This window comes from Streptosporangium fragile, assembly GCF_039534445.1.
GTDB lineage: Bacteria > Actinomycetota > Actinomycetes > Streptosporangiales > Streptosporangiaceae > Streptosporangium > Streptosporangium fragile.
In genome coordinates this window covers 23,722-81,392 of the sequence record NZ_BAAAVI010000010.1, presented here as the reverse complement: position 1 = coordinate 81,392, position 57,671 = coordinate 23,722, and the positions used below count along the sequence as shown (strand labels likewise).

The 57,671-nt window shown below is 71.1% G+C and carries 46 protein-coding genes (1 of these 46 running past the window's edge); 10 read left to right on the top strand and 36 right to left on the bottom strand.

Annotation, left to right across the window (positions count from 1 at the left end; translation table 11 throughout):
* Positions 1-3,049: the 5' portion of a nitrate- and nitrite sensing domain-containing protein gene (locus ABD841_RS09170; protein WP_344969734.1), read on the bottom strand. It extends 200 nt beyond the left edge of the window; the window shows 3,049 of its 3,249 coding nt (coding positions 1-3,049); the start codon lies at positions 3,047-3,049; its stop codon lies beyond the left edge, outside the window.
* Between the two features lie 483 nt (positions 3,050-3,532).
* Here ABD841_RS09170 and ABD841_RS09165 point away from each other — a divergent pair, with 483 nt between their 5' ends.
* The 4 genes from ABD841_RS09165 to ABD841_RS09150 are packed head-to-tail and all read left to right on the top strand — an operon-like array spanning position 3,533 to position 8,498.
* Entirely contained in the window at positions 3,533-4,516 is a 984-nt protein-coding gene (locus ABD841_RS09165; protein ID WP_344969732.1) for an ABC transporter substrate-binding protein, read from the top strand.
* Positions 4,513-5,301, top strand: coding sequence for an ABC transporter permease (locus ABD841_RS09160; protein WP_344969730.1), 789 nt, complete (start codon positions 4,513-4,515; stop codon positions 5,299-5,301). The genes ABD841_RS09165 and ABD841_RS09160 overlap by 4 nt, the downstream gene beginning before the upstream one ends.
* Positions 5,301-6,101, top strand: a complete 801-nt coding sequence (locus tag ABD841_RS09155) for an ABC transporter permease (protein ID WP_344969729.1) — start codon at positions 5,301-5,303, stop codon at positions 6,099-6,101. The genes ABD841_RS09160 and ABD841_RS09155 overlap by 1 nt, the downstream gene beginning before the upstream one ends.
* A 9-nt stretch (positions 6,102-6,110) precedes the next feature.
* Positions 6,111-8,498 carry a methyltransferase gene (locus tag ABD841_RS09150; protein ID WP_344969727.1) on the top strand — a complete coding sequence of 796 codons (2,388 nt, stop codon included), beginning with the start codon at positions 6,111-6,113 and terminating at the stop codon, positions 8,496-8,498.
* 1,027 nt (positions 8,499-9,525) lie between these two features.
* Here ABD841_RS09150 and ABD841_RS09145 read toward each other — a convergent pair.
* The 6 genes from ABD841_RS09145 to ABD841_RS09120 form a co-directional block, all read right to left on the bottom strand.
* Positions 9,526-10,065 carry a GTP-binding protein gene (locus ABD841_RS09145; RefSeq protein WP_184539269.1) on the bottom strand — a complete coding sequence of 180 codons (540 nt, stop codon included), beginning with the start codon at positions 10,063-10,065 and terminating at the stop codon, positions 9,526-9,528.
* A gap of 7 nt (positions 10,066-10,072) precedes the next feature.
* The gene (locus ABD841_RS09140) at positions 10,073-10,474 is read right to left on the bottom strand and encodes a DUF742 domain-containing protein (protein WP_344969724.1); all 402 of its coding nucleotides are present in this window, start codon (positions 10,472-10,474) and stop codon (positions 10,073-10,075) included.
* A gap of 9 nt (positions 10,475-10,483) precedes the next feature.
* Positions 10,484-10,906, bottom strand: a complete 423-nt coding sequence (locus tag ABD841_RS09135) for a roadblock/LC7 domain-containing protein (protein WP_344969722.1) — start codon at positions 10,904-10,906, stop codon at positions 10,484-10,486.
* A complete protein-coding gene (locus ABD841_RS09130; RefSeq protein ID WP_344969721.1) occupies positions 10,903-13,935 on the bottom strand; it encodes a nitrate- and nitrite sensing domain-containing protein in 3,033 nt (1,010 codons plus the stop codon). Before ABD841_RS09130 ends, ABD841_RS09135 begins: the two co-directional genes overlap by 4 nt.
* A gap of 196 nt (positions 13,936-14,131) precedes the next feature.
* Complete coding sequence (locus ABD841_RS09125) at positions 14,132-15,529, bottom strand: aminobutyraldehyde dehydrogenase (protein WP_344969719.1); 1,398 nt, start codon at positions 15,527-15,529, stop codon at positions 14,132-14,134.
* Between the two features lie 34 nt (positions 15,530-15,563).
* Complete coding sequence (locus ABD841_RS09120) at positions 15,564-16,835, bottom strand: nucleotide disphospho-sugar-binding domain-containing protein (protein WP_344969718.1); 1,272 nt, start codon at positions 16,833-16,835, stop codon at positions 15,564-15,566.
* Between the two features lie 125 nt (positions 16,836-16,960).
* On the opposite strand from ABD841_RS09120, the gene ABD841_RS09115 reads away from it, so the two are divergent.
* Entirely contained in the window at positions 16,961-17,569 is a 609-nt protein-coding gene (locus tag ABD841_RS09115) for a TetR/AcrR family transcriptional regulator (RefSeq protein WP_344969716.1), read from the top strand.
* Here the strand turns inward: ABD841_RS09115 and ABD841_RS09110 are convergent.
* The 4 genes from ABD841_RS09110 to ABD841_RS09095 are packed head-to-tail and all read right to left on the bottom strand — an operon-like array spanning position 17,563 to position 21,521.
* Positions 17,563-18,729: an ABC transporter ATP-binding protein gene (locus tag ABD841_RS09110; protein ID WP_344969715.1), complete on the bottom strand. Its 1,167-nt coding sequence runs from the start codon at positions 18,727-18,729 to the stop codon at positions 17,563-17,565. The genes ABD841_RS09115 and ABD841_RS09110 overlap by 7 nt on opposite strands.
* Positions 18,729-19,502, bottom strand: a complete 774-nt coding sequence (locus ABD841_RS09105) for an ABC transporter permease (protein ID WP_344969714.1) — start codon at positions 19,500-19,502, stop codon at positions 18,729-18,731. The genes ABD841_RS09110 and ABD841_RS09105 overlap by 1 nt, the downstream gene beginning before the upstream one ends.
* Entirely contained in the window at positions 19,495-20,400 is a 906-nt protein-coding gene (locus ABD841_RS09100) for an ABC transporter permease (RefSeq protein ID WP_344969712.1), read from the bottom strand. Before ABD841_RS09100 ends, ABD841_RS09105 begins: the two co-directional genes overlap by 8 nt.
* Positions 20,397-21,521 (bottom strand): polyamine ABC transporter substrate-binding protein, encoded by a 1,125-nt coding sequence (locus tag ABD841_RS09095; protein ID WP_344969711.1) that lies wholly within the window; start codon positions 21,519-21,521, stop codon positions 20,397-20,399. The genes ABD841_RS09100 and ABD841_RS09095 overlap by 4 nt, the downstream gene beginning before the upstream one ends.
* Before the next feature lie 313 nt (positions 21,522-21,834).
* Here ABD841_RS09095 and ABD841_RS09090 point away from each other — a divergent pair, with 313 nt between their 5' ends.
* Together ABD841_RS09090 and ABD841_RS09085 are read left to right on the top strand one after the other, a co-directional pair.
* The gene (locus tag ABD841_RS09090) at positions 21,835-22,818 is read left to right on the top strand and encodes a hypothetical protein (RefSeq protein ID WP_344969709.1); all 984 of its coding nucleotides are present in this window, start codon (positions 21,835-21,837) and stop codon (positions 22,816-22,818) included.
* A 21-nt stretch (positions 22,819-22,839) separates the two neighbouring features.
* On the top strand, positions 22,840-23,820 hold the full coding sequence (locus ABD841_RS09085) for an SIS domain-containing protein (RefSeq protein ID WP_344969708.1): 981 nt from the start codon (positions 22,840-22,842) through the stop codon (positions 23,818-23,820).
* Between the two features lie 131 nt (positions 23,821-23,951).
* Here the strand turns inward: ABD841_RS09085 and ABD841_RS09080 are convergent, their stop codons facing one another.
* From ABD841_RS09080 to eat, 25 genes are all read right to left on the bottom strand, one after another.
* Positions 23,952-26,624 carry a sensor histidine kinase gene (locus ABD841_RS09080; protein WP_344969707.1) on the bottom strand — a complete coding sequence of 891 codons (2,673 nt, stop codon included), beginning with the start codon at positions 26,622-26,624 and terminating at the stop codon, positions 23,952-23,954.
* A 709-nt stretch (positions 26,625-27,333) separates the two neighbouring features.
* Entirely contained in the window at positions 27,334-27,921 is a 588-nt protein-coding gene (locus tag ABD841_RS09075; RefSeq protein WP_344969706.1) for a GTP-binding protein, read from the bottom strand.
* A complete protein-coding gene (locus ABD841_RS09070; protein WP_425581963.1) occupies positions 27,902-28,267 on the bottom strand; it encodes a DUF742 domain-containing protein in 366 nt (121 codons plus the stop codon). The genes ABD841_RS09075 and ABD841_RS09070 overlap by 20 nt, the downstream gene beginning before the upstream one ends.
* Before the next feature lie 39 nt (positions 28,268-28,306).
* On the bottom strand, positions 28,307-28,729 hold the full coding sequence (locus tag ABD841_RS09065; RefSeq protein WP_425581962.1) for a roadblock/LC7 domain-containing protein: 423 nt from the start codon (positions 28,727-28,729) through the stop codon (positions 28,307-28,309).
* On the bottom strand, positions 28,726-31,773 hold the full coding sequence (locus ABD841_RS09060) for a sensor histidine kinase (RefSeq protein WP_344969705.1): 3,048 nt from the start codon (positions 31,771-31,773) through the stop codon (positions 28,726-28,728). Before ABD841_RS09060 ends, ABD841_RS09065 begins: the two co-directional genes overlap by 4 nt.
* Positions 31,774-31,902: 129 nt before the next feature.
* Positions 31,903-34,179, bottom strand: a complete 2,277-nt coding sequence (locus ABD841_RS09055) for a [protein-PII] uridylyltransferase (RefSeq protein WP_344969703.1) — start codon at positions 34,177-34,179, stop codon at positions 31,903-31,905.
* A gap of 3 nt (positions 34,180-34,182) precedes the next feature.
* The gene (locus tag ABD841_RS09050) at positions 34,183-34,521 is read right to left on the bottom strand and encodes a P-II family nitrogen regulator (protein WP_093259464.1); all 339 of its coding nucleotides are present in this window, start codon (positions 34,519-34,521) and stop codon (positions 34,183-34,185) included.
* Positions 34,518-35,828 carry an ammonium transporter gene (locus tag ABD841_RS09045; RefSeq protein WP_344969699.1) on the bottom strand — a complete coding sequence of 437 codons (1,311 nt, stop codon included), beginning with the start codon at positions 35,826-35,828 and terminating at the stop codon, positions 34,518-34,520. The genes ABD841_RS09050 and ABD841_RS09045 overlap by 4 nt, the downstream gene beginning before the upstream one ends.
* Positions 35,829-36,384: 556 nt before the next feature.
* Complete coding sequence (locus ABD841_RS09040) at positions 36,385-37,323, bottom strand: sigma-70 family RNA polymerase sigma factor (protein ID WP_344969698.1); 939 nt, start codon at positions 37,321-37,323, stop codon at positions 36,385-36,387.
* A gap of 214 nt (positions 37,324-37,537) precedes the next feature.
* A complete protein-coding gene (gene hutI / locus ABD841_RS09035; RefSeq protein ID WP_344969696.1) occupies positions 37,538-38,707 on the bottom strand; it encodes an imidazolonepropionase in 1,170 nt (389 codons plus the stop codon).
* A complete protein-coding gene (locus tag ABD841_RS09030) occupies positions 38,704-40,080 on the bottom strand; it encodes a formimidoylglutamate deiminase (protein ID WP_344969694.1) in 1,377 nt (458 codons plus the stop codon). Before ABD841_RS09030 ends, hutI begins: the two co-directional genes overlap by 4 nt.
* Entirely contained in the window at positions 40,068-41,231 is a 1,164-nt protein-coding gene (locus ABD841_RS09025) for an allantoate amidohydrolase (protein WP_344969850.1), read from the bottom strand. Before ABD841_RS09025 ends, ABD841_RS09030 begins: the two co-directional genes overlap by 13 nt.
* 176 nt (positions 41,232-41,407) lie before the next feature.
* The gene (locus ABD841_RS09020; protein ID WP_344969693.1) at positions 41,408-42,094 is read right to left on the bottom strand and encodes an SDR family oxidoreductase; all 687 of its coding nucleotides are present in this window, start codon (positions 42,092-42,094) and stop codon (positions 41,408-41,410) included.
* A gap of 10 nt (positions 42,095-42,104) precedes the next feature.
* Positions 42,105-42,299, bottom strand: coding sequence for a hypothetical protein (locus ABD841_RS09015; RefSeq protein WP_344969690.1), 195 nt, complete (start codon positions 42,297-42,299; stop codon positions 42,105-42,107).
* 49 nt (positions 42,300-42,348) lie between these two features.
* A complete protein-coding gene (locus ABD841_RS09010; protein ID WP_344969688.1) occupies positions 42,349-43,206 on the bottom strand; it encodes a MurR/RpiR family transcriptional regulator in 858 nt (285 codons plus the stop codon).
* Positions 43,207-43,311: 105 nt separating this feature from the next.
* The gene (gene hutU, locus ABD841_RS09005; RefSeq protein ID WP_344969686.1) at positions 43,312-44,967 is read right to left on the bottom strand and encodes a urocanate hydratase; all 1,656 of its coding nucleotides are present in this window, start codon (positions 44,965-44,967) and stop codon (positions 43,312-43,314) included.
* Between the two features lie 396 nt (positions 44,968-45,363).
* Entirely contained in the window at positions 45,364-47,091 is a 1,728-nt protein-coding gene (locus ABD841_RS09000) for an ABC transporter ATP-binding protein (protein ID WP_344969685.1), read from the bottom strand.
* A gap of 494 nt (positions 47,092-47,585) precedes the next feature.
* Positions 47,586-48,806: a beta-ketoacyl-[acyl-carrier-protein] synthase family protein gene (locus ABD841_RS08995; RefSeq protein WP_344969683.1), complete on the bottom strand. Its 1,221-nt coding sequence runs from the start codon at positions 48,804-48,806 to the stop codon at positions 47,586-47,588.
* On the bottom strand, positions 48,803-49,051 hold the full coding sequence (locus ABD841_RS08990) for an acyl carrier protein (RefSeq protein WP_344969682.1): 249 nt from the start codon (positions 49,049-49,051) through the stop codon (positions 48,803-48,805). The genes ABD841_RS08995 and ABD841_RS08990 overlap by 4 nt, the downstream gene beginning before the upstream one ends.
* Before the next feature lie 281 nt (positions 49,052-49,332).
* Positions 49,333-49,530: a hypothetical protein gene (locus ABD841_RS08985; RefSeq protein WP_344969680.1), complete on the bottom strand. Its 198-nt coding sequence runs from the start codon at positions 49,528-49,530 to the stop codon at positions 49,333-49,335.
* A gap of 135 nt (positions 49,531-49,665) precedes the next feature.
* Positions 49,666-50,352, bottom strand: coding sequence for a nucleotidyl transferase AbiEii/AbiGii toxin family protein (locus ABD841_RS08980; RefSeq protein ID WP_344969678.1), 687 nt, complete (start codon positions 50,350-50,352; stop codon positions 49,666-49,668).
* Positions 50,349-50,672, bottom strand: coding sequence for a hypothetical protein (locus ABD841_RS08975; protein WP_344969677.1), 324 nt, complete (start codon positions 50,670-50,672; stop codon positions 50,349-50,351). The genes ABD841_RS08980 and ABD841_RS08975 overlap by 4 nt, the downstream gene beginning before the upstream one ends.
* 24 nt (positions 50,673-50,696) lie before the next feature.
* Positions 50,697-51,488: a hypothetical protein gene (locus ABD841_RS08970; protein ID WP_344969675.1), complete on the bottom strand. Its 792-nt coding sequence runs from the start codon at positions 51,486-51,488 to the stop codon at positions 50,697-50,699.
* A 93-nt stretch (positions 51,489-51,581) separates the two neighbouring features.
* Positions 51,582-52,304: a FadR/GntR family transcriptional regulator gene (locus ABD841_RS08965; RefSeq protein WP_344969673.1), complete on the bottom strand. Its 723-nt coding sequence runs from the start codon at positions 52,302-52,304 to the stop codon at positions 51,582-51,584.
* A 74-nt stretch (positions 52,305-52,378) separates the two neighbouring features.
* Complete coding sequence (eat, locus tag ABD841_RS08960; protein WP_344969671.1) at positions 52,379-53,827, bottom strand: ethanolamine permease; 1,449 nt, start codon at positions 53,825-53,827, stop codon at positions 52,379-52,381.
* A gap of 253 nt (positions 53,828-54,080) precedes the next feature.
* On the opposite strand from eat, the gene ABD841_RS08955 reads away from it, so the two are divergent.
* Genes ABD841_RS08955 through ABD841_RS08945 form a run of 3 tightly spaced genes read left to right on the top strand, consistent with a single transcriptional unit; the run spans position 54,081 to position 57,560 of the window.
* Entirely contained in the window at positions 54,081-55,442 is a 1,362-nt protein-coding gene (locus tag ABD841_RS08955) for a glutamine synthetase family protein (RefSeq protein WP_344969670.1), read from the top strand.
* 2 nt (positions 55,443-55,444) lie between these two features.
* Positions 55,445-56,791 carry an aldehyde dehydrogenase family protein gene (locus ABD841_RS08950; RefSeq protein WP_344969668.1) on the top strand — a complete coding sequence of 449 codons (1,347 nt, stop codon included), beginning with the start codon at positions 55,445-55,447 and terminating at the stop codon, positions 56,789-56,791.
* A gap of 4 nt (positions 56,792-56,795) precedes the next feature.
* The gene (locus ABD841_RS08945; RefSeq protein ID WP_344969666.1) at positions 56,796-57,560 is read left to right on the top strand and encodes a 3-oxoacyl-ACP reductase; all 765 of its coding nucleotides are present in this window, start codon (positions 56,796-56,798) and stop codon (positions 57,558-57,560) included.
* Positions 57,561-57,671 lie beyond the last annotated feature (111 nt).

Sequence of the window (57,671 nt, the reverse complement as noted above, 5' to 3'; positions counted from 1 at the left end):
TGCCGGGCACCAGGTTGGCCTTGGGCACCCGCTTGGGCAGCCCGGAACCGGTGATCCCGCCGAGTGAGGGTTCGCTGGCCGCCTTGGCGGCCTGCCAACCCGTGTCCGCGGGCGAGGACCAGCTGCTCGCGGCCGGGGGCTGCTGGAGCTGGGTGGTCTCCTGGACCTCCTCGGCCGGCTCCTGGACGGGAGCGACCGGCTCGGCCTTCTTGAACCAGTCGGACTCGACCGCGGCGAAGATCGGCAGGAACTCCTCCCGGGCCTCCTCCATCGGCGAGGCGTCGGAGACCGCCGGCAGGGGGCCGGTGTTGTCCGCGGCGTCGAATGCCCGGCGCCCGAAGGGGCCGGAGTCGTCGACGGAGGGCCAGCCCCCGGAGTCGCCGCCGCGGACGGAGGAGCCGGACCAGGTGTCGGAGCCGCCGCCCTGCGGGCCGGACCAGGAATTCGGGGCACCACTCTGCGGGCCGGACCAGGAGTTCGGGGCACCGCCCTGCGGGCCGGACCAGGAGTCCTGGCCGCCGCCCGGGGAGCCGGACCACGTGTCCGCGTCACGCGCGGGCGCGCTCGGCCCGGCGGACCACGACACGGGGCCGCCGGGCGGCACGGCACCCTGCCACGGCGAGGGGTCGGGCTGGGAGGCGGTGGGCCAGCCGGGAGCGGAACCGGTACCGCCGGCGCCGGGCGCCGACGGGTGGCCGGACCACGGGGTGTCGACGGGCGCCTGGCCGAAGTGGCCGCCCCCGAAGGAGGACTGCCCGGCGTCGAAGGAGTTGAACTGCTGGGCCGCCAGGTCGATGGAGGCGAAGGAGTTCTGGTGGGCCGCCTCGAAGGAGGCGAAGGACGGCGTCCTGGAGTCCAGCCCGGTCGGGCTGGCCAGCACGGGCGCGCGGTCCATCGAGACCATGGAGCCGGGCCAGTCGCTGCTCTGGGGGGCGGCGGGGGCGCTCGGGCGCCCGCCGCTCGAGCCCAGCAGGTTCTCGGGGAGCAGGACCATCGCGGTCAGGCCGCCGCTGTCCTGCTGCCTGAGCTGGACGCGGATGCCGTGTCGCAGGGCCAGGCGGCCGACCACGAACAGGCCCATGCGGCGGGAGACCGAGACGTCCACCACCGGCGGGTTGGCCAGCCGCCAGTTCGCCTGCGCGAGTTCCTCGGAGGTCATGCCGATGCCGAGGTCGGTCACCGAGACCATCACACCGCCGCCGTCGATGCGGTTGCTGGAGACCGTGACCTTGGTCTCCCGGGGGGAGAAGGAGATCGCGTTCTCCACGAGCTCCGCGATCAGGTGGACGACGTCGTTGACGGACGTGCCGACCACGGACACCCCGGCCTGCAGCTGCAGGCTGACCCGCTCGTAGTTCTCGACCTCCGACAGCGAGGCGCGGACCACGTCGATCAGCGGGACCGGCTGGCTCCACCGGCGCGCGGGCTCCTGGCCGGCGAGGACCAGGAGGTTCTCGGAGTTGCGGCGCATGCGGGTGGCCAGGTGGTCGAGGCGGAACAGGCTGCCGAGCCGCTCCTCGTCCTGCTCGCCCTGCTCCAGGTTCTCGATGAGGGAGAGCTGGCGCTCGACCAGGGTCTGGGTGCGCCGGGAGAGGTTGACGAACATCGAGTTGACGTTGCTCCGCAGCGTGGCCTCCTGGCCCGCCAGGCGGACCGCCTCGCGGTGGACCTCGTCGAAGGCCCGGGCCACCTCGCCGATCTCGTCGTCGGAGGCCACTCCGATCGGGGTGACCTCCACGTTCGCGGCCTCGCCGCTCTCGCGCATGCTCTGCACGGTCTCGGGAAGTCGCTGGCCGGCGATGGAGAGCGCCTCGGTACGCAGCCTGCGCAGCGGTCTGACCAGCGACTGCGCCATGACAAGAGTGATGATCAGGACGATGACGATGAGCAGGCCGGTCAGGGCGGCGGCGACCAGCGCGCCGTTCTGCTCGGACTCCTGCAGTGCCTGGCTCTGCGCGATGAGGGTCTTGGAGATGCTCTCCTCCACCGCGCGCATGCGCTCGACGATGTCGGAGGATGCGTCGAACCAGGTCGCCTGGTCACCGAGGCCGGTCCGGGAGACGTCGACCCTGATCAGGGGCGCGCCGGCGAGGCCGAGGACGATCGCGCGGGCGCGCAGCGCACCGGCGCGGTCGACCTTCCGGCTGCTGACGGTGTCGTCGTAGAGCTGGCGCTGGGCGACCGTGGCCTCGGCGCGGAAGGTGGCGAGCTCACTGTCGCGCTGCGCCCGGGCGGCCAGCAGGGCGTCGAGGCCCTCGGCGCTGAACCCCTGGACGGCGAGGGCGATGGCGAGCTGGGCCCGCTCCCTGGATGCCTGCTCCTTGGCGCGGGACAGCGCGCCGAACGCGGTCGCGCTCTCGGTGATGCTCTGGTCGGAGACGCCCTGGTCGATCTCGTCGTGCAGGGCCAGCAGGTCGGTGATGGTCCGGGAGTACGCGGCGAGCGTGGGGATGGCGGGCAGCTGGGTCTCCAGCGCCGTCTTGCGGATGCTCTTGATCTCGTCGATGCGTGCGCGGATCTGCGCGAGCTCGGCCTCGCCGCGGTCGCCGAGGGCGTCTACGACGTCGCTGTCGCCGATGACGGCGTCAACGGTCGCGCGCACCTCCCGGGCGATCTTGTCGACGATGGCGTGCTGCTTGGCGAGGTTCGCCTGGCCGGTGGCGCGGCGGCCGTGCGCCACGTACCGGGCCGACAGGTCGCGTTCGAGCTGCAGGCCGTCGGCCAGGCGGCTCAGGCCGGCGGTGAGCTCGGCGGCGGTGCGCACGCGTTCGTACTCGGCGGCGCTGTTGATCGAGGTGGTGACGCGCAGGCCACCCAGCACGACCGCGGCGAGCGTGGGGAGGACGATGAGCGCGATCAGTCGCGACCTCACCCGCCAGTTCTTGAGCGCGAGCTTGCTGCCGTTCCTCACGGGCTTCGCGGGCTTGTCGGGTTCGCGACCCTCGCCGTCCGGAGCCTGGCCGCTCTGCGGCGGTACCCCCTGGTTGCCGAATGCCTGGGCAGGCGTCAGCCCGGATTCGCGTTCGCTGGGGATTGACCCTGTCCTCACTGGCCTCCGCTGCCTCTCCTCGGATCGTCTGCTTGGCGGGATCGCGTCACGCAGTGATGTGGAGGTGACGCCGACGCATCCATGGGGTAGGGGTTATTGGAGCACAGCCGGATGAGATCGGCCAACAGAACATAGGTCGCGTTTTGTCACTAACGTGCACATTTCAGACGTAAACGGGCAGCCACTCTCCGCTCCGTCTGGCAAACCCGCGCAAAGTCATGCGACAGCCCTCTCCGGCGATGATCATCCCGCACATCACTCAGCGTGATTGACAGCCGTGAGACAGAAGTGCCTCATATGACCCCTTTGAGCCTTGAGGGCTAAAGGGGGCATATTTGTATTTTGGTTGATCTGCTCCGCTACGCTGATCGACGGTCGGCATACCCCCCTTGATCACATGCCTCCCGGTACCTCCTCATATGTCGCCCGCTCAGTCACCCAGAGTCCCGGACGAGGCGATCAAAATGCAGCTAAGGAGACCCCATGAGGTTCAGACTTGCGAGCCGGGCGGTCATCGCAGGTATCGCCGCCGCGCTGGCGCTGAGCGCCTGCGGCGGCTCGGACACACCGGCCGACACCGCCGCGGGGGCCGGCGGCCTGGAGAAGACACAGATCAAGATCGGCGCGCTGCCCATCCCCGACTCGGCGGCGCTCTACATCGCCAATAAGAAGGGCTACTTCAAGGAAGAAGGGCTCAACGTCGTCATCGAGCCCGTGCCCGGTGGCGCCCAGGCCCAGCAGGCTCTCGTGGGCGGGTCGCTGGACGCCACGCAGACGAACTACGTCTCGGCCTTCATCGCCATCTCGGGCGGAAACAAGATGAAGATCATCGCCGACCTCTACCAGGCGGCCCCCAACTCCTTCAACCTCATGGTGCCGAAGGACTCCTCGATCAAGACGCCCGCTGACCTCAAGGGCAAGAAGATCGCGGTCAACAGCAAGAAGAACATCGGCACCCTGGCGGTGACCTCGGTCCTGAAGACCCACGGCCTCGCCGAGAGCGACGTGGAGTTCCTCGAGTTCCCGTTCCCCGAGATGGCGGCCAAGCTCAAGGCCGGCCTGGTCGACGCCGCGTGGATGACCGAGCCGCACCTCACCGCGGCCCAGAAGAACATCGGCGCCCAGAAGCTCGCCGACACCATGGTCGACGCCACGGCGGACTTCCCCATCGCCGGCGTCGTCGTCATGGAGGAGTTCGCGACGAAGAACCCGAAGACCGTGGCGGCCTTCCAGCGGGCGCTGGGCAAGGCCCAGCAGCTCGCCGCCTCCGACCGCAAGGCCGTCGAGGAGATCCTGCCGACCTTCACCTCGATCGACGCGGCCACCGCGGCCGTCATCACCCTGGGTAGTTACCCCACCAGCCTCAACGAGACCCGCCTGCAGCGCGTGGCCGACCTGATGCAGGAGTACGGCTACCTGACCAGCAAGATCGATGCCAAGGCTCTCCTCCCCGGAAACCTCGGGTGACCGGACGCGATCTGCTCGGCAACAGGCTGCTCTGCGGCGCCATCGGCGTCGCGGGGCTGTTCTGTCTTCTGGAGGCCGCCGGTAGAACCCGGCTGATCGACCCGGACCAGTTCCCGCTGGCCTCCACGGTGGTCGACCGAGCAGCCTCAATAGTGCAGGACGGGGAGTTCATCTCCGACGTCGCCTCGACGCTGGGCATCTGGGCCGTCGGACTGCTGATCGCCACCGTGATCGGCGTGACCGCCGGGTTCCTGCTCGGCACCATCCCCGGCGTGGAGCGCGCACTCCGGCCGATCATGGAATTCCTCCGCCCGATCCCGTCGATCGCGCTGATCCCGCTGGGCCTCAGCCTGTTCTCCGACAGGTTCGACATGAAGATCACAGTGATCGTCTACGCGGCGACGTGGCCGATCCTCATCAACACGATGTACGGGCTGAAGGACGTCGACCCCATCGCCAAGGAGACGCTGCGCAGCTTCGGCTTCGGCCGCCTGGCCGTGCTGTGGCGGGTGTCGCTGCCGAGCGTCGCGCCGTTCATCTCCACCGGGGTGCGCCTGGCCTCCGCCATCGCGCTGATCGTGGGGATCAGCGCGGAACTGCTGGGCGGCGGCTCCGAGGGCATCGGCAGCTACGTCCTGGAGAACAGCGGCGGCCTGGACGCGATGGAGTACATCATCGCCGCCGCCCTCTGGGCCGGGGTCCTCGGCCTGGTCACCAACAGCCTGTTCATACTGGCCGAACGGCGGGCCTTCCGCTGGTACTCCGCCCGTACGGAGGTGGTGTGATGGGCGCGGTGCTGCGCGCGGCGCACGCCGTCAGCCGCCTGTGGCTGGTGCCGGTGGCCCTGGTGCTGTGGGAGCTGGTCGCCCGCACCGCGGAGCTGATGGCCTTCCCGCCGCCGTCGAGAATCGCCGAGAGCATGTACCGGATGTGGCTGACCGGGCCCGCCGAACGGCTCTGGCTCAACGACGCGGCGCTGACGAACATCCCGGCGAGCGTCGGCCGGCTGCTGACCGGATGGGTGCTGGCGGGGGTGGTCGGGATCGTCCTCGGAGTCGCCCTGGGCCGTTCGCCGGTGCTGTTCCGCTTCGTCGACCCGCTCATCCAGTTCGCCCGCGCCATCCCCCCGCCCATGCTGCTGGCGTTCTTCATGGCGCTGTTCGGCATCGGCCCCCGGATGCAGATCAACCTGATCGCGTTCGGCATCGTCTGGCCGATTCTGATCAACGCCTGCGAGGGCGCCCGGCACGTCGACCGTCAGCACCTGGACACGGCGAGAGTCTTCGGGCTCTCGCGCGGGGAACGACTGTTCCGGGTCATCCTGCCCTCGGCCATGCCGAAGATCTTCGCCGGGCTCAGGGTCAGCCTGTCCCTGGCGCTGATCCTGATGGTGATCTCCGAGCTGGCGGGCAGCACAGACGGGATCGGCTTCCAGCTCCTGGACGCCCAGCGGTCGTACGACATGGCCGGTGTGTGGGGCACCATCGTGGTGCTCGGCGTCCTGGGATACGCGTTGAACTCCGCCTTCCTCCTGGCCGAGCGGCGCGTCCTGTCCTGGCACCGCTCCGCCAAGCAGACGACCTGAGGACCTGCTGTGCTCGAAATCACGAACCTGTCCCATACCTACGGCAGCGGCCCGAACGCCTACCAGGCGCTGGGCGGCATCGATCTGAAGGTCGCCGAGGGCGAGCTGGTGTGCATCGTCGGCCCCTCGGGCTGCGGCAAGTCCACCCTGCTGCGCTCCATCGCGGGGCTGATCCGGCCCAGCGGCGGCGAGGTGCTGCTCAACGGCACCCGCATCGAGCAGACGCCGGACAACCTGGCCGTGGTCTTCCAGGACTACAGCCGCTCCCTGTTCCCGTGGCTGTCGGTGGGCGACAACGTCGCGCTGCCGCTGCGCCGCAAGGGGATGGACAAGAAGCAGCGCAAGGAGGCGGCCCGGGAGGCCCTCGCGGAGGTCGGCCTGGAGAACGCCGCGAGCAAGTACCCGTGGCAGCTGTCCGGCGGCATGCAGCAGCGGGTGTCCATCGCCCGCGCCCTGGCCTACCGGCCGGCCCTGCTGCTGATGGACGAGCCCTTCGGCTCGGTCGACGCCCAGACCCGCGAGGACCTGGAGGACCTGACCCTCCGGGTCCGCAGCCTGCACAACATGACCATCCTGCTCATCACCCACGACATCGACGAGAGCGTCTACGTCGGTGACCGTGTCGTGGTCCTGTCCAAGTCCCCGGCCGGGATCGTGGGCGACCTGCGCGTGGACCTGCCGGGACCGCGCGACCAGATCACCACCCGGGAGCACCCCGACTTCGTGCACCTGCGTGCCGAGGTCGGCCGTCTGGTCCGCGGCGTGCAGGAGCCGGCGGCCTCCGCGTCCAAGAGCCCGTCGCCGCGCCCCGGCGAGGATGCTCCCGCACCCACCGCGGCCGACGCACCCGAGTCCGACACCGACGACGCGCCCGGGCCCGACACCGACACGTCCGACCCCAAAGCGGACACCCCCGAAGACGGCACGGACACCCCCAAGCCCGACACCGACACCGACACCGACACCGACACCGACACCGCGGGCGCTCCCGAAGACGGCGCCGGCACTCCGGAAAACGGCACCGACGTGTCCGACCCCGAAGCGGACGCTTCCGAGGACGGCACGGACGTTTCCGAACCCGACACCGACACGTCCGACCCCAAAGCGGACACCCCCGAAGACGGCACGGACACCCCCAAGCCCGACACCGACACCGCGGGCGCTCCCGAAGACGGCGCCGGCACTCCGGAAAACGGCACCGACGTGTCCGACCCCGAAGCGGACGCTTCCGAGGACGGCACGGACGTTTCCGAACCCACCGCGAACACTCCCGAAAGCAGCACGGACGGCGCACCCGAACCCAGCACGGACGACGCCCCCAAGCCCGCCGCGGACGCTCCCCGGAACCTTCCTGCCGGCACCCGGACGGCGTCCGGGGCAGAGACGGATGGCATGAGCGATCCGCAGGCGCCCATCTGGGACGCGATCGGTGGGGTCTCGCGGTTCGTCGCCCTGGCCACGATGGCCGAGCTGGGCTGCGCCGACGAGCTGCGGGACGGCCCGCTGAGCGTCGACGAGCTGGCGCTGCGCTGCGGTGCGAACCCGCTCGCGCTCGCCAGGGTGTTCCGACAGCTCGCCGCGATGGGCATCGTCACCACGACGGCGCCCGACGTGTACGAGCTGACCGAGGCGGGTGCCACGCTCCGCAGCGACGTCCCCGACTCGCTGCGCTCCGCCGTACGGATGATCTCCGAGGAGGGCTTCTGGTACGGCATGGGCAGGGTTCCGCAGACCGTGCGCACCGGGACGTCCGGCTTCGTCGAGCGGTACGGGCCCTTCTACGGCTACCTCAAGGCCAACCCCGAGGTCGGTGCGCTGTTCGGCGACTACATGGTGGTCCGGGCGCAGCCGTTCGTCGAGGCCGTGGCTTCCCGCTACGACTTCTCCGGCGTACGGACCCTGGTGGACGTGGCCGGCGGCAAGGGCCACATCCTGGCGGCTGTTCTGAAGTCCCATTCAGATGTCAGCGGCGTGCTGTTCGACCAGGATCAAGTGGTCAGCGGGGCCAAGGAGTTCTTCGCCGAGGCCGGTCTTGAAGATCGGTGCAAATTCGTCGGTGGCGACTTCTTCACCTCGGTGCCCGCCGGGGCGGACGCCTACCTGCTGAGCAGCGTGATCCACAACTGGTCCGACGAGGACTCCGTACGGATCCTGCGCAACGTCAGAGAGGCCATCACCGACGACGGCCGGCTGCTCCTGGTCGAGTCCGTGGTGCCGGACGGTGACGTCCCGCACATCAGCAAGGACATCGACATGCGTATGCTCGCTCTCTTCGGCGAGGGCATGGAGCGCAGCATCTCCCAGTACGTCGAGCTCCTGGACAAGGCCGGCTTCCGGCTCAGCCGGCAGGTGGAACTGCCGGGCGGTGTCTCCATCGTGGAGGCGCTGCCGGCCTGAGCGCGGCTTCCGGACACCGCGCGGACCCGTACGGAGTCCGCGCACCCCGGGATCCGGGCCGTACGGATCCCGACCGCGGCGGCCGGTGACGTGGAACCTCACGTCACCGGCCGTCCGCTTTCCCCGTGCTCCCGTCACGGAAGAAGGCGATTTCCCGGCGATCCCCGCAAGCCTTTCCAATGGCTGAGGTGTCCCGGCCTCGGACCCGCGAGGCCGTCCGCGGGCTCTCTGCCGCACGATTCAAAAACCAGCCCGCCGTTCGACATGCGGGCTTTCCGACGGTACCGACCGCGAATTCACCGGGGCGGCCGTCACCGGCCCCGGGAGCGGCGGGGGAACCCGCCCGCGAGCACGGTTTCGGCCTTTCCCGCTACCCGGAGGCCACGACCGAAACAGGAATTCCGCAGTTCTGTCCCACCGGAATCACTACGGCCGGTATCGAAAGCGATGAAACGGAAGACCATTTCATCGCAGCGCCGTCCTTCTCATGCGGGAAACGTGAAACCCGCGCCCGGCGGAAATCACCTGACAGACAGCGGGAACGCCCGGGAAACGGCCGTCGGCCGAGGCCGGGGCGACGGCGGGAAGAGGACACCGCACCGGCCGGAGAAGGGAACCCGGGGAAAGGCCGTGGCGGGAAGGCATCCAGACGGCACGGAAGGCGTCCAGACGGCGCGGAGAGCGTCCGGGCGGCGCGGAGAGCGTCCGACGGCGGAGAAAGAGCTTCAGGGGCCGGGAACCCTCCCGAAAGGAGAAGAAGGCCTCCAGACGGCGCGGAGAGCGTCCGGGCGACGCGCAAGGCGTCCCGCGGCGGAGAAAGGGCTCCGGGCGGCCGGGAACCCACCCGGTGGGAGAAGAAGGCGTCCGAGCGGCACGGCACCGGCGGGAGTCACATCCGGCAAGGGTCCGCACCGGCCTGGACATGTGCCGCGGAGGGCTCCCGTGGAGCCCTCCGCCGTGCGGCGCCCGGGTGCGAGGGCCGTGGCATGGGCCTCACCCTCTCGGTGGTGAGGCCCGCGCCAGGACGTCAGACCCTGAGGGTGAGGACGTGCTCGACCAAGGTGATCAAGGTCGACTTCACGGCGTCGCGGGACCGGGCGTCGGTCCGGACGACGGGAACGTGCGGGGAGATCGTCAGAGCTTCCCGCACCTCCTCCTCACCGTGGATGTGCGTGCCGCCGAAGCCGTTCAGGGCCACGACGAACGGTAGTCCGGCCTCTTCGAAGTAGTCGATGGCCGGGAAGCTGTCGGCCAGCCTCCGCGTGTCGACAAGCACGATCGCACCGATCGCGCCCTTCACGAGGTCGTCCCACATGAACCAGAACCGGTGCTGACCCGGTGTACCGAACAGGTACAGGATCAGATCGCGATCCAACGAGACCCGGCCGAAGTCCATGGCGACCGTGGTGGTCCGCTTGGTCGGAATGTGCGACAGGTCGTCGACCTCCGCACTCGCCTCTGTCATCACGGCTTCCGTGGTCAGCGGCATGATCTCGGAGACCGCACCGACGAAGGTCGTCTTGCCGACACCGAATCCGCCGGCAACGACGATCTTCGTCGACGTCATTCCGGCGTCAGAGCCTGCGAAGCCCACTGAGCACCCTTTCAAGCAAATTGAGATCCGGCTTACCAGCATCCAGCGACGGCTGGTGGATCTGCACCAGGCCCTCGGCCGCCATGTCCGCTATCAGTACCCGGGTCACGCCTAGCGGCATGCGCAACAGAGCGGCGAGCTCGGCGACCGAGCGCACCTGCCGGGACAGCGTGATTATCGCCTGATATTCCGTAGAGAGCGTAGACAGATCCACGCTCGCGAACGTCGCCGAGGAAACCAGCGCCTCGAGTGCGAGCTGCACCCGGGGGGCGGTCCTACCCCCGGTCACAGCGTACGGGCGAATCAGACGGTCTCGCCCGCTCTTGGCCTGAGACGGGCTCGGGAGATCCTCTCCCGAGCCACGCCAACCTGGTGCGTCCATATCACCCCCCTATCGCTGAGCCGACTGCAATTCAGCGCGAAGCGCAGGCGTGAGCGCCTGGCCGGCGCGCTCAGTGAGCAGCGTCATCTGGTAGGCCACAAGGCCCATGTCGCAGTCCGGCGAGGCCAGGACGGCCAGCGCGGACCCGTCGCTGATCGACATGGTCAGCAGGAGTCCCCGCTGCATCTCGATCACGGTCTGTACCACCGGGCCGCCCTCGAACACCCTGGACGCACCCTGAGTCAGGCTGATCAGGCCGGCCGTTATCGCGGCAAGCTGGTCGGCCCGGTCCTTCGGAAATCCCTGTGAGTAGGCCAACGGGAGACCGTCCGCAGAGACGATCACCGCGTGTGCCACCCCGGGCATCTCCTTGACGAACTCGGTGATCAGCCAGTTGAAGCCACGAGCGGCCTGACTGAGTTGGTTGTTCACTGCTGGTTCTCTCCCTCGACGGCCTTGGCGCGCTCGCTCATCTCAGCGCGTCCCTGCCGTACGCCTTGCTGGAAACTGGACAGACGGCTGCGCACCCGCTCCGCCGACATGGGCGGCATGGAGGGGGGCGGCGCGGCCGGTGTCGTCGAGGCGGACCCGGGGACAAGGTTCGCCTTCGGCACCCGCTTGGGGAGCCCTGCCCCGGTCACCCCGCCTTCCGCGGGTTTCTTGGCAGCCTCCGCGGCGGCCCAGCCCTGGTCGGCCGGGGTGCTCCACGCCTGCCTGTCGACCGACTTGGGACGGCGGACCGGCAGCGGCGGCCGGTCCTGCTGTTCCTGGGAGGCCTGCCCGGTCGAGTCCTGCCCCTGCGAGGGCTGCGAGATCTGCGGGACGTTGTGCGTCTCCAGTCCCTGCGGGCCCCTCCGGACCCGCTGCTCCATCGGCCGGGGCTTGACCTCGGCCACGGGCTCGGCGGCGGCCTCCGACTCGTTCTCGGGGATGCTCTTGCGGAACCAGCCGGACTCCACCGCCTCGAAGATCGGCAGGTACTCCCCGGACTCGGGTTCCGTCGGCGGCACCTCGACCACGGGGAGGGCCTGGGTGTTGTCCGTGACCTCCGGCTGCTGCGGCGCCCACGGGTCGTTCGCGGACGCCTCCGGCCAGGACGGCGGGAAGGAGGGCCCCGGAGTGGACGTCAGGGGCGACGACCACATGTCCTCCGCCTCGGAGGCGGACACCACCGACGACGACCAGATGTCCGAGCCCGAGCCGGGGGACGCGGGTGCCGGCGCCTGAGGCGGCGTCTGAGGCGGCGCGGGCGGCACCTGGGGCGGCTTCGGAGCCAGACCGTTCGGCGACAGACCGTTCGGGGACAGACCGTTCGGCGACAGACCGTTCGGCGACAGACCGTTCGGCGACAGACCGTTCGGCGACAGGCCATTCGGCGACAGACCGTTCGGGGACAGACCCTTCGGGGACTGCGGCCGAGGGCCTCGCCCGTTGCCGGCTCCGAACGAGGTGGAGTTCGGCATCGAGGCGAACGGGTCCGGACCCGCCACGGAGCCGAACGGGTCCATCGACCCGAAGGACGTGCCCGCCATCGCCATCTCGGGCAGCGCCGTGGACTGCGCCACGACCTGGGCCGGCAGGAGCACGACGGCGCTCAGGCCGCCGGCCTCCGGACGCCGGAGCTGCACCCTGATGCCGTGACGCATGGCCAGCCGGCCGACCACGAACAGGCCCATCCGGCGGGAGACCGACAGGTCCACCGCGGGGGGCTCGGCCAGGCGGCGGTTGGCCTCGACGAGTTCCTCGTCGCTCATGCCGATGCCCGAGTCGGTGACCGCCAGGATGACGGCGCCCATCTCGTTGCCGTTGCTGGTCACCGTGATCTTGGTGTCCTGCGGCGAGAAGAAGATCGCGTTCTCGACGAGCTCCGCGACCAGGTGGACGATGTCGTTGACGGCCTGACCGATGATCGAGATACCCGACTCGACCCGGAGGGTCACCCGCTCGTAGTTCTCGACCTCCGACAGCGAGGCGCGGACCACGTCGCTGAGCGGGACCGGCTCGCTCCACCGGCGGCTCTGCTCCTGGCCGGCGAGGACCAGGAGGTTCTCGGAGTTGCGGCGCATGCGGGTGGCCAGGTGGTCCAGCTTGAAGAGGCTGGCCAGCCGGCCCTCGTCCTGCTCGCCCTGCTCCAGGTCGTCGATGAGGTCGATCTGCCGTTCCACGAGCGACTGGGTGCGCCGGGAGAGGTTGACGAACATCGCGTTGACGTTGTTCCGCAGCCGGGCCTCGTCGCCCGCCAGCCGGATGGCCTCGCGGTGGACCTCGTCGAAGGCTCGGGCCACTTCCCCGATCTCGTCGCGGGAGGCCACCCCGATGGAGGGCACCTCGACGTTCGGGGAGAGGTCCCCGGACTCGCGCAGCACGCGGACGGTCTCGGGCAGCCGGGTGCCGGCCACCTCCAGCGCCTCGCTCCGCAGCTTGCGCAGCGGCCGGACCAGCGTCCCGGCCACCCAGAAGGTGACGAACAGGATCAGGACGATCAGGACGAGGATCGACGCACCGGAGATGATGGCGCTGCGCTGCTCGGCGCTCTGCAGCTCCCGGCTGCGGGTTACGACGCCGGCCGCCAGGCCACGCTCGACGGAACGCATGCTGTTGACGATGGCCGAGGAGGCGGTGTACCAGGTGTCGGCGCTCTTGAACCAGGTCTGGCCGTTGATCCGCTCCAGCGGCTTGTTCTCGCGCATGCGCGACATGACGAGGGTCCGGATGGCGTCGGCCTGGACCTGCGAGCTGCCGACCACGTCGTCGAAGCGCTTGACGTCGGTGGCGGACGCGGTCGCGCGGAAGGCGTTCTCCTCGCTCTGCTGGCTTCGGTACGCGCCGAGGAGGTCGGCAGGGTCGTCGAAGTCGAACTTGCGGTCCATGAAGCTGACCAGGAGGGTGCCTCGCTGCTTGGCGACCTGCTCCTTGGCCCGGCTCAGCGAGCCCAGCGCGAGCGCGTCACCGATGAGGCGCTCGTCGCCGCCGCTCCGGCCGAGATCGTCGTGGAGCGTGATGAAGTCGGCGATCATCCGCGAGTACATGCCGAGGACCGCACGCGGCAGGACGCTGCCGTCGGCCATCAGCCTCCGCAGGCCGGGCAGCCCGTTCAGCCAGCGGCCGACCTGGGCGACCTCGGTGGAGACCCGGGAGGCCTGCGCCGGGTCGAGGGCCTTGATCGCACTCGTGACCTGGGCACTGGCCCGGTCGACGACCGCCCGCTGATCCTTGACCTTGTTCTGCAAGGTGCGGTTGTTCAGCGAGGTGCGGTTCTTGTAGGCGATGTACCAGGCGGTGACGTCGCGTTCCTCGCCCATCTCGTGCGAGAGGGTGGAGAGGGACTCGACCAGCGAGGCGACCTCGCTCATCCGCCGGTACTCGTTGGCGGTGGAGAGCGCCGTGGTGAGCTGGAGTCCGGTCAACAGAACGGCCGCCACGGTGGGCAGCAGGATCAGCGCGACCAGACGGGGACGCACGCGCCAGTTCGCCGGCAGGAATCGGCTGCCCACCCCTGACGCGCGGTGGCTCCGGCGGTCTTGTGTCATCACTGGCCTACGTAACCCCTCGCCGGATTTGGAAGCGGCGAAAGCAATTTGAGCACATCCTTTATGTCACTTCGAATGGAGTAAGTACGACATATCCGCACAAAACGGACAACTGACATCAAAGTTTTCAGGCTGGCCGGAAGGAATCCCTCACCTCCGGAACCTGGTGCTTGATCATCAGGTGGCGGGTCACAGAGTATTCCTGTACCGCCTCCTGACTCATATCCTTGCCGAAGCCGCTTCCCTTCACCCCGCCGTGCGGCGCCTCCGAGGCGATGGGCAGATGGTCGTTCACCCAGGTCACTCCCACGTCCAGGCGGTGCGAGACGCGCAGCGCCCTGGCCACGTCACTCGACCAGACCGAGGAGGCCAGACCGTAGGGGGTGTCGTTGGCCAGCCGCACCGCCTCGTCCTCGCCGTCGAACGGCAGGGCCACCAGCACCGGGCCGAAAAGCTCGCCCTGGACGATCTCACTGTCCTGACGGGCGTCGGCGATCAGCGTAGGCGGATAGTAGAACCCCGGACCGTCGAGCGGGGCGCCACCGCAGAGCACCGAAGCCCCCGCGCGCTCGACGAAGCCGTGCACGCGCTCGCGGTGCGCGGCGGAGATCAGCGGGCCGATGTCGGTGGACGGGTCCCAGGGGTCGCCGACGGTGATCCGCGCCAGCGTCTCGCGGAGCGCCTCCACCGCCTCGCCGTACACCTCGCGGGAGATGTAGACACGGGTCGCGGCCGTGCAGTCCTGACCCGTGTTGTAGGTGGCACCCATGGCGACGCCCCTGGCCATCTCCGCCAGGTCCGCGTCACCGAAGACCAGCGCCGGTGCCTTGCCGCCGAGCTCCAGATGGACCCGCTTCAGCGAGCCGGCCGCGCCGCGCATGACGGCACGGCCGGTCGCGGTGGAACCGGTGACGCTCACCATGTCCACGCCGGGGTCGGTGACCAAGGCCTCACCGACCTCGGCGTCACCCAGGACGACCTGGAGCAGGCCGTCGGGCGCGCCCGCGCGGGCGAACAGCTCGGCCAGCCGGAGCGTGGTGCCGGGCGTCCGCGGCGCGGGCTTGATGACCACCGCGTTCCCCGCGGCGAGAGCGGGGCCGATCTTCCACACCGCCATGACGAGGGGGAAGTTCCACGGCGCGATCGATCCGACGACGCCGACCGGGCGGCGGACCAGCACCGAGGTGTAGCCGGAGCTGAGGACCCCGGCCCCGGTGCCGTCCAGCGAGCGGGCCGCGCCGGCGAAGAAGCGGAGGTTGTCGACCGCGAACGGCAGCTCGCCGTCGCGGAACACCGCCGCGGGCTTGCCGGTCTCGGCCACCTCCAGCCGGGTCAGCTCCTCGGCGTCGGCCTCGACGAGGTCCGCGAAGCGCAACAGCACCCTGGCCCGCTCGGCCGGGGTCGCCCCACTCCACTCCGCGAAGGCCGCGCGAGCCCGCCGTACGGCGGCCGCGACCTCCGCGACCGGGGTGTCGGCCACTTCCGACAGGAACTCGCCGGTCGCCGGATTGATCAACTTGCCCATGGAACTTCCCTCGTCGTGATGGTGCGGAGAGCCGTCAGGCGCCGGCCTGCTCGATCAGGTCCGCGGCCTTGCGCAGGCCGTCCCGCCTGCGGATCTCCTCGCCCGCGGCGGCCAGGCGCGCGCGGAGCTCGGTGTCGCCGAGCAGCCGGTCCAGCGCGCCGGTCAGCTCCTCGTCGGTGAAGGTGTAGGTCGACAGGCGCACACCGTAACCCAGTTCGTGGACACGCTGGGCGTTGTCGTACTGGTCCCAGAACAGCGGCAGCAGGATCATCGGCTTGCCGAAGTGCAGCGCCTCGGTGGTGGTGTTGTTGCCGCCGTGCGTGATGACCAGGTCGACCTGGGGAATGATCTTGGTCTGCGGCACGAACTCGGCGCCCCACATGTTGTCGGCGAGCTTGATCTCCTCGTGGAGTGGGCCCTTGGACACGATGAAGCGGTACGGCGTGGTGGCCAGCGCGTCGATGACGCGCTGCATCAGGGTGACGTCGGCCGAGCCGAGCGAGCCGAGCGAGAAGTAGACCAGCGGGCCGTCCTGCTCGGTCAGCGACGCGGGGATCTCGAAGCTCTCGTCGGTCTCGCGCACCGAGGAGTCCAGACGGTGCCAGGTCTCACCCAGCGGCCGGGCGTCGGTGTAGTCCAGGAGTTCCGGGTAGACGTAGAGGTTGAGGTCGCCCTCGTGGATGAAGTCCAGGTCGGGCAGGGCCGGGGCGCCCTGGGCCACGACCCACTCGTTGAAGGCGGTCCACATCTCACGGTGGGTGCGCTCGTACTCCGCGCGGAAGGCCTCCCACTCCGAGCGGTCGTCGGCGGGCAGGCCGGAGAACACCGGAGCCACGCCCTCGCCGCGCACCTCCAGCGGGTTGCAGGAGACGATGCGGACGAACGGCTTGCCCGCCGTCAGCAGCGCCGGGAACGTGATCACGTTGTCCTCGACGATCACGTCGGGCCGGACACGCTCGATAATCTCCTTCAACTGGGGCTCACAGTACTTCACACCGTCGATAAGCGACTCCCAGATCGGCTTGGTGACCGTCTCGAGCTGCTCCAGGGTCGACTTGCGGTATTCCGGGGCGGTGTCCCGGATGAAGTCCTTCCAGAACTGACCGGCGTCCTGCTCCTCCTCGGTCGGAGGCGCGAGATCGACCAGGTCCTCCTCGAATCCGAGGGCCTCCAATTTCCCCTTCCAGGAAGCCTCAGCTGCGAAGACAACGCGGTGACCGCGCTTACGCAGAATGTCACCGATGCCGATGCAGTTGTTCGTCGGCCCGTAGGCACTCTCCGGCATGAACAGGATCGTGAGAGACATCGCGCCTCCTTGCGCCGTGGTTTTGTGGCTTTTGAAGAATGGTTCAATTCGTGGCTAGCAAAAACGCCAGGAAACGGTCACTATGGACCCCGGTACAGAGCGTGGTTTTCAACGAGCGGGGGATCATGACGCGCAAGGGACGGGCGGATAGGCGCCTGGATCTCATCGCGGCCGCACATCGGGCGATCATCCGGCACGGCACCGAGGGCGTGCACCTCAACCACGTCGCCGAGGAGGCCGGCCTCACCTCCGGGGCCGTGCTGTACCACTATCCCCAGCTCAGCGAACTGCTGATCGACGCCCACCACTCCGGGCTGGAGCGCTTCTACGAGCAGCGCCTCAAGCGGATCAGCGGCATGCGCGACCCGGCCGAGAAACTGATCGTGACCGTCCGCTCGGGGCTGCCGCACGGGCCGGACGACCCGGACGTGCGGCTGCTGAACGAGCTGGGCGGGGCCGCGCACCGCAACCGGATGTACGCGTTGCTGCTCACCACCCTCTACGACCGCCAGGTCTCGCTCTACCAGAGCATCCTGGAGACCGGAGCGGCGCTGGGGACCTTCACGCTGTCCTGCGACTCCTCGATCATCGCCCGCAACCTGGTCGCCCTGGAGGACGCCTACGGCTACCGCATCACGGCGCGCCACCCGGTGATCGGCCCGGACGAGGCGACGGAGCTCATCCTGGAGTACGCCCGGACCGCGACGGACCACCCCCTCAAGACATCTCATTGAGGGATCAGCACCCCGTCGGTCTCGGCCCAGTTCAGGGCCACCGGTGACCCCGCCTCGACCCTGGTGGCCCCCTGGGTGGCGACCAGGACCGGCGTGTGGTGCCCGTCCACCCGCACCGAGACGTGCGAGATGCCGCCGTAGAAGCTGACGTCGACGACCTCGCCACGCAGCACACCCGCCACGGCGCCCTTGCCCTTGCCGGCCTTCGCGGCCGGGACGACCTCCTCGGACACCTCCGCCACCTCGACCCCGTCGGCCGGGACGATCTCCTCGGACACCTCCGCCACCTCGACCGCCTCGGCCGGGACGACCTCCTCGGACACCTCGGTCAGCTTGACCCGCTCCGGCCGGACCGCGAGCAGGGCGGGCGTCCCGTCGGGCAGGTCCGACGTCCCGGGCAGCACGCCCAGCCCGCCGACCAGACCGGAGGAGGACGCCAGCCCCTCGAAGAGGTTGTTGGCCCCGACGAAGTCGGCGACGAAGCGGGTGGCCGGGCGCTCGTACAGCTCCACCGGCGCGTCCACCTGCTCGACCCTGCCCGCGCTGAAGACCGCGATGCGGTCGGCCAGCGACATGGCCTCCTCCTGGTCGTGGGTGACCACGACGAAGGTGATGCCGACCTCGTGCTGGAGGCGCTTGAGCTCCAGCTGCATCTCCGCGCGGACCTTCTTGTCCAGCGCGGACAGCGGCTCGTCCAGCAGCAGCAGGCGCGGCCGCTTGACGATCGCGCGGGCCAGCGCGACCCGCTGCCGCTGCCCGCCGGAGAGCTGGTGCGGCTTGCGCCTGGCCGCCGCGCTCAGGCCGACCTTCTCCAGGACCTCGTTCACCCGTTCGCGGATCTCGGCCTTGGGCAGTTTCTCCCGCTCCAGACCGTAGGCGATGTTCCTGGCCACGGTCATGTGGGGGAAGAGCGCGTACGACTGGAACATCAGGTTGACCGGACGGCGGTACGCGGGCTGGTTGAGCAGGTTCTCCCCGTCGAGCGTGACGGAACCCTCGTCGGGGTACTCGAAGCCGGCCAGGATCCGCAGGAGCGTCGTCTTGCCGCATCCGCTGGGACCGAGCAGCGCGAAGAACTCGCCCTGCCGGATCTCCAGGGAGACCCCCGACAGCGCGGTGACGTCGCCGAACCGGCGGCTGACATCTGTGATCTTCAGCATCAGAACAGCGACTCCGTCAGTCGGGTCGTCCGCTGGGCCACGATCACCACGGTGAAGCTCACGGCCAGCAGGATCGTGGCCAGCGCGTTGACCTCCGGGGTGACCCCGAAGCGGACCATTGAGTAGATGATGATGGGCAGGGTCGGCGTGGTGGGCGCCGCCGTGAAGAAGGCGATGACGAACTCGTCGATCGAGAGGGTGAACGCCAGCAGGGCGCCCGCCAGGATGCCCGGGGCGAGCTGCGGCAGCGTGACCCGGGCGAACGTGGTCAGCGGCCTGGCCCCCAGGTCCCTGGACGCCTCCTCCAGGGAGGTGTCGGCGTGGACGAGCCTGGTGCGGACCACCGCGGACACGAACGCCATGCCGAACACCGTGTGGGCCAGCAGCACCGAGTGCAGGCCGAGGGTCATCTTGACGGTCGCGTAGAGCACCAGCAGGCCGAGGCCGAGCACCAGGTCGGGCAGGATCGCGGGCAGCGTGCCCAGCGCGTCCAGCAGCCGCGACCTGGTGTAGCGGGCCAGGCCCACGGCCAGCAGGGTGCCGAGCACCGTGGCGAGCGCGGTGGAGCCCGCGGCCACGATCAGCGTGTTGACCAGGCCCTCGCGGATGTCGGCGTTCCGGGCGAGCGTGGCGTACCACCTGAGGCTGACGCCCTCGAAGACGAAGGGCGACTTCCCGGCGTTGAACGACATCACGACGACCACGACGATCGGCGTGTAGAGGAAGACGTACGTGGCCCAGAAGGGGACGTACAGCAAGCGGGATCTACGCACGTCGGGACCTCCAGGCTTGCAGGAGCAGCACGACGGCCTGCAGGAGCAGCAGAGCGACCAGCGCGGCGAGCAGCGCCAGCGTGAGGGTGGCCCCGAACGGCCAGTCGCGCGCCTTGAGGAACTGGTCCCTGATCAGGTTGCCGACCATGATGGAACGGCCGCCGCCGAGCAGGTCGGGGATGATGAAGTTGCCGAAGCTCGGCACGAAGACGAACAGGCAGCCGGTGAGCACGCCGGGCAGGGTCAGCGGGAGCGTCACCGACATGAACGTGCGGACCGGCCCCGCGCCCAGGTTGGCCGAGGCCTCGCGGAGCTGCGGGTCCACCTTCCCGATCGCCGCGTACACCGGCAGGATCATCAGCGGCAGGTACGAGTAGACCAGGCCGGTGACGATGGTGCCCTGGTTGTAGAGCAGCTCCAGCGGCTTGTCGATCAGCCCCAGGTCCATGAGGGTGGAGTTGACCAGCCCGGGACCGCTGAGCAGCCTGTTCCAGGCGTAGATGCGGATCAGGAAGTTGGTCCAGAACGGCAGGACGACCGCGACCAGGGCGACCGTCTTCCAGTTCCGCGGGAGATGGGCGATCAGGTAGGCCGTGGGGTAGCCGATCAGAAGGGCGATCACCGTGGCGATCGTGGCCAGCTTCAGCGAGCTGACCACGACGTTGACGTAGAGCGGGTCGAGCAGCCGGACGAAGTTCTCCGCCGTCACCTCGTAGGTGAGCCGGCCGAACCGGTCCCTGTCGACGACCGTGTAGCTGATGAGCAGGGCCAGCGGGACCAGGAGGAAGACGATCAGGTAGGCCAGCCCGGGCCCCAGGAAGAAGAGCCTTGCCAGGGCACGCGACCGGCGCGCCCGCGAATTCGCGGACGCGCCGGTAACGGTGGTGGGGCGGTTCACTGCTGGGCCGCGACCTCGGTCGCCAGGCGGGTGAACTTGGTCGAGTCCTCCCCGAGGTCGACGATCGACTCACCCTTGAGCAGGTCGGACGGGCTCATCTGCAGCGGGGCGTTGGCGGCCTTCAGCTTGGGGTCCATGGAGTCCATGGCGGCCTTGTTCGGGACCTTGTAGAGGATGTTCTCCGCGGCCCAGCCGTGGACCTTCGGGTCCAGGATGTAGTTGATGAAGGCGTGCGCCGCCTCCTTGTTCTTGGAGGACTTCAGCACGACCATGGTGTCCACCCACAGGTCGCTGCCCTCCTTGGGCACGACGAACTTGATGTTCTTCTCGCTGGTGGGGCACCAGCCGTCCCACGCCTCGACCATCACGGCCTCGCCGCTCTTGAGCTTGTCGCCGAAGGTGGTGTCGTCGTAGCCGAGCAGCTTCGGCTTGGCCTCCAGCAGCTTCGCCTTGACCTTCTCCAGGTCGTCGTCGCTCTTGGTGTTGACCGACAGGCCCAGCGCCTTGATGGCGGGCAGGGCCAGCCAGCGCTCGGTGGTCATCATGGTGACCTTCTTGACCGCATCGGCCGGCGGGTTGAGGAGGTCGTTCCAGCTCGTCGGGGGCGTCTTCACCAGGTCTTCGCGGTAGCAGATGCCCGTCGTGCCCCAGGTGTAGGGAACCGAGAAGACGTTGCCCTTGTCGTAGGAGAGCTCCTTGGCCTCGGGGTAGAGGTTGGTGAGGTTCGGGATGAGCTCGGGGTGGATCGGCTCCAGCAGGCCGGCCTCGTTGAGGGCCTGGGCGTACTGGCCGGAGACGAACGCCACGTCGAGCCCGGTGTTCGTGCCGCTGGTCAGCTTCGCCATGATCTCTTCGTTGGTGGCGTGGAGCGTGACCTTCAGGTCGGTCTTGAGCTTCTCCTTGACCCTCTCGGGGAGGTCCTTGGGCGTGTAGCCGTCCCAAACCGAGATCGTGATGCTCTGCTTCGACAGATCCGCGTTCGGGTCGAGCTGGGCGGCTGAAGCGCTGGCGGCGGGCGCGGCGGTGTTCGCGGCCTCCCCGCCACATGCCGAAACTGCGAGTGCGAGCCCGGCGACCAGGGCGGCAGCCGGAAGACGACGGGTGAACCGAGTGCGGGACACGGCCGCTACTCCTTCAGAATCCAGTTTATGTGGGGTAGACCGGCCGTAAGGGACACGGCAGACCAAAGCAGGAGTGTTGCAGCCATCATTAACTTCAGCAAGACTTTTCACGACATCACCCCTGGAAAGTTTGGCTTGTTTGTTGAACCGAAGTTCAATCTGGGAACGACTGGATCCGGCGCCACGAGCCGGTGACGGGCGGACCATCGAGCTGCTTGCCGCTCTGAGCTGCGATGTTCCCCCTTTATTCACCGTTCGCCGGTTCCGTCCACTCCCTGCCCCCTTCGCGGCTGGCTTCTCAATCGACACTCAATTGTCGTCGATCTCCGGGGGTGATCGGGTACGCGAGCGGGGCTTCGACGTCGACCAGACCAACCACTCCGTGGTAGTGGGCGAGAGCGTGGTTGTGAAATGGCTCACCCCGCCCGCCCCGCTCCCCCAGCCGACGCCCGACGTGTTCGCCCACCTGACCTCGGTGGGCTTCACCGCCACCGCCACCCCGTACGCGTCCGTCTCGCGCCGCGCCGGCGACGGCACCGAGCTGCTGCTCGCGCTGGTCACGGCCTACCTGCCGGACGCCGCGGACGGCTGGGAGTGGTGCGTGGACGAGGCCGTCTCCGGGCGCACCGCCTTCGCCGCCGACCTGGGCGTCCTCTCCGCCGACCTGCACGCCGCGATGGCCACCCCGTCCGCGACCTTCCCCGACCCGGTACGGCAGGCGCCGGCGGCGCCGGCCGGGGAGCACCCCTGGTCGGTCCGGGCCCGGCAGGCACTGGACGAGGCGCTGGCGGTGACCGACGGCGAGGACGGGGACTGGCTCGCCGCACGCGCGGACGCGCTCCGCGCCGAGCTGGCCCCGCTGACCTCGGTGGGCACCACCCCGTTGATCCGCATCCACGGCGACCTGCACGTCGGCCAGATGCTCCGCTGGCGGGACGGCTACGCGGTGATCGACTTCGACGGCAACCCGACCGTCACCGGCGCCGACCCCTTCCAGCCCGCGGCCCGCGACCTCGCCCAGCTCACCACGAGCCTGGAACACGTCGGCCAGGTCGCGATCAAGCGCCGCGGCGCCGACCCCGCGGCGACCCGCGAGTGGGCCGCCGCGGCCCGCGCCGCGCTGGAGTCCGCCTACCGGGAACGCCTGGCGGGGCTCGGCCGCGCCACGCTCCTGGACCGTTCCCTGGTACGCCCCTTCGAGATCGAGCAGGAGTGCCGGGAGCTCATCTACGCGGCCCGGCACCTGCCCCGCTGGCGTTACGCCCCGATGGGGGTCCTACGGTCCTGGTACCGGTGACCGAACGTTGAAGGAGATCATGTGAAACCCGAGCTGTACCTCGCCGACCTGGAGGCCAAGCCCGCCGCCCTGGCCGAGCTGGCGGGCACCCTGGAGACCGGCGACCCGTTCGCGGGGATCCCGGCCGGCGTCAGGCGGGTGCTCTTCCTCGGCATGGGCAGCTCCCGGTACGCCGCCCGGGTGGCCGCGCTGCGCCTGCGGGCGGCGGGTGTGGACGCGGTGGCCGAGTACGCCTCGGCGTCCCTGTCGTACCCGGCGAGCCCGGACACGCTGGTCGTGGCGATCTCCGCCACCGGCGGCAGCCGGGAGACCCTGGACGCGGTCGAACGCCACCATGGCCGGTCCTTCGTGCTCGCCCTGACCAACAAGCCGGGCTCGGCCGTCACCGAGGGCGCCGACCTGGTGGTCCCGATGGTCGCGGGCGAGGAACGCGGCGGCGTCTCCTGCCGGACGTTCCAGCACACCATCGCCCTGCTGCTGGCCCTGGGCGGCCGCCTCACCGGCCGGGCCGGCACCGCCGGCGGCTTCGACCGGGACGTGCCCGCGCTGCTGCGCCGCACAGCCGAGGCGACCGCGGACCTGCTCGACCGGCGCGGGGAGTGGCTGGAGCCCGCGGCGGACCTGCTCGACGGCCCGCACGGCGTCTACGCGATCGCCCCCGCCGAGCGCCTGTCCTCCGCGGAGCAGTCGGCCCTGATGGTCCGGGAGGGGCCCCGCAGGGCGGCCGACGCGTGTGAGACCGGCGACTGGGCCCACGTGGACGTCTACCTCACCAAGACCCTCGACTACCGGGCCATCCTGTTCCCCGGCTCCCGCTACGACGAGCAGGCCATGGACTGGATCCGCCGGCGCGGCTCCACCGTCCTGACCGTCGGAGGCGAACTGCCCGGCGCCAAGGCGTCCGTACGCTACCGCCACGACGACGACCCCGACGTGGCGCTCCTGACCGAGACCCTGGTGGCCGAGCTCGTCGCCGCCCGGTGGTGGCTCGCCGGGTCCTGACCCGCGGCGACCGTGCCGGCGCCCACGCCGGCAGAGGACGCAGGCCGCCGAGGACGCGCCCGAGGAGGGCGGGGGCGGGTCCCGGCTCCCGCGGAGCCGCCGGCCGCCGTCCCGGTGTCCGCCCCGCGCGGTCAGCGCTCCCGGTCCGGGATCTCGTCGCGGGCCTTGCGCACGCCCTCCTGGAAGCTCGTCATCCGGCTGCGGGCCCGCTCGGCGGAGCGGGAGGCGTCGGCGGGCCGGGGGCGCACCGGGGGCTGCGGCCGCGAGGGGCTCACCGAGCCGGGTACCAGGTTCGCCCTGGGCGTCCGTTTGGGCAGGCCCGCCGCGATCGTTCCGCCCAGTGCCGGGATGCTCGCCGCCTGCGCGGCCCGCCAGCCGCCGTCCCCGGGCGACGACCAGGAGCCGGGCCCGGCCGGGCGTCCCACGGGAGCGACTCCGGAGGCGGCGGGACCGCCGGAGCCCGGCGCCGCGGAAGCACCGGAACCGGAGAAGCGAGCGGGATCGGAGGAGGGGACGCCGGTGTCCGCGGCGGAGGCCGGGGCGGAACCGGAGATCCGGAACCAGCCCGACTCGACCGAGGCGAAGATCGGCAGGTAGTCGTCCTCCCCCGGCGGTGACGTGCCCGCCCGGGGCGGCGGCCCGGTCTCGTTCGCTCCGGTGGAGCCGGGGAGGCGGTCGAGGGGGCCGGGGGGCGGGAACGCGCTGCGCTCGCCGGTGGGGCGGGGCCGTTCCGGGGGCGGACTCCACACGCTCGGCCCGGTCGTCCCCGGTGGCCTGTTCCACAACGGCGCGGGGGACGCCTCCGGAGCGACCGGCGCCGCGAGCACGGGCGCCCGCGGAGGCGCGACGGGCATGGCGGACGCGGCGACGAGCAGTGACTCCGGGAGCGTGACCATCGCGGTCAGGCCGGTTTCCCGGGGATGGAGCCGGACGCGGATACCGTGTCTGAGCGCGAGACGGCCGACCACGAACAGGCCGATGCGGCGGGCGACGGAGGCGTCGGCCACCTGCGGGTCGGCCAGGCGCCGGTTCGCCTCGGCCAGCTCGCCGGGGGTCATGCCGATGCCCTGGTCGGTCACCGCGACCATCACGCCGCCGTCGACCCGGTCGCCGGACACCGTGACCGGGGTTCCCTTCGGCGAGAACGAGACGGCGTTCTCCACCAGTTCGGCCAGCAGGTGGACGACGTCGCCCACCGCGGGGCCCGCGACGGCGGCACCGGAGCCGGCCCGGATCGTCACCCGGTCGTGGTCCTCCACCTCCGACAGGGCGACGCGGATCACCTCCGTCAGCTCGACCGGCCGCTGCCGGCGCCGCGCGGCCTCCTGCCCGGCCAGGACGAGCAGGTTCTCGCTGTTGCGGCGCATGCGGGTGGCCAGGTGGTCGAGTGCGCGCAGGTCCGCCAGCCGCCGGTCGTCGCGCTCGCCGCGCCCCAACCGCTCGACGAGGGTGAGCTGGCGCTCCACCAGCGCCTGGCTGCGCCGGGAGAGGCTGACGAACATCGCGTTCACGGTGTCGCGCAGTCTGGCCTCCTCGCCCGCGAGCCGGACGGCCTCCCGGTGGACCTCGTCGAACGCCCGCGCGACCTCGCCGATCTCGTCCCGGGAGACGATCCCGATCGGCGGTATGCCGGCGACGACCTCGCCGCCGCGCGACTCGCGGACCCGCCGGACGTACGAGGGCAGCCGCTCCTCCGCGACGTCCAGCGCCTCCCGGCGCAGCAGCCGCAACGGCCTGACCAGGGAGCGCGCCACCCCTGTGGTGATCGTCGGCACGATCAGCAGCAGCCCCGTGACGGCCCCGGCGACGAGCAGGGCGCGGGTCCGCTCGCCGTCGCGGAGCTCCTGGCTGCGGACGACGATGTCCTGGGCGTGCCGTTTCTCGACGCCGCGCATCTGGTCGATCACGGCCGTGGCGGCCTCGTACCACTGCCCGGCGTCGTTTCCGGCCGCCGGGTCGAGCCCTTTCAGGGAAGCTCCCGCGGCGGCGCGGCGCAGCGCCAGCTCGCGGAGGGATCCGGCCCGGCCGGCGGCGCGGCCGTCGACGGTCTCGTCGAAGACGCGGCGCTCCTCGCTCCCGGTCCCGGCGGCGAAGCGTTCGCGCTCGGCGCGCTCGACGGCGAGTGCGCCGAGGAACTGTTCCAGCTGCTCCCGCTCGAACCGCCCGGCCACGAGCGCCACCGTCAGCAGCGCCCGCTGGTACGACAGCGCCTCCTTCGCGCGGACGAGCGCGTCCAGGGTCAGCGCCCGGCTGACCAGGACGTCGTCGGCGGCGCCCCTGCCGAGCTCGTCGTGGAGGGAGAGCAGGTCGGCGATGATCGGGGAGTAGGCGGCGACGGCGGCGTCGGGTGACAGCGTCGACTGCAGCGCCTGCCGGCGGAGCGGGGCGAGGTCCTCCAGCCGGGCGAGCACGGTCTCGACCTCGTCCCCGGTGCGGCCGCCCACCTGCCCGCCGAGCAGGACGCCGCTCTCGCGGACGCGGGCCGCGGCGTCGTCCACCAGGTCCGTCCGGGCCCGCATGTCCCGCACGCCGCTCTCCGGGCGGCCCAGGGCGATGAACCAGGCCGTGCGGTCGCGTTCCTCGGCCAGCTCGTGGGCGAGCGCGCCGACGCGGTCGGAGAGCCGGGCGAGGTCGTTGACCCGCTGATAGTCGTCGGCCGCGCTCATCGAGGCGAGCACCTGGACTCCGCCGAGCAGCACCGCGGCGACGGTGGGGACGAGGACGAGCGCGACGAGCCGCGACCGCACCCGCCAGTTCCCCGGGCGGAGGCCGCCGCCCGCCTCCCGGACCGTATATGTGCTCACCGAACGCTGCCTCTCGGTGGACGAACCCGTGGCCGAATTTCCCTTGGTTCCCGGTAATTCGAGCACATCCCAACCGGCGGAGCCAAGGGAGCGCCAAGGGAACACCGCTCGGTGAATGTCCGTTCCCCGGAATTGGCGACCGGAACCCAGGACTACAGCTCAGGACTGGAAACCGCGTTTCGGTCATCCGAATACTCGCATTATGCATTTCTCAGTCGATATGGCTGTTTACATCGTTCCAGAGGTGCGATCACGTAACGGCCGGATGCGACCATCCCGCGACGATTACGCCGCTGCGTTCTCCGATGTCTCCGCGATATCTTGACCTCTCCCGCGGGCACCCTCACGGGATCGGCGCACCGGGCCCCGAGGGAGACGGCACCCCCGCCCGGCGGTGCCGCGACCACGGTTCACGCCCCGGAAAGCCGCCGGCCCGGCCGGGAGGCGGCTCGCGGGAGTCGCCACGGCCTCCCGGCGGGGAGAAACAATCGAACCGTTTACGCGGAAAGCGATGAAACGCTGATCGAGGCGGCCCGGAAGCACACGCCGCCGACGTATTTCCACGGACCGCGGCTTTTTCCCCGATGGAACCGGCGACGGCCATCCGTCCGCCATACACGAGGGGGCCCGGGAAAAGCCGCGGAGAAACCTCGGAGGAACAGGGCCCAGACCGGTGTGCCGGGCGCGCCGCACGCCGGAGGAACGCGCCTCAGACCGGCGTGCCGTACACCGCGCGGACCCGCAGGACGTGCTCGACCAGGGTGATGAGCGTGGCCTTGACCGAGTCGCGGGCGCGGGCGTCGGTCCGCACGATGGGGACGTGCGGGGCGAGGGCGAGGGCCTCGCGCACCTCCTCCTCGGTGTGCGGGAACTCCCCGTTCCAGCCGTTGACGCCGACCACGAAGGGCAGCCGGGCCTCTTCGAAGTAGTCGATCGCCGGGAAACCGTCGGCCAGCCGCCGCGTGTCGATCAGGACCACCGCGCCGATGGCGCCGCGCACCAGGTCGTCCCACATGAACCAGAACCGGTGCTGGCCGGGGGTGCCGAACAGGTACAGGATCAGGTCGCGGTCCAGAGAAAGGCGACCGAAGTCCATGGCCACGGTGGTGGTCGCCTTGTCGGGGGTGAGACCCAGATCGTCGATGCCGGCGCTGGCGTCGGTCATCACGGCCTCGGTGGTCAGCGGCAGGATCTCCGACACCGATCCCACGAACGTGGTCTTGCCGACGCCGAAACCACCCGCGACAACGATCTTCGTTGACGACAGGCCACCGTGGTCAGAGCCTGCGAAGTCCACTGAGAACCCTTTCGAGCATGGTGAGATCCGGCTGTCCCTCGTCGAGGTGCGGCTGGTGGATGCGGACGAGGCCCTCATCGACCATGTCCGCCACGAGCACGCGGGCCACACCGAGCGGAATCCTCAGCAGCGCCGAGATCTCAGCGACCGACCGGAACGAACGGCAGAGCCTGATGATCGCCTCCTGCTCCGGGGTGAGCAGGGCGAGTTCCTCCTCCATGAGAAAGGACGACGAGACCAGTGTCTCCAGCGCCAGGTGGAAACGAGGCTCCGCCCGCCCGCCGGTGACGGCGTACGGGCGGAACAGGGGCTCCTCGTCCCCCATGATTCCGTCACTCCCGAGCACGGCCCTCTCCCGTGCGGGACCCTCCCCGGAACGCGGCCACTACCGGCTCCGGACGGACTGCAGCTCGGCCCGGAGGGCGGGGGTGAGCACCTGCCCCGCCCGGTCGACGAGCAGCGTCATCTGGTAGGCCACCAGGCCCATGTCGCAGTCGGGGGCGGCCAGCACCGCGAGCGCCGAACCGTCGCTGATCGCCATGACCAGCAGCAGGCCGCGTTCCATCTCGACCACGGTCTGGGTGACGGCACCGCCCTCGAACACGCGCGACGCCCCCACGGTCAGGCTGAGCAGGCCCGCCGCGACGGCGGCGAGCTGGTCGGCCCTGTCGTCGGGGAACCCCTCGGAACTGGCGATCCGCAGTCCGTCCGCCGAGACGCACACCGCGTGCGCGACACCGGGGGTGCCGCGGACGAACTCGGTGATCAGCCAGTCGAACCTGCGTGCCTCATGGCTCAGGGTCGTCACGAACTCTCCTCCTTGTCCACCAGGCTCCTCGTGGTTGCCTCGACTACTTCAGCACGGCCCCGCCGTACACCTTGCTGGAAACTGGAAAGCCGGCTGCGCACCCGATCCGCCGAGCCGGGCGGCATGGGGGCGGCGGGCGTGCCGGGCGCCGCGGCGCCCGGCACGAGGTTCGCCTTGGGGGTGCGCCTGGGCAGGCCCGCCGGGGTGATTCCGCCCAAGGTGGGGTCGTTCGCCGCCTGGGCGGCCTGCCAGCCCGCGTCGGAGGGGGTCCGCCAGTCACCCGGCCGGTGCGGCCGGGCGGGCTCCGCGGTGATCTGCCCGTCGGGCTCCGCGACCGGCGCGTGCCGGGCTTCGTAAACCGGCATGCCGATCGGGGGCGTGGACGCCTCAGCCCAGGACTCGTCCGGCCGGCGCTCGTCCGCCCCGGCCGCCGGCTCCGGTGCCCGGTCCACCGGCCGGGCGGCGGTCTCGCCCCGGGCCGCCTCGTCCGCCCGGCGGAACCAGGCCGACTCGACCGAGGCGAAGATGGGCAGGAACTCCTCCCCCTCGGGTTCGAGCGGGGAGACTCCCACACTCGGCATGGGCGCGGCCGGCGGGTCGTAGGAGTCGTTGCTCCAGGCGGAGAAACCGGGCGTGGGAGCGGCTCCCCTGTTGCCGTTGACCTGACGCTTGGGGAGCGGAACACCGCTGCTCGTCGGGATGCTCGGCGGCCCCGCGAACGCCGGACCCTGCGGTGCGTGACCGGTCTGGCCGCCGGGCTGCGGGGCGGGCCCGGACGCCGGGGTGTCCGGGAGGCCGGGAAAGGAGGCCCTGCCGGACGAGGTCTGCTCGAACGACGACTGACCGAACGACGACTGACCGGACGAGGTCTGCTCGAACGACGACTGACCGAACGACGACTGACCGAATGCGGACCGGTCGGGCGAGCCGCCCTGCCCGGCCGGGACCGGACCGGTGGGAACCGGCCCCGCCGGGCCTTGCCGGACCGGCGGCCGGCCGGAGAAGGACTGGCCGGGGGAGCCCTGCGGGGACACCGGCTCCGCCCCCCAGGACGGGGTCTGCGTGGGCTGCACCGCCGAGATGACGAGCTCCGACGGGAGAAGCACCATGGCGACGAGACCGCTGCCCTCCTGCGGGCGGAGCTGAACGCGGACGCCGTGGCGCAGCGCCAACCGGCCGACGACGAACAGGCCCATCCGCCGGGAGACCGAGACGTCGACGACGGGCGGGTCCGCCAGACGGCGGTTGATCTCCATCAGCTCGTCGGCGGGCATGCCGATGCCCGCGTCGCTGACCGCGAGCAGCGCGCCGCCGCCCTCGACCATGCTGCTGGAGACGACGACCTGGCTGGCCCTCGGGGAGAATTGGAGAGCGTTCTCGACCAGCTCGGCGACCAGGTGGACGATGTCGTTGGCGGCGCTGCCCGCGACCGAGATCGTGCGGTGGACCTTGACCTGGACCCGTTCGTAGTCCTCCACCTCGGAGAGCGAGGCGCGCACGACGTCGACGAGCTTGGCCGGCTGGCTGCGTCTGCGGGGCGGCTCGTGACCGGCGAGGACCAGCAGGTTCTCGGAGTTGCGGCGCATGCGGGTGGCCAGGTGGTCGAGCCGGAACAGGTCGGCCAGCCGGCCGCCGTCCTCCTCGCCCTTCTCCAGGCCGTCGATCAGTGAGATCTGCCGCTCGACCAGCGTCTGCGTGCGGCGCGACAGGTTGACGAACATCGCGCTGATGTTGGAGCGGAGCTCGGACTCCTCGGCGGCCAGGCGCACGGCCTGCCGGTGGACCTCGTCGAAGGCCTTGGCGACCTCGCCGATCTCGTCCTTGCCCTCGACGGAGATGGGGGCGACGTCGGGTGTCCGGCTGTCACCGGAGACCCGCAGCCGCCGCACGACCTCGGGCAGCCTGAAGCCCGCCACCTCCAGCGCCTCGGCCCGCAGGCGGCGCAGCGGCATGACCATCGAGCGGGCGATGAGAACCGTCAGGCCGAGGACGAGCAGGAGCAGGAGCAGGATCAGCGCGGAGGCGATGATCGCATTGCGCTGCTCGGTGTCCTCCAGCGTGCGGGCCCGGGTGATCACGTCACCGGCGACCTTGGTCTCGACCTTCCGCATCTGGTCGAGGGTCGCGGTGTTGTCCGAGAACCACTGCTTGACCGCGTTCGCGTCGCTCAGCAGCCGCCCGGTGTGGTCCGAGTCGCCGGCGAGCACGATCGCCCTGGACTTGGTCAGCTCGGCGCGGTGCACCCGCTCGTCGATCAGCGCGGTGACGAGGAGCTGGCTGTTGGCCGGGCTCGCCTCCACGCCGAAGTCCGCCTTGAACTCCTCCATCCGGGAGCGGGAGGCGATGAACTTCTCGATCTCCTGCGGGTTGATCAGCGACGGCGCGTAGTAGCCGGCCAGCAGCCGGGCGCGCTGCTTGGAGACCTCCTCCTTGGCGTAGGCGAGGGCGCTGAGCGCGCGGGTGTTACCGATGATCTCCGGGTCGTCGCTGACCAGCGTGAGCTCCTCGTGGAGCCGGAGCAGCGGGGCGATCATGAGGCTGTAACGTTCCACGCGGTTGGTGCCGGGCAGCCGGCGCAGCTCGGGGAGGCCTTCCAGCTGGTAGGAGACGTCCCTGGCCGCCTTGACCGCGCGGACGCCGTAGGCGTCGTCGATGCCCTGAAGCTCCGGCTTCACCTTCTTGACCAGCGTGTCGACCAGCTTGCGCTGCGCCTCGTCGCTCTCCTGAAGCCCTCTGTTCGAGGGCTGGAACATCGCCCAGGCGCCCCGGTCGCGCTCCAGGCCCAGTGCCTGGGCCAGGTCGCGCAGGCTGCCCGAGTACTCCGCCGCGGTGGCCGTGCGCTGGTAACCGGACACGCTGTCGACGGAGTCGACCACGCGCGCCCCGGCGAGCACCACACCCACCGCGGTCGGCACCAGGATCAGAGCCGTGAGACGCGACCGGACGCGCCAGTTCCGCAGACCGAACCGGGTGGCGGAACGCTTGCCGCGGTCGTTCGCGGAGGCGCTCCCGCTCTCGGTTGCCGCCGTCGTCGCCGTCGTCACCGCTCTCGCCACCCTTCACCTCACAGAGCAAGTGGTTTCATATAACCACAAGGTCACGGGCAAGAATCGGCAAAGACGACAAACCGGACTTAATCGGTACGAAGGCGACTAGAGATTGATTGTCTATCGTTATCGCAGGGCAGCCAGCACCTGATCCCGCACCTGCGCCCGCTGGACCTCGTCCGTCAGCGGCCGGCCGGCTCTGTCGACCACGTAGAAGACGTCCACCGCCTCCGCGCCGAGGGTCTCCACACGCGCGGCTCGTACGTCGAGGCCGCACTCCCCGAACGCCCTGCCGATCCGCCACAGCAGCCCCGGACGGTCATGGGCGCGCACCTCGATGACCGTCGCGGTGTTGGAGGCGTCGTCCACCAGGGTCACCCGGGGAGGCGCCACCGGGACGCGGGCCGGACGGAGCGCCCTGGTCCTCCTGGCCAGGCGTTGCTCGATGTCGAGGCGGCCGGCCAGCACCAGCCGCAGGTCGGCCTCCAGGGTCGCGGGGTCGGGCGGCGAGCCGTACTCCGGCACGACCGAGAACTCGATCACGGCGGTCGAACCCGCCGAGGCCGCGGAGGCGGCGCGGACCACCATCCGGTGCGCGGCGAGCACCCCGGCCGCGCGCCAGAGCAGCCCGGCCCGGTCCGGCGCGACCACGGTGACCGCTCCCCCGTTGACCCGGACGGCACCGCCGCCGTGGCGGGCCAGGGACGCCTGCTCCACCGAGAGCGAGGGCGCGGGCGGCAACGGGGTCCCGGAGAGCACCGAGCGGACCCGGCGTACCAGGTCGGCGACCAGCGAGGCCTTCCAGGAGTTCCAGGCGGCGGGCCCGGTGGCGTGGCCGTCGGCCACGGCGAGGGCCGCGAGCAGTTCGAGCACCTCTCGTGAACCCACGGCCTCGGCCACCCTGGAGATCGTCACCGGGTCGTCCAGGTCACGGCGGGTGGCCGTCTCGGGCAACAGCAGATGGTGGCGGACCACGGTCTCCAGGATCTCGACGTCCGCCGCGGGCAGACCCATCCGGGTGCCGATGTCGCGGGCGACCACGGCGCCGGTGGTGGAGTGGTCGCCGGGGTAGCCCTTGCCGATGTCGTGCAGGAGCGCGGCGATGAGCAGCAGGTCGGGCCGGGACACCTCACGGGTGAACGAGGCGGCCCCCGCGGCGGCCTCGATCAGGTGCCGGTCGACGGTGTAGCGGTGCACCGGGTTGCGCTGCGGGCGGTGCCGCACCCGCTCCCAGTCGGGCAGCAGGCGGACCAGCACGCCCGCCTGGTCCAGCTCCTCCCAGACCGGCACGGCGGCGCGGCCCGCGCCAAGCAGGGCGACCAGGGCGTCGCGGGCCTCGTCGGGCCAGGGCACGGGGAGCGGCGGCGACTGCGCGGCCAGCGTGCTGACCGTGGCGGGCGCCAGCGGCAGCCCGGCCTCCGCGGCCGCGGCCGCGGCGCGCAGCACGAGCACCGGATCCTTGCGCGGGTTGACCCCGCGGGCGAGCACGACTTCGCCGCCGTGCTCGACGACGCCGTCGGCGAGCGGCCGGCGGCCCCTCGGCGTGGGACCGGTCAGCAGCCGGTCGACGGTGCGCCAGGTGGCGTCGAAGGAGTGCGAGATCGTCCTGGCGGCCTCGGCGAGCCTGCGCATCAGCGCCTCGGCGTCGAGAAGGCCCAGGACTCCGGCGACCGCGTCCTGCTCCTGGAGCACCAGGCGGTCGGCGCCGCGGGCGGTCACCAGGTGCAGGCCGTGCCGGATGTCGAGCAGCAGCTCGTAGGCCTCGCGGACGCGCGGGCCCGGGGCCGAGGCGACCCAGGCCGCGGCCACGGCCTGCATCGCCTGCACGTCGCGCAGGCCGCCGCGGGCGTCCTTGAGGTCGGGTTCGAGGAGGAACGCCAGTTCCCCGCTTGACTCCGCCCGTTTGTCGGCGGCGTCCCGCAGCTCGCCCAGCCTGCGCCGGGAGTCGGCGCGCCACTCGGCGAGCACGGTCTCGCGCGCCGAGCGCGTCAGTTCCGGGTCTCCGGCCACGTGCCGGGCCTGGATGAGCCCGAGGACCGCCTTGAGGTCCTCCCTCGCGACCTTGGCCGCCTCCTCCACGGTGCGCACCGAGTGGTCGAGGCCGACGCCGGAGTCCCAGATGGGATACCAGACGCGGTCGGCGATGCGGGCCACGTCCTCACGGCCGTCGTGGAGCAGCACCAGGTCCAGGTCGCTGCCGGGTGCCAGCTCCGAGCGTCCCAGGCTGCCAACCGCGACGAGCGCGACTCCGCTCAGGGCGCCGCGCTCGTCGTTCCTCGTCATTCCCCCGTTGGGCCCGTACGGCGAGCCGCAGGCGGTGCGGAGCAGGTCCGTCAGCCAGCGGTCGATGTCCGCGGCCCGCTCCTTGCGGGCCGCGGCGTACGAGCGGGTGTCGCCTCTCACCGGTTAGAGCGCCTCGGGTCCGCGTTCCCCGGTGCGGACCCGGACCACCGTGTCCACGGGAACGGACCAGACCTTGCCGTCACCGATCTTGCCGGTCTGCGCGGCCTTGACGATGACGTCGATGACGTCCTCGGCGTCGTCCTCCTCGGCGAGCACCTCAAGGCGGACCTTGGGCACCAGGTCGACCTGGTACTCGGCGCCCCGGTAGACCTCGGTGTGACCGCGCTGGCGACCGTACCCGCTGGCCTCGCTGACGGTCATGCCCTTGATGCCGAACTGCTCCAGGGCGGCCTTCACGTCATCGAGCTTGAAGGGCTTGATGACCGCGGTGATGAGTCTCATGCGTCCACCTTCTTAGACGCCGGGGCGGGAACCGGACCGTTGACGGCGGCCACGCCCGAGGAGTGGATGGTGCCGAGGTCGTAACCGGTCTCGGCGTGGGTGGTGATGTCGACGCCGGTGATCTCCGCCTCGGCGTTGATGCGGAAGCCCATCACCTTGTCGATGACCTTACCGATGATGTAGGTCACGACGAAGGAGTAGGCGCCCACCGCCACGGGGCCGAGGACCTGCAGGCCGAGCTGCGTCCAGCCGCCGCCGTAGAACAGGCCCTTGTTCTGCCCGTCGAGGAAGGGGTAGGCGGCGACGAAGCCGAGCGCCACGGCGCCGATCACACCGCCGACCAGGTGCACGCCGACCACGTCGAGGGAGTCGTCGTAGCCCAGTTTGTACTTCAGGCCGATCGCGTAGGCGCAGGCGGCGCCGGCGAGCAGGCCGATGAGCATCGCGGCCCAGGGGTCGACGAAACCGCAGGCGGGGGTGATGGCGACCAGGCCGGCGACCGCGCCGGAGGCGACGCCCAGGGAGGTCGCGTGACCGTCGCGGAACTTCTCGACGACGAGCCAGGCGCCCGCGGCGACGGCGGTGGCGATCTGGGTGTTCATGAAGGCCAGGCCCGCCGTACCGTCGGCGGCGAGCTCGGAGCCCGCGTTGAAGCCGAACCAGCCGAACCAGAGCAGGCCCGCGCCGAGCAGGACCAGGGTCAGGTTGTGCGGGCGCATCGGTTCCTTGCGCCAGCCCGCGCGCTTGCCGAGCACCAGGGCGAGGGCGAGCGCCGCGGCTCCGGCGTTGATGTGCACGACCGTGCCACCGGCGAAGTCCTCGATGCCCAGCTGCGTCAGCCAGCCACCGCCCCAGACCCAGTGGGCGACGGGGAAGTACACGATGGTGGCCCACACGATGGTGAAGACGACCCAGGCGCCGAACTTGGCCCGGTCGGCGATGGTGCCGCTGATCAGCGCCACCGTGATGATGGCGAAGGTCAGCTGGAAGGCGGAGAAGACCATCATCGGGAAGGTGTCGTTGTAAGCGGCCTCGTTGACGCCCATCAGCCCGATGTTGTCGAGCCCACCGACGATCTTGTTGAGGAAGCCGCTGGCGTTGTCAACGGCGTCGAACGCGAGCGAGTACCCGTAGAGGACCCAGGTGATCGTCACCGTGATGATGCTGACCCACGACATCATCATCATGTTGAGAACGCTCTTGGCCCTGGTCATGCCCCCGTAGAAGAACGCGAGACCCGGGGTCATGAGCAAAACGAGCGCGGTGCTCACGAGCATCCAGGCTGTGGAGCCGCTATCGATCTTCATGCGAAGCGACCCTCCTTCCAATTGGCGTTTTGCCGGTTTCACATCGCAGTGGACGCTTCCAGGGCTCCGTCGACCGGCCGCGCACTGACGTTGCGCCACAGCGTGTTCTTCTGCCGTTTCATGGCGCGACCTTGCGTGTTTCGCATCTGTGAAACTCGGCCGCATGGTGTTTCGACCATGTTTCGGACAGGTTGTCCCTTGGCCGGAAGATGACCAAAACGGGGGGTGGGCAGGGCTTGACCCAAGGATCCGTAAGGCGCGACGGCCATCCGCCACACCGGTGCCGCCGCCGCACCACCCCTCGCCGCCGTCGCAGCCTCACCGTGGATCATCAGGGCACCATCAGGGCGCCGGGGCGCCGAGGGTCCGCTCGGCGCACCGCGGGCGCCCCTCTCCGGGGCCGCCGGAAAGCCGCCCGGAGGTCGTCGCACCCGGGCCGGCCCAACCGGAACAGCGGCAACGGCGCGGAACGAAAAGGGCGGAACAAAAAAGATCCGGTACGGCCCGCACGGGCCGTACCGGATCATGGGCCGTCAGGCGGCCCGGGTCATGGTCGTCAGGCGGCCGCGGCCATCTTCCGCAGCCGGGCCAGGGCGTCGCGCTCGATGCGCCGGGCACGGTCACGGCCGATGCCGTAACGCTCGCCGACCTCGGTCAACGTGTGCTCGCGCCCGTCCATCAGGCCGTACCGCCAGCGAAGCATCTCGCGGGTCTGGCCCTCCAGGCCGGTCAGCCACTCCTCCAGGCGCTCGCGCTCCAGGATGTCCATCGCCTGCTGCTCGGGATCGGCCCACGTCTCGTCGGCGATCATGTCACCCAGCTCGGTCTCGTCCTCGTCGCCCACGCCCAGCTGGAGGGAGACGGGGTCGGAGGCCCAGCGGCGGAGCTCGCGCACCCGCTCGATGGGGAGTTCGAGCACCTCCGCCAGGTCGGCATCGGTCGGCTCCTGGTCCAGCTCCGCCAGCATGTCGCGGCGGACCCGCATCAACCTGGTCATCTGCTCACCGGCATGGGTGGGCAGGCGCACCGGGCGGGCCTGCTCGTGGATGGCACGGCCCACGGACTGGCGGATCCACCAAGTGGCATATGTGGAGAACTTGTATCCACGCCGGTAGTCGAACTTCTCGACCGCACGGACCAACCCCAGGTTGCCCTCCTGGACCAGGTCGATGAGGGGCATTCCCCGCCCCGAATATTTGCGCGCAACCGCCACCACAAGACGTAGATTGGCCTGGATGAATTCGTCCTTGGCCCGTCGCCCCGAAATGGCCAGTCGTTCAAGCTCCTCATCGGCGGCGTCCGCGATCCGCGGCTCCGTCAACCCGCCGTCCAGCAACTGCTCCGCGAAGAGGCCCGCCTCGATCCGCTTGGCGAGCTCGACCTCCTCCTCCGCGGTGAGCAGGGGCACCCGTCCGATTTCTGCCAGGTATGTCCCGAGCAGGTCTCGATCCGAGACGTGCTGATCCTGCGTCCGATTCCCCGTCGGCCTTGCCATCCGATGGCACCTCGCTCCGCCTGCTTATGACATGCCCGCACGCTCGTTCAATGCCCCGTGCGTGCGGACAGGTCGCTTGACTTATCAACGGCTGGATCAGGGCAAAGATTCCCTCAAGAAGTACGCCTGGAGAATGGTTTTGGATTTCCTCCCTAAGGAGGATGTCTCCAGGCATGTCATGACAAGGCGTGCGGCTTCCCCGGAGGTGGGAGGCTCAAACCATGCGGCGCCCCTCTCTCCACACCTGCATCACCAGCGGTACCCCGGGGCGGTAGGCGAGATGGACGTACGTCGGCGCGTCCAGGATCACCAGGTCGGCGCGGGCCCCCACCCGCAGCGTGCCGACGTCGGCGCGGCGCAGCGCCCTGGCCCCGCCGTACGTGGCGGCCCTGACCGCCTCCAGCGGTGTCATCCGCATCTCGCGGACCGCCAGCGCCACGCAGAACGGCATCGACGAGGTGAAGGAGGAGCCCGGGTTGCAGTCGGTGGCCAGCGCGACCGTCACCCCGGCGTCCAGCAGGAGGCGGGCGTCCGGGTACGGCGAGCGGGTGGAGAACTCGGCACCGGGCAGCAGGGTGGCGACCACCCCCGCGGACGAGAGCGCCGCGACGTCGTCGGCGGTCAGGTGGGTGCAGTGGTCGGCGGAGGCCGCGCCCACCTCGGCCGCGATGCGGATCCCCGGGCCGGGGCCGAGCTGGTTGGCGTGGATCCGCGGCAGCAGCCCCGCTCTCACCCCCGCGAGGAGGATCTCCCTGCTCTGGTCGGCGTCGAAGGCGCCTCGCTCGCAGAACACGTCCACCCACCGGGCGTGCGGCGCGCAGGCCTGGAGCATCTCCCCGGTGACGGTGCGGACGTAGTCGTCGGCCGAGGAGGCGTCCGGCGGGACGACGTGCGCGCCCAGGTAGGTGGTCTCCTCCGTGAAGCCCCGGGCGATCTCCAGGGACCGCCGCTCGTCCTCCACCGTGAGGCCGTAGCCGCTCTTGATCTCGACCGTGGTGGTCCCCTGGGCGAGCATCTCGGAGACCAGTGCGGCGGTACGGGCCGCGAGGTGGACGTCGGTGGCGGCGCGGGTGGCCGCGACGGTGGTACGGATGCCCCCGGCCGTGTACGGGCGCCCGGCCATCCGGGCGGCGAACTCCGCCGTGCGGTCACCCGCGAAGACGAGGTGGGCGTGGCTGTCGACGAAGCCGGGGATCACGCAGCGCCCGTCGACGTCCACCCGCCGGTCGGCGGCCGGGGCGGCGGCGGCCGGGCCGGCCCAGGCCACCCGGCCGTCCGCCACGACCAGGGCCGCGTCCTCGATCTCCTCCCGCGCCGGGTCGCCGGTGTAGAGCAGGCCGATGCGATCGAAAAGGGTGCTCGTCGGCCGCCCGTCATTCCTCACGCCTCTCCTCCCCCGTGCCGCTTCTCCCCCCGCGCCTCGGCGATCGCGCCGGCGAGCATGGCGCCCACGTCGCCGAGGACGTGGCGGCCGTCGGTGACCACCTGCCGGCCGCTCGACACGACCGAGTGCACGTCGGCGGCCGTCGCGGCGAAGACGACGTTCTCGGCGACGTGGGCCGGGGAGGTCCCGGCGGTGCGGACCGAGTCGAGACGCACCGACACCAGGTCGGCCCAGGCCCCCGGCACGAGCATGCCGGCGTCGGGGAAGCCGAGCGAGGCGTGCCCGGCGGTGGTGGCGGCGTCCAGCAACTCGGCGGCCGACCAGTGGCCGCGCCGCTCGGTGGCCAGCCGCTCGTCCAGCTCGACCGCGCGGGCCTCCTCGAACAGGTCGATGACCGCCTGGCTGTCGGAACCGAGCGTGATCGGCGACCCGGCCTCGAACAGCGCCCTGGCCGGGCCGATGCCGTCGGCGAGGTCGCGTTCGGTCGTCGGGCACATGCACACGTGGGTGCGTGAGGCGCCGAGCAGGGCGACGTCCACGTCCGAGAGGTGCGTGGCGTGCACGGCGGTCGACCGGGGGCCGAGCACGTCGTGCTCGGCGAGCACCTGGACCGGGCTGGCGGCGTACATCTCCACCGCGGCGGTGTTCTCCGCCCGCTGCTCGGAGACGTGGACGTGCAGCGGGACCGCGTGGTGCCGGGAGAACTCCCCGACCACCCGCATCTGCTCGGCCGGGACCGCCCGCACCGAGTGCACGGCCACGCCGATCTCCACGTCCCGTTCCCCCCGGTAGTGGGAGTAGAGCCCGGCGGCCCGCGCCGCCCACCTGTCGGCGTCGCCGTCGCCGAAGCGCAGCTGGACACCGCTCAGCGGGGTGCCGATCCCGCCGGTCAGGTAACAGGTGTCCAGCAGCGCGATGCGCAGGCCCGCCTCGCGCGCCGCCTGGACGAGAGCGTGCCCCATGGCGTTCGGGTCGTCGTACGGCACGCCGCCCGCGGCGTGGTGCAGATAGTGGAACTCCCCGACGCACGTGATCCCGGCCAGCGCCATCTCGGCGAAGACGGCTCTGGCGAGCCGGAGGTAGGAGTCGGGGTCGAGCGTGCCCGCCACCCCGTACATCTGCTCGCGCCAGGTCCAGAAGCTGCCCTTCTCCCGCTGTGTCACCCCGCGCAGGGCCCGGTGGAAGGCGTGGGAGTGGGCGTTGGCCAGCCCGGGGATGGTCAGCCCCGCGAGCCGGACGGTCCCGCCGGGCGGGTTGGCCACGCCGGGGACGACCTCAGCGATCATGGAGTCCTCGACCTTGACGAGGACTCCGGCGACGACCTCGCCCGGCGGCAGCCAGGCCAGCTCGCACCAGTAGTTCAGTTCGTGCACAGATCCTCCAAGACCGCGGCGAGGGCGGCCACCCCCGCATGGCAGTCGTCCGTCTCCGCGTGTTCGTCCGGGGAGTGAGAGATTCCCGTTGGGTTGCGGACGAACACCATGGCGCTCGGCACGCCCGCCGACGCGAGGATCCCGGCGTCGTGCCCGGCCCCGGTCGGCAGGAGCGGCGCGCCCCCGGCGGCGGCGGCGACCCGCTCCCTGAGGACCGCGTCGAAGTCGACAACCGGGGTCCACGACTCGACGGCGACCTCGGCGCCGGAGAACTCGGCCAGCTCGGCGACCAGTGCCCTGACCGCGTCCTCGTCGCCGCCCCGGGCGTCCAGCCAGGCGGTGACCAGGCCGGGGATGGCGTTGGCGTTGTTGGGCGAGACGCGTGTCCTGCCGAAGGTGGCGACCACGCCGCGACGCTCGGCGGCCTGGCGGGCGTGCAGGACGGTGCGGGCGAAGGGCAGCATCGGGTCGTCGCGGTCGGCCAGGCGCGTGGTGCCCGCGTGGTTGGCCTGTCCGCGGAAGTCGAAGCGCCAGCGGCCGTGCGGCCAGATGGCCGAGGCGACGCCGACCGGCCTGCCGCGGTGGACCAGATACCGGCCCTGCTCGACGTGGAGCTCGACGAAGACGCCGATGTGCCGCAGGGTCTCCTCGTCGCGGCCCAGGCCGCCCGGGTCGCGGCCGGCCCGGCGCAGCACCTCGGCCAGCGAGTCGCCCTCGTCGTCGGCGAGCGCGCGGGCCCGGTCGGGGTCGAGGACCCCGGTCAGCAGGCGGGAGCCGACGCAGGGGACGCCGAACCTGGCGCCCTCCTCGTCGGTGAAGCAGGCCACCCCCAGGGGGCGGCCCGGCTCGACGCCCCGGGCTCGCAGCAGGTCGAGGGCCGCGAAGGCCGACACCACGCCGAGGGGGCCGTCGAAGGCGCCGCCCTGCCGGACCGAGTCGAGGTGGCTGCCGGTGACCACCCCCGGCCGGGCCGACGGGTCGCCCCACCAGGCCCACAGGTTGCCGTTGCGGTCTTCCCGCAGGTCGAGGCCGCGTCTGACGGCCTCCTGGCGGAACCAGAGCCGGAGCTCCATGTCGGCGGGCGACCACGCGTCACGCAGGTAGCCCCCCGTCCGGGCGTCACGTCCGAGGTGCGCGATGGCACCCCACATCTCGTCGAACACCCTTCCATTATGTGAATGGCCCCATTCATTGGCGAGCCCGGCGTGCCGGGAGACCGGTCCGCCGGGAGAAGGGCGGGGCGGAAGGGCGGCGCCGGGCGGAAGAACGAGGTGGAAGAGCGGGACGGAAGAGCGGGGCCGGGCGGAAGGACGCGACCGGAGCGGCCTCAGTTGGGAGAACCCGCCGTGGGACGGACGGTGATCTCGGTGACATGGGCGTCCGGGGTGGCGGTCACGGCCGCCGCCACCACCCGGGCCACCGAGTCGGGGTCGAGGTAGTTCTCCGGCTCGTAGTCGCCGCCCTCCTGGGCGCGCAGCCCGCGCTGCATGTCGGTGGCGGTCCGCCCCGGGTAGACCGTGGTCACCCGGAGCCGCCGCTCCTCCAGGCGGAGCCCGTCGGCGAAGGCGCGCAGCGCGAACTTGCTGGCCGAGTAGCAGGTCCAGGCCGGGTTGGCCCGCTGCCCCGACCCGGAGTTGATCAGCACCACGTGCCCCTGGGCGGCGCGCAGCGCGGGCAGCAGCAACCGGGTCAGCTCCGCCACCGCGACGACGTTGACCTCCATCGTGCGCCGCCACGCCTCGGCCGGGGTCTCCTCGATCCGGCCCAGGGTCATCACGCCCGCGCTGTGCACCAGCACGTCGAGCCGGTCGATCCCGGCGACGTCGGCCTCGGTGACGGCGGTGAGCTCCACCGGCCAGGGCCGCGCGCCCGGCAGCTCCGCGCACATCGCGGCCAGCGCCTCGGGATCACGGCCGCCGAGCAGCAGATCGTACGTGGGGGCGAGGGCTCGCGCGACGGCGGCCCCGATCCCCCGGGATGCTCCGGTGACCAGCGCGGTCGGACGTGTGGACATGCCGATCACCCTACTCGGGGCGGAAGGTCTCCGTTCCCGGGCGCTCCGGCGTGACCGCGGGGGCGTCCTCCCGCGGGTACCCGAAACCGTCCGAGCGCGCCCTGACGACGGCGGCCTCTCCGACGGCCCGGTCCCGCCTGCCGCCGGCCTCCGGCCTCATGCCGGCGACGGCGACCACCCCGCGCCGGCCGGTGGGCTCGATCACGCGGATCGCCGGCCGGGCCCGGGCCGGGACCGGAGCCCTCCGCGGTCCGTCAGTCGAACTGGTCGGTGAAGACCCCGGCCTGGTCGATCATGCGCTCGTACTCGTCCAGCCGGGCCCGTGTCCGCAGCGGCGCCGCGTCGGCCATCGCCTCCACCAGCACCATGGCCAGCGCCAGCGGCGCCGCGTGCGAGTCGAAGACCAGGCGCTCGCCGACGGGGGCGGCGAGGATCACGTCGGCCTCGAAGGGCACGTCGCGCCGGTCGGTGATCACTGCCGTGCGCAGGCCGAGGTCGCGGGCGATCCGCAGAGCCCGCACGGCCTCGGCCGGGTAGCGGGGCAGGATCACCGCGACCAGCCAGCCGGCGCCCGCCCGGCGGGCGGCGTGCAGGCCGTCCGCCAGCTCGGACCCGCCGTGGGTCAGCAGGCGGACATCGGGGTGGATCCGGCGGGCGAAGTAGGCGAAGGTGGTGGCCAGCCCGCTCGACACCCGCAGGCCCAGCACCGGCAGCGGCTCGCACCCGGCCAGCTTGATGCCCAGGTCCGTGACGTCGGAGGGGTCGCTCAGGCTCTCGCGCACCTTGCGCAGGTTCTCGATCTCCGCGTCGATCGCGGTCTGCAGGTCGTTGGCCCGCGACGGGCCGCACCCGCCCACGACGAGAGGCCGGAGCGCCTGCCTGAGCTCGGGGTACCCGGCGAAGCCGAGCACCATGGCGAACCTCGTGACCGACGGCTGGCTCACCCCGGCCCGGTCGGCCAGCTCGACGCTGGACAGGAAGATCGCCTCCGGCAGGTGGTCGCCGATGTAGCGGGCGATGCGCCGCTGCACGGGTGAGAGCCGCCGGCCCTGCAGAAGCTGATCGAGTCCGTCCCCCACGTCCTCTCCAACCTCCCGATCGCTCACGAGCATTCCCTCCCCGTCCCACCCCGGTGTCGTTCATACACCGAGGCAGGGCGCGGCGGGAGCGGCGGGCCCGGATTCACACACCGCCCCCGGGATCCGTGCACCGAGGTGTCAGGATTCGCGCATGGGGACGCGGACGCCCCGCTCCTGCGCGACGGTCACGGCCTCCTCGTAGCCGGCGTCGGCATGGCGGATCACGCCGGTGCCGGGGTCGTTGGTGAGGACCCGGTTGAGCTTCTCGGCGCCGAGAGCGGTGCCGTCGGCGACGGTGACCTGGCCGGCGTGGACGGATCGGCCGATGCCGACGCCGCCGCCGTGGTGGATGGAGACCCAGGCGGCACCGGAGGCCACGTTGAGCATCGCGTTCAGCAGCGGCCAGTCGGCGATCGCGTCGGAGCCGTCGGCCATGCCCTCGGTCTCGCGGTACGGGCTGGCGACGCTGCCGCAGTCGAGATGGTCGCGGCCGATCACCAGCGGGGCCTCGATCTCCCCGGAGGCCACCATGTCGTTGAAGCGTTCGCCGGCCAGGTGGCGCTCGCCGTAGCCGAGCCAGCAGATCCGGGCCGGCAGGCCCTGGAAGTGGACCTTCTCCCCGGCCATGCGGATCCACCGGGTCAGTGGCTCGTTGTCGGGGAAGAGCTCGCAGATCGCCCGGTCGGTCTTGGCGATGTCGGCGGCCGATCCGGACAGTGCCGCCCAGCGGAAGGGCCCCTTGCCCTCGCAGAACAGCGGCCGGATGTAGGCGGGCACGAACCCGGGGAAGTCGAAGGCCCGGGTGTAGCCCGCGAGCTGCGCCTCACCCCGGATGGAGTTGCCGTAGTCGAAGACCTCGGCCCCGGCGTCCTGGAAGCCGACCATGGCTTCCACGTGCCTGGCCATGGACTCGCGGGCCCTGCGGGTGAACCCCGCCGGGTCCTTCTCGCGCTCGTCGGCCATGTCCTCGAAGGCCATGCCGACCGGCAGGTACATCAGCGGGTCGTGCGCGGAGGTCTGGTCGGTGACGATGTCGATCTCGGCGCCCCTGCGCAGCAGCCCGGGCACGGCCTCGGCCGCGTTGGCCCGCACGCCGATGCTCAGCGGGACGCGCCGGTCGCGGGCGTCGTACGCCAGGCGGAGCGCCTCGTCGAGGTCGGCGGCCCGGACGTCGAGGTAGCGGTGCTCGATCCGCCGGTCGATCGACCTGGGGTCGCAGTCGACGCAGATCACCACGCCGCCGTTCATGGTGACGGCCAGCGGCTGGGCGCCGCCCATGCCGCCGAGGCCGGCGGTCAGCGTGATCGTGCCGGCCAGGCTCCCGCCGAACCGTTTGGCGGCCACCGCGCCGAAGGTCTCGTAGGTGCCCTGCAGGATGCCCTGGGTGCCGATGTAGATCCAGGATCCGGCCGTCATCTGCCCGTACATGGTCAGGCCGGCGGCCTCCAGGCGCCGGAACTCCTCCCAGGTGGCCCAGTCGGGCACCAGGTTGGAGTTGGCGATCAGCACGCGCGGGGCCCACTCGTGCGTGCGGAACACCCCGACGGGCCGGCCCGACTGCACCAGCAGCGTCTCGTCGCCCTCCAGGGTGGTCAGGGTGCGGGTGATCGCCTCGAAGGAGCGCCAGTCACGCGCGGCCCTGCCGGAGCCGCCGTAGACGACGAGCTGCTCCGGATGCTCGGCCACCTCGGGATCCAGGTTGTTCTGGATCATCCGGAGCGCCGCCTCCTGCGGCCACCCCTTGGCGGTGAGCGTGGTGCCGCGCGGCGCGCGCACAACCCGGCTGCCGGTCATGCCCGACCTCCCCTTCCGGAATGAATGAACGCATTCATATTTGTCACCCGGAGGCCACAGGTCAACCCGGCGGAGGGGGGCGCCGCGGGCGGCAGGCCCGTGACGCCCCCCTCGTGGGAGCCGTCACGATCATCACGCCCCGGCCCTCGCCCCGCACGGACGGGATCGGGAGATCGGATTCGGCACGCGCCCGATGGGCGCCCCTGTGCGAAGGAGAGGCTCCGCACAGGCGGGAATGCCCGGTCCGCCGGAGGACGAACCAACCCACCGACCCAATGTCCGAATTATTCCAATATGGTCGGTAGTAATTTGCGGGATCTAGCCCGAAATGCGGGGATGCGTTGGCCCCGGGGAGGATCAGAGACCGGATCGGGGCCGCGGCGGGCGGGGCCGGGGTCAGGCCGGAAGCAGGAACTGGGTGGCCGCCAGCTCCCGGTAGAGGGTGTCGTCGGCCAGCAGTTCCTCGTGGGTGCCGACGGCCCGCACCCGGCCCGCCTCCATCACCACGATCCGGTCGGCGCCGGTGACGGTGGAGAGACGATGCGCGATCACCAGCACGGTCGTCTCCTTCGCCACCTCGGCGACCACTTCCCGCAGCCGCAGCTCGTTGACCGCGTCGAGCTGGGAGGTGGCCTCGTCGAGCAGCAGCAGGCGCGGGCTGCGCAGCAGGGCCCGCGCGATGGCGACCCGCTGACGCTCCCCGCCGGAGAGCATGATCCCGCGATGGCCGACCCGGGTGTCCAGGCCCTCGGGGAGCCGGGCGACCAGATCCTCCAGGCGGGTGCGCGTGAGCACCCGCGCGATGTCGTCCTCCGCGGCGTCCGGCGCGGCGAAGACGAGGTTCTCCCGGAGCGTGCCGTCGAGCACCGGCGCGTCCTGCTCGACGTAGCCGAGACAGGCGCGAAGCTCGGCCAGCGGCCAGTCACGGATGTCGCGGCCGTCGACCGCGATCGTCCCGCCCTGGTGGTCGTAGAAGCGTTCGAGCAGGGCGAAGACCGTCGACTTGCCCGCGCCGGACGGTCCCACCAGGGCGGTCAGCCCACCGGCCGGCACCTCGAAGGAGACGCCGTCGTGGATGACGGGCCGGTCGTCGCCGTAGCGGAAGGCCACCTTCTCGAAGACGACCCCCGCGGGGGTCCGGCCGACCCGGTGGACCGCCACGGTGGTCTCCTCCCCGGGCAGCTCCTCGATCTCGCGGATGCGCTTGACCGCGGCCAGGCCGTTCTGCACCTGGGTGAACCCCTGGACCAGCTGGCCGATGGGGGCGACCAGGTAGAACAGGTACAGCAGGAACGCGATCAGAGAGGAGACCTCCAGCGAGCCGGCGGCGACCCGCGCACCGCCCACCCCGAGCACGGCGACGAAGGCGAGCTGGGCGGAGACCCACGCCGAGACGCCCGCGACGGAGGTCAGCCAGGCGACCGCGATCCCCCTGTCACGCGCCTCGCGGGCCGCGTCGTCCACGGCGGCGATCTCCCGGTCCTCGGCGCCGCTGGCCTTGACCGTGCGGAACGCCTGGAGCGTCCGGTCGAGCACCGCGCCCATCTCGCCCACCGCGACCTGCGCCTGGATCGAGGCGCGCTGGATGCGCGGCATGATCAGCCCCACCATCCCGCCGACCAGGACCAGCACCCCCAGCGTGATGAGCAGCAGCATCCCGTCGATGACCGCCATCAGCACCATGGCGCCGACCAGCATGAACAGCGAGCTGACCGTCTCGACCACCCCGTTGGTGAACACCGCCCGCAGGAGCGTGGTGTCGGAGGTCACCCGGGACATCAGGTCACCGGGCTTGAGCCGGTCGACCTCGGAGACCCGCAGCCGCAGCATCCGCGCGACCAGGTTCCGGCGCGCGGCGAAGACGATGCCCTCGCCCATCCGCTCCAGCACGTAGCCGCCCAGCGCGCCGATCGCGGCGCTCGCGAGCACGGCCGCGGTCAGGCCGAGCACCGGGCCGAGCAGGGAGCGCTGCTCGCCGAAGGCGTCGATCACCGTCTTGGCGAGCAGCGGCATGGCCAGCCCGGCCGCCGAGCCGATGAGGCTGAGCACCCCGCCGAGCATCAGGGCCTTCCGATGGGGCCGGATGTAGCCGAACAGCAACCGCCAGGACGCGGTCTCGGGCACGAGAACCTCCTCGGGGACGACGATGACCGGCCTCCGGCCGCCTCTCCTATGTACCGTGCGCAGCCCCGGACCGAGCGTCTCGCCCGATTTCATAGACGAAAGTCGATCACGTCAATATAGGTTGACACCATCGACATCGTCAACCGAGGTTGACATCAAGGGGTACCGGCCCGGCGACTCCGGCGCTTCCGGCATCGACTGCCGTCGCGCCGCCGACCGCGCACCGGCCGCAGGACACGGACGCCGGCCCCGCACACGCCACCCGTCGTCGCCCACCGGACACCGCCGCCCGGCCCGCACACGCCGCCTGACACGCACCAGACACCGCCGCCCCGGCCCGCACACACCACCGCCGCCCGGCACAGGGCACCGCCGCGCGGCACCGGACCCGCGCGGGAGTCGCCGAGGCCGTGCGGGCTCCGCCCGGACGGCGGGCTCCGCCCGGACGGCGGGCTCCGCCCGGACGGCGGGCTCCGCCCGGACCGTACGGGGGCTCAGGAACTCGGCGAGGGGGTGAGAACCAGACAGGCGTTGCTGCCGCCGAACCCGAAGGAGTTGGACAGGACCGGTGCGACGGGGATGGGGCGGGGCTTGCCGTGGACGATGTCGAGGAGGTCCGCCTCGGGGCCGCCGGTGAAGTTGGCGGTGGGGGGGACCAGTCCCTCCCGGGCCGAGAGCAGGGCGAGGACGGCCTCCAGCGCGCCCGCGCCGCCGACGAGGTGGCCGGTCACCCCCTTGGTCGAGGTCACCGGGGGTGTACGCCCGTCGAAGCAGGCGTGCAGGGCGGCGGCCTCGGCGCTGTCGTTGTGCGGGGTCGAGGTGCCGTGCGCGTTGACGTGGCCGACGTCGCCGGGGGCGAGCCCGGCGTCGCGCAGGGCCGCCCGCATGCAGTCGGCGGCGACGGAGCCGTCCTTGAGCGGCGTGACGATGTGGTCGGCGTCGCAGTTGGCCGCGTAGCCGCTGACCTCTCCGTACACGCGGGCGCCCCTGGCCTCGGCGAGGTCGGCGCGTTCGAGGACGAGGAAGGCCGCCCCCTCCCCCATGACGAAGCCGTCCCGGTCGGCGTCGAAGGGCCGGCACGCCTCCGCGGGCGCGTCCACCCGCTCCGACAGCGCGCCGACACGGGCGAAGGCGTGCATGGCGAGCGGCGACAGGAGCGCGTCCAGGCCCCCGGCCACGGCGGAGCCGATCGCGCCGGAGCGGATCGCGCGCAGCGCCTCGCCGATCGCGGTCGCCCCGCTGGCGCAGGCCGTGTTGACGGTGAGGCAGGGGCCGCGGAAGCCGTACCTGATGGCGATGCGCGAGGCGGTCGAACTGGACATCAGCGTCGGCACCGCGTACACCGGGACCTTCTCCCGGCCGAGCGTGTGCCCCACGATCAGGTTCTCCAGGGTGGCCAGCCCTCCGCCGCCGGTGCCCACGTAGACCCCGCAGGCCCCGGCGGGCGGCCCGCCCGCGTCGGCGACGGCGTCGGCCGCCGCGGCGAGGCCGATCTGGGAGGTGCGGTCGAGGGTCCGCAGCTCGCGGCCGGTGAAGTAGTCGAGCGGTTCGAAGGGTGCCAGCGGGCACCCGATCGGGATCGGCGCCCGCCCGCCGGCGAGCTCGGGGATCACGGTCGCGGACGACGTGCCCGCGAGCACCGCGGCGAAGGCGTCGCCGACCGTGTTGCCCGCCGGGCTCTTGACCCCCAGTCCGGTGACGACGACGCGCGTCACCGGGTCGCCAGCGCGGCGTGCAGGACACCCGCCATGTCGGCGACGGTCCGCGCCCCGGCGAAGTCACCCGGTTCGAGCTGGATGCCCAGCTTCTCCTCGATGATGACGGCGATCTCCACCCACTCCAGGCTGTCGATCTGGTGATCGGCGATGGTGGCCTCGGGCCTCACCTGATCACTCGGCACGCTCAGCACCTCGGCGATCGCCGACCGGACGACGGACGTGGCTGAATCGAGGCTTGTCATTCGCCCACCTTTGGAAAGATCGGTTCACTCGCGCCCCTGCAGAACTCCGGACTATAGCGAAACAGACATATGTTCTGTCTATGTACGAACAGGCGGAGTTCCCAGATTTTCTACTCATGAAGTGATGAGGAAGGCGTCGAGAAGTCACCCGGCGGAGAGCCGATCCGGAGTCGGCGTGGCAGTGGACAGGGAACCGGGGGCGCCGGCGCCCCGCCGATCCGGAGTCGGCCCGGGCGGGCCGATCGGCGGGACACCGGCATCCGGAGCGGGCCGCCGGGAGGTCAGCGGCGGCGCGCGCCGTACTCCCTGCGCATCTCGGCCACGGCGTCGAGGATCTCGTCCTGAGTCCTCAGCAGCCTGGCCTCGGCCTCCTCGGTCCGGGCCGCGGCCACCATCCGGCGGTCGCCCAGCCGGCGGCCCAGCCTCCTCTTGACCCCGGCCCTCATCTCGCGCAGGTTGAGCTTGTCGAACAGACCCACGATCCACACTCCTTCGGGAGGGAGGACCGTCAGCTTCCCGCGAACCGGCCGGATATGCGTCACGGAGATCATCCGGCTCCGGGGCCGGCGGGCGGCGACCGCCCCTCCGGGGTCCCCGGAGCGGTCACCGGGGGTTCAGTCGAGGTCGGGGACGTCGTCGTACTCGATGTCGCCCTCCTCGGCCCGGCGGAGCCCGATGTCCTCCACCCAGGCGCAGGCGAACCGGCGGATCTCCATGATCCGCTCCTCGTCGAGGCCGTACGCCTCGAAGTCCTCGTCGGCGATCAGGTCGACGAACTCCAGGCGCATCACCAGCTCGGCGAGGGAGAACTCCTCGTTGTGCAGACGGGCGAGGTGCTCCAGTTCGCGGAAGCCGTACAGGTGGGAGACCGACGCGATGTCGATGACGTCGCGGGCGAGGCTGCGCTCGTGCAGGGCCCGCATCTTCAGGCCCACCGCGTCGTCCAGGGAGACGACGGAGACGTCTCCGACGATCACGGGCTGCCGCTGGAACGCCTCCCTGAGCAGGTCGAACTCGCAGCTCTGCCCGGTCACCGGGTCGCTGACCACCAGGCGGCCCATCCGGGGCGTCACGTCGACCAGGGTGACGTCCAGCCCGGCCGCCCGGAACACCTCGGCCACCCCGTGGGCGACCTCGGGCAGCGGCGTCTCGGCCGCGGTGGCGAAGTCGAGGTCGTCGCTCGGCCGGTCGGTGAGCCCGTGGGCGTTCATCGCGTACCCGCCGGCCAGCACCAGGCCGAACCTGGCGCAGACGGGCAGCGCGGCCTCCATCATCCGCTGCTGGAAAGGGGGCAGGATCACCGCGCGCACCCCAGTGCCGCGATCTTGCTCTCCCAGGCCCTGCGGTAGCTCGGGCCGATGCCCCGGCGCAGCGTCGGCCAGTCGGCGACGAGGAGCTCGGCGTTCAGGTACGACTCGGCGTCGGCCCGGCCGCCCCCGGTGATGACCGTGCGGTACAGGCTCATCCGCAGCCGCGGGTTCACCAGGTCGAACTCGGTGAGCCCGGACCAGCCGAGGTGGACGGGCAGGGCGACCACCCCCGTGGCCGGGCCGCGCAGGTCGTCCAGGGAGTCGGGGACGCGCCGCTCCACACCGTCCCAGCGGGACGGAAGCGTACTCACGTCTCCAAGTATGCCCCGCCCCGTTCACCGTTCCCGGGAGGCCGCCTCGCGGCGGGACCTGCGGCGGGTGGAGGGAAGGTCGTGGCGGCCGGAGACGAACTCCTGGAAGGCGATCTTGGCCTGGATCACCGGGCGGCGCCAGCGCTCCTCGCGGCGCTCGGCCCTGGCCATCTTGCGGGGCTGCGGGCGGCGCGAGCCCGGGGCGAAGAACCAGTGGGCCCAGGGCGACCCGGGACGGGCCAGCCGCAGCGCGCCGGGCACCAGGAGGATCGGGACGAACAACCCGACCAGCCCGGTCCAGATCTTGCCCTTGAGCAGGGTGATCACCGCGAGCGCGAGGTTGACCACGATGAGACCGGCCGTCAGCCACGCTCCCCGGGCGGTGCCGTCGGAGTTCTCCCAGCCCAGGGGGCGCAGGCCGAGCAGGAGCAGGCCGGTGACCGCGATGGCGACGAACACGGCGTCGACCGACGCGCGGCCCTCCTCCTCCCAGTAGACGTCGTGCAGGTGCAGGATCAGCGCGAACTCGTCGAGGACCAGGGCGGCGCCGACGCCGAAGACGGCCGCGGTCACGGCGTACCAGGTCTCCGAGACGCCCGCCACGATCAGGCCGGACACGCCGCCGAGCAGGGTCAGCACCACGCCGAACACCACGTGGTGGATGTGCATCTCCCCGATGTTGACGTTGCGGAACCAGCCGACCTTGGCGCGGATGAGCCGGACGTTGATCCGGGTGAAGACGAAGGCGACGATCAGCGCGACGAAGAAACAGAACAGCGGCAGCCGTCCTGTGTCCACGATGCGTTGCTGGAACATATCCCCCACAGCCTCCTCAGGCTATGCGAGAAACACCCGCGATCACGCGAAAAAACCCGTCACACGCGGGAACCCGCAGGTGAGGAGGGCGGACTAGGCGAGAAAACCCCGCAGGAGCGCCGCGGTCCCCTCCAGATGCTCCGTGACGGCCCGCCGGGCCGCGTCGGGGTCGCCCGTCAGGATGGCGGTGACGATCGCCTCGTGCTGGACCGCGGCGTGCTCGATGTTGCGCTGGAGCACCGGGATGGCGTTGAGCAGGTCGGTGACCCGGAGCCGGGCGTCGGCGCAGGCGGCGGCCAGCAGCGGGGAGCCGGTCAGCTCGGCGATGGCCAGGTGGAAGGCCGTGTCGAGGCGCCGGTAGTCGTCGGGGCCGGCGGAGTTGACCTCCTCCAGCCGCCGGCGCAGGGCTCTGCGCTGCGCCAGGGTCAGCTCGGCCCCGGCCAGCACCTGGGCGGCGCCGCACTCGACGGCCATCCGGAAGGTGAGCGCGTCGTCGAGGTCGGCGGTGCCCATGTCGGCCACCGCCCTGCGCAGGTCCTCGTGCTGCGCGGGGGCGGGCTGGTACGTCACGAACGCGCCGCCGTAACGGCCGCGCCGTACGTCGAGATAGCCCGCCTCCTGCAACGCCCTGATGGCCTCCCGCAGGGTGACGCGGCTGATTCCGAGCCTGGTGGCGAGCTCCCGCTCGGGAGGGAGCTTCTCGCCGTGGGCGACGGCGCCGAGCTTGATCACCTGAAGGAGCCGCTCGACGGTCTCCTCGAAAGCGTTGCCCGCGCGTACCGGGCGGAACGCGACCTCGAGGCCCGCTCCCCCCATGGTGCCGCCTTCCGTCGCTGTGGAGTTCCCCGATCACGCCCTCCTCACCGGGGAACTCCAAGCTTAATGAGCGCTCAGGCGAGTTCCGCCTCCGCGCGTTCGATCGCCTCGAACTCCTCCTCGGGCGCGTTGGCCACCAGCCTGTGCCGGCTGTAGAACCAGAAGTAGGCCAGGTGCGCGACGAAGATCCCGGCCGTGATGAGCGCGGCCTTGACGTCCACCAGGAAGGTGGCCACCACCGCGGCGAGGGCCAGCAGCAGCGCGACGCCGGTGGTGATCACGCCGCCCGGGGTCCGGTAGGGGCGTGGCATGTTCGGTTCGCGCCTGCGCAGCACGATGTGGGAGAGCATCATCAGGACGTAGGAGACCGTGGCGCCGAACACCGCGATCTGGATGAGCAGGTCGCCGTCCATCGTGATCGCGGCCAGGAGGAAACCGATGGTCGCGGGGAGGATCAGGGCCAGGTACGGGGTGTGGCGGCGGCCGGTCACCGAGAGCCAGCGGGGCAGGTATCCGGCCCGCGACAGGGCGAACAGCTGCCGGGAGTAGGCGTAGATGATGGAGAAGAAGCTCGCGATCAGACCGGCGAGGCCGACGTAGTTGACGAAGCCGGCCAGGAGGTTGTCGCCGCCGTAAGCCTGCCGGACCGCCTCGGGGAGGGGGTTGCCCGACTCCTTGAGCGCGTCGGATCCGGCTCCGCCGGGCGCGGTCAGCAGGATCATGGCCGCGGTCAGCAGCAGCACGGTCATGCCCGCGATGATGCCCTTGGGCATGTCCTTCTTCGGGTCGCGCGCCTCCTCGGCGGCCAGCGGGACGCCCTCGATGGCGAGGAAGAACCAGATCGCGTAGACGAGTGCCGCCCACACGCCGAAAACCCCGAACGGCAGGAACGAACTGGCCCCGACCGCGTCCGTCATGGGGATGTCGAACAGCCTGGCCGCGTTGAACCTGGGGATCATCCCGATGACGAACACCACCAGCGCGGCCAGCGCCACGCCCGTGATCACGAACATCAGCCGCAGCGCCTCGCCGACGCCCCACAGGTGCACGCCGACGAAGACGACGTAGACCGCCAGGAACACCGGCCAGCCGCTCTTGAGCCCGAACAGCCCGAGCGCCTCCACGTAGCTGCCGATGAAGACGGCGATCGCGGCGGGTGCGATCGCGTACTCGATGAGGATCGCGGTCCCGGTCGCGAACCCGCCGAACGGGCCGAGGGCCCGGCGGGCGAAGCCGTACCCGGCCCCCGTGACCGGGATGCTGGAGGAGAGCTCGGCCAGGCCGAAGACCATGCAGGTGTACATCACGGCCATGAGGACGGTCGCGATCAGCAGACCGCCCCAGCCTCCCTGCGCGAGGCCGAAGTTCCAGCCGGCGAAGTCACCGGAGATCACGTAGGCCACGCCGAGGCCGGCCAGGAGGATCCACCCGGCCGTCCCGGATCTCAGCTGCCGCCGGTGCAGGTAGTCGGCGGTCACCTTCTCGTAGTCGACACCGTGAACATGCCGTTTGGCATCCACCATGCTTCCCACCCCCGGTGGCATCGGTCGGCCACCGACCTCAATGGTCTAAGGCCGAACCATAGGCGTTTTGCGTGATATTTCGCCTTATGTCCAGTTCACGTCAAGACGGCGCCGATGATGATCCTGCAAAGAACTCTCAAAACAGGACAGCAGTTGCCCGGCGCCCCATCGCAACCGATTGACATCCACCCCTTCCGGTGCTTGCATGCCCTCATTGGTCTGTTTCCAGACTTTTAAGGGAAGGAAGGCGCCCGTGACTCCGCACGCGCCGCTGACCGTCGAGCAACTCCGCGCGGACGCCGAGGCCGGGCGGATCGACACCGTCCTGCTGGCGATCGTCGACATGCAGGGCCGCCTCCAGGGGAAACGGCTGTCCGCCCGCTACTTCCTGGACGAGGTTCTGGAACACGCCTCCGAGGGCTGCAACTACCTGCTCGCGGTCGACGTCGACATGAACACGGTCGACGGCTACGCGATGTCGTCGTGGGAGCGGGGGTACGGCGACTTCGTGATGAAGCCCGACCTGTCCACCCTGCGCCGGATCCCCTGGCAGGAGGGCACCGCCCTGGTCATGGCCGACCTGACCTGGGAGGACGGCTCCGACGTCACCGCGTCTCCCCGGCAGATCCTGCGCCGGCAGCTCGCCCGGCTCGCCGAACGGGGCTGGGAGGCGTTCGTCGGCACCGAGCTGGAGTTCGTGGTCTACAACGACACCTACGAGGACGCCTGGCGCCGCGGCTATCGCGACCTGACCCCCGCCAACCTCTACAACGTCGACTACTCCATGCTCGGCACCGCCAGGATCGAGCCGCTGCTGCGCAGGATCAGGCTCGGCATGGAGGGCGCGGGGATGTACGTCGAGTCGGCCAAGGGCGAGTGCAACCTCGGCCAGCACGAGATCGCCTTCCGTTTCACCAGGGCCCTGGCCACCTGCGACAACCACGCCATCTACAAGAACGGCGCCAAGGAGATCGCCGCCCAGGAGGGCATGTCGATCACCTTCATGGCCAAGCCAAACCAGCGCGAGGGCAACTCCTGCCACATCCACATCTCCCTGCGGGCCGCCGACGGCGAGCCGGTGATGGCCGGGAGCGGCCCGCACGGGCTCTCCCCCGTCGGGGAGCGCTTCATCGCCGGGCAGCTCGCCCTCATGCGGGAGCTGACCCTGCTGTACGCCCCCAACATCAACTCCTACAAGCGGTACGTGCCGGGCAGCTTCGCCCCCACCGCGGTCAAGTGGGGCGTCGACAACAGGACGTGCGCGCTGCGCCTGGTCGGCCACGGGCCGTCGCTGCGGATCGAGAACCGGGTGCCCGGCGGCGACGTCAACCCGTACCTGGCGGTCTCGGCGCTGATCGCCGCCGGGCTGCACGGCATCGAGAACGAGCTGCCCCTGGAGGAGGCATTCACCGGGAACGCCTACGCTTCGGGCGCGGAGACCGTGCCCCACACGCTGCGTGGCGCGCTGGAGCTCTGGGAGGGGTCACAGCTCGCCAAGACCGCCTTCGGTGACGACGTCGTGGCGCACTACGCCAACAACGCCCGGGTCGAGCTGACCGCCTTCGAGGCCGCGGTCACCGACTGGGAGCTGCACCGAGGATTCGAACGGATGTGAGTATGAAGATCGTAAACCCGGCGACCGAAGAGGTGATCGCCGAGGTCGAAGCGGCGGACGCCGCAGAGGTCGGCCACGCGGTGGAGCGCGCCAGGCGGGCCTTCGCCGCCTGGCGGAAGGTCGGCCCCGGAGACCGGGCCCGCCTGCTGCGCCGCTTCGCGGCGCTGGTGCGGGAGCACGCCGAGGAACTCGCGCTGCTGGAGGTCGCCAACGCGGGGCACACGATCGGCAACGCCCGCTGGGAGGCGGGCAACGTCGCCGACGTGCTCGACTTCTACGCGGGGGCGCCGGAGCGCGACCACGGCAAGCAGATCCCGGTGCCCGGCGGGCTGGACGTCACCTTCCAGGAACCGCTGGGCGTCGTCGGCGTGATCGTGCCGTGGAACTTCCCGATGGTCATCATGACCTGGGGCCTGGCCCCGGCGCTGGCCGCGGGCAACACGGTGATCGTCAAGCCCGCCGAGTGGACCCCGCTGACCGCCCTGCGCCTGGCCGAGCTGGCCCTGGCCGCCGGCCTGCCCGAGGGGGTGTTCCAGGTCCTGCCCGGCACCGGTGAGGTGGCGGGCGCCCGGCTGGTCGAGCACCCCGGCGTGGCGAAGATCGTCTTCACCGGCTCGACCGAGGTGGGCAAGGAGATCGCGGCCAAGTGCGCGGGCCAGGTCAAGCGGATCACGCTGGAGCTGGGCGGCAAGAGCGCCAACGTGGTCTTCGCCGACGCCGACCTGGCGAAGGCCGCGGCGACCGCGCCGTACGCCGTGTTCGACAACGCGGGGCAGGACTGCTGCGCGCGCTCCCGCATCCTCGTCGAGCGCTCGGTCCACGACGAGTTCCTGGACCGCCTCGGGGAGGCCGTGCTGAAGGTCAGGGTCGGCGACCCGCGCGACGAGGGCATCGAGATGGGCCCGCTGATCAGCGCCGAGCACCGGGAGCGGGTGGCCTCCTTCGTCACCGAGCCGCCCCACCTGCAGGGGACGTGCCCCTCGGGGCCGGGCTTCTGGTTCCCCCCGACGGTGCTGACCCCGCGGTCGACCGACGACCGGGCGTTCACCGAGGAGATCTTCGGCCCGGTGGTGTCGGTGGTGCCGTTCGACGACGAGGCCGACGCCGTGCGGATCGCCAACGACACCCCGTACGGCCTCAGCGGGTCCATCTGGACGCGCGACGTCGGCCGGGCGCTCCGGGTGGCGCGGGCGGTCGAGGCGGGCAACCTCAGCGTCAACTCCCATTCGAGCGTCCGCTACTGGACGCCGTTCGGCGGTTTCAAGCAGTCCGGCCTCGGCCGCGAGCTGGGCCCCGACGCCCTGTCCGCGTTCACCGAGACCAAGAACGTCTTCATTTCCGAGGAGTAGATCTATGCGGCGTTTGCAGGACCGGGTGACCGTCGTCACCGGAGCCGGGAGCGGCATCGGCCTGGCCACCGTCCGCCGGTTCGCCGAGGAGGGCGCCCGCGTGGTGTGCGTGGACCTGGACGAGGCGACCGGCACCAAGGCCGCGGACGAGGTCGGCGGCCTGTTCGTGCAGGCCGACGTGACCGACGAGGACGACGTCGCCCGGGTGTTCCGGACGGCGTTCGAGACCTACGGGAGCGTCGACGTCGCCTTCAACAACGCGGGCATCTCACCGCCGGACGACGACTCGATCCTGGAGACCGGCCTCGACGCCTGGCGCCGGGTGCAGGAGGTCAACCTCACCTCGGTCTACCTGTGCTGCAAGCACGCCATCCCGTACATGCAGCGGCAGGGCAAGGGATCGATCGTCAACACCGCGTCCTTCGTCGCCGTGATGGGCTCGGCCACCAGCCAGATCTCCTACACCGCGTCCAAGGGCGGGGTGCTCGCCATGTCCCGCGAGCTGGGCGTCCAGTTCGCACGCGAGGGCATCCGGGTGAACGCCCTGTGCCCGGGTCCGGTGAACACGCCGCTGCTGCAGGAACTGTTCGCCAAGGACCCCGAGCGTGCCCAGCGCCGCCTGGTGCACATCCCGCTGGGCCGCTTCGCCGAGGCCTCGGAGATCGCCGCCGCGGTGGCGTTCCTCGCCTCGGACGACGCCAGCTTCATCACCGGGTCGCAGTTCCTCGTGGACGGCGGCATCTCCGGCGCGTACGTCACACCGCTGTAGCCGGTACCGTGCCGGGACGGGGACGAGACGGTCCCCGCCCGGCGCTCCACCCGGTTCACCCGGTTCACCCGGTTCACCCGGTTCACCCGGTTCACCCGGTTCACCCGGTTC

Bases quoted from the DNA above. Each gene is read 5' to 3' on its own strand.
- ABD841_RS09165 (WP_344969732.1), top strand. From the start codon at position 3,533: ATGAGGTTCAGACTTGCGAGCCGGGCGGTCATCGCAGGTATCGCCGCC.
- ABD841_RS09155 (WP_344969729.1), top strand. From the start codon at position 5,301: ATGGGCGCGGTGCTGCGCGCGGCGCACGCCGTCAGCCGCCTGTGGCTG.
- ABD841_RS09145 (WP_184539269.1), bottom strand. From the start codon at position 10,065: ATGACGTCGACGAAGATCGTCGTTGCCGGCGGATTCGGTGTCGGCAAG.
- ABD841_RS09140 (WP_344969724.1), bottom strand. From the start codon at position 10,474: ATGGACGCACCAGGTTGGCGTGGCTCGGGAGAGGATCTCCCGAGCCCG.
- ABD841_RS09125 (WP_344969719.1), bottom strand. From the start codon at position 15,529: ATGGGCAAGTTGATCAATCCGGCGACCGGCGAGTTCCTGTCGGAAGTG.
- ABD841_RS09120 (WP_344969718.1), bottom strand. From the start codon at position 16,835: ATGTCTCTCACGATCCTGTTCATGCCGGAGAGTGCCTACGGGCCGACG.
- ABD841_RS09115 (WP_344969716.1), top strand. From the start codon at position 16,961: ATGACGCGCAAGGGACGGGCGGATAGGCGCCTGGATCTCATCGCGGCC.
- ABD841_RS09110 (WP_344969715.1), bottom strand. From the start codon at position 18,729: ATGCTGAAGATCACAGATGTCAGCCGCCGGTTCGGCGACGTCACCGCG.
- ABD841_RS09050 (WP_093259464.1), bottom strand. From the start codon at position 34,521: ATGAGACTCATCACCGCGGTCATCAAGCCCTTCAAGCTCGATGACGTG.
- ABD841_RS09045 (WP_344969699.1), bottom strand. From the start codon at position 35,828: ATGAAGATCGATAGCGGCTCCACAGCCTGGATGCTCGTGAGCACCGCG.
- ABD841_RS09040 (WP_344969698.1), bottom strand. From the start codon at position 37,323: ATGGCAAGGCCGACGGGGAATCGGACGCAGGATCAGCACGTCTCGGAT.
- ABD841_RS09025 (WP_344969850.1), bottom strand. From the start codon at position 41,231: ATGTGGGGTGCCATCGCGCACCTCGGACGTGACGCCCGGACGGGGGGC.
- ABD841_RS09020 (WP_344969693.1), bottom strand. From the start codon at position 42,094: ATGTCCACACGTCCGACCGCGCTGGTCACCGGAGCATCCCGGGGGATC.
- ABD841_RS09010 (WP_344969688.1), bottom strand. From the start codon at position 43,206: ATGCTCGTGAGCGATCGGGAGGTTGGAGAGGACGTGGGGGACGGACTC.
- hutU (WP_344969686.1), bottom strand. From the start codon at position 44,967: ATGACCGGCAGCCGGGTTGTGCGCGCGCCGCGCGGCACCACGCTCACC.
- ABD841_RS08990 (WP_344969682.1), bottom strand. From the start codon at position 49,051: ATGACAAGCCTCGATTCAGCCACGTCCGTCGTCCGGTCGGCGATCGCC.
- ABD841_RS08970 (WP_344969675.1), bottom strand. From the start codon at position 51,488: ATGTTCCAGCAACGCATCGTGGACACAGGACGGCTGCCGCTGTTCTGT.
- ABD841_RS08965 (WP_344969673.1), bottom strand. From the start codon at position 52,304: ATGGGGGGAGCGGGCCTCGAGGTCGCGTTCCGCCCGGTACGCGCGGGC.
- eat (WP_344969671.1), bottom strand. From the start codon at position 53,827: ATGGTGGATGCCAAACGGCATGTTCACGGTGTCGACTACGAGAAGGTG.
- ABD841_RS08950 (WP_344969668.1), top strand. From the start codon at position 55,445: ATGAAGATCGTAAACCCGGCGACCGAAGAGGTGATCGCCGAGGTCGAA.
- ABD841_RS08945 (WP_344969666.1), top strand. From the start codon at position 56,796: ATGCGGCGTTTGCAGGACCGGGTGACCGTCGTCACCGGAGCCGGGAGC.